We start from the raw sequence: 57,289 nt of genomic DNA, 5'->3' as shown, positions 1-57,289 counted from the left end.
GCGGGACGCGTTCGGCGCCATCTTCTTCTTCGCCTTCGGGCTGTCCATCAACCCGGGCGATCTGCCGACGGTGCTGTGGCCGGTCCTGGCCGCCGTCGTGGTGACCCTGACGATGAACATCGTGGCCGGGCTGGTGGCCGCCCGCGTCTACCGCTTCGGGTCCGGCCCGGCGGCGAACATCGCGACGACGCTGGTCGCACGCGGCGAATTCGCCCTGATCCTCGCCACGATGGCGGCGGGCGCGGCGCTGGACGAGCGCCTGGCGCCGTTCATCGCGGGGTACGTCCTGATCCTCGCGGTCCTCGGCCCCCTGGCGGCGGCCAAGTCGCCCTGGCTGGCACGGGTGCTGCCGGGCGGCGGACGCGGTGACCATGGCGGGGGCGGTGACAGCGGCGCTGATGGTCCGGCCGGCGGTGAGCTGTCGCCGGCCAAGGCGTCGGGCGCCTGAACCGCGACGTCGGGGGCCGGCGCCGACCGGCGCGGCCCCCGACTACCCCTGGAGCGCCGAGCGTTCGGGGTCCGGCTCCCGCGCGTCCTCGCGCCTCGGCAGCAGCAGCGGAGTGGCCAGGAGCAGCAGGCCGGCCAGCCCGATCGCCGTACGAGGGCTCGTCACGGCCGCCAGCGGGCCCCACAGGGCGGTCAGGGCCGCGATGGAGGTCTTGGTCGTGATCGACCACGCCGAGAGCGTACGGACCATCCGGTCCTTCGGGATCTGTTCGAGGCGGTACGTGGCGTACACCGGGTTGAACACGCCGATACAGGTGATCAGTCCCAGCTCGACCGTGATGACGAGCGCCATCCCGGCCGGACCGGGCCCGACGAGGACCAGGGCGAGCGGCCAGCACGCGCGCAGGGCCCCCGAAGTGAGCATGACCCGGTGCCAGCCGAACCGGGCGACCAGCGGCTGCGCGAGGCGTGCGCCGATGATGCCGCCGGCACAGGGCGCCGCGAACGCGACGGCGTACTGCCAGGGGGCGAACCCGAGCGGGCCGAGCATGAGCACGGCCAGCAGCGGCACCGGCGCCATGATCAGGCCGTTGACGAGGGCCGTGTTGAGGAACAGCGGGCGCAGGGTCCGGTGGGCCAGGATGTACCGCCACCCTTCGACCAAATCGGCGGCACGGAACCGCTGTTCGCCGCCGCGCGCCGCCGGGCGAGGCTCCTGACCGCCGATCGCCCGGATGCCGATGGCCGACAGCAGATAGCTGACCGCGTTGGCCACCACGGTCGTCACCGGGCCGAACATCCCGATCGCGACGCCGCCGGCCGGCGGGCCGAGGATGGTGGCGGTCCAGGTCGTGGACTCGAAGCGGCCGTTGGCGACGAGCAGATCCTCGGGTCGTACAAGAGCCTTCAGATACGCGCCACTGGCCGCCGTGAAGGTGATGTCGGCCGCCGCGACGACGACCGATACGAGCAGGAGCTGGCCGAAGCTGAGCGCGCCGAGCGCGTACGCGGCGGGGACACTCATCAGCGCGGCGAAGCGGATCAGGTCCATCGCCACCATCACCGGCCGCTTGCGGCGGAACTCCACCCACAGCCCGAGCGGCACCGCCACCACCGCGCCGACCGCGAGCCCCGCGGCGGCCAGCAGGGACACCTGGGCGGGCCCGGCGTGCAGGACCAGGATCGCGATGAGGGTGAACGAGTCGAAGGCGAGGCGGGTGCCGAACGCGCTGGCCGCGTAGGCGGCCCAGAGCCAGGCGAAGGGCCGCCCCAGCGAGTGCGTGGGCCGCTTCACCGGAGCCGCTTCATCGGGGCCGCTTCACCGGGCCGCACGGCGAGCGGCCGAAGACGCGTCAGCCCTCGCGGCAGATCAGCAGCAGCGCCCTGTCGTCGTTCACGTCCTTCGCGACCGCCTCGATCAGATGCCACGCCGCCCCCTCGAATCCCGCCGCCACATACCGGTCCGCCTCGCCCGAAAGGCGGTCGATGCCCTCGCTCAGGTCGCGGCCCGGCGCCTCGACCAGGCCGTCGGTGAACAGCATCAGCACATCGCCCGGCAGCAGGGCCCCCTTCACCGGGTCGAACTCCGCGCGGTCGTAGACGCCGAGAAGCGGACCCTCGGCGTCTATCTCCTCCCACCGGCCACTGCCCGCGTGGAGTTGGAGCGCGGGCAGATGGCCCGCCGACAGCAGTTCGTACTCACCGGATTCGAGGTCCAGGACGAGATGGATGGAGGTCGCGAAGCCCTCGTCCCAGTCCTGGCGCAGCAGATAGCCGTTGGCGGCCGGCAGGAAGGCGTGCGGCGGGAGCGAGCCGAGCAGTCCGCCGAACGCGCCGGACAGCAGCAGTGCGCGGGAGGCCGCGTCCATGCCCTTGCCGGAGACGTCCGTGAGGACGACCTCGAGCGAGCGGCCCCCGTTGGTGCGGGCCGCGACGACGAAGTCGCCGGAGAAGGACTGGCCGCCGGCCGGCCGCAGCGCCATCTCGCGGTGCCAGCCCTTCGGCAGGTGCGGCAGGGCGCTCTGGACGCGGATGCGTTCGCGCAGGTCGAACAGCATCGTGCCGCCGCGCCGCCACGGCACCCCGACGCGGGCCCTGAACTGGGCGATCAGCAGCCCGAAAAGCCCGCAGGCCGCCACCACCAGGACGGTGCCCGGCGTCACGGTGGCCGGCCCTTGGTCGTACGGGCCGAGGACGAGCGATTCGACGATCAGGGCGGTGGCCGCCACCGCGTACAGCGTGAGCAGGCTGGAGGGACGCAGCAGCAGTCCCCCGGCGACGATCGGCAGGACGAGCGCGGAGGGCGCGAACCAGACGGGGACCGCCATGGTGGCGAAGGCGATTCCCGGGACGGTCAGGAGCAGTCCGACGAGCGCGATCCAGTCGGAGCCGTCGCCCCGGAAGTAGTCGACACCGGATTTGCGCAGCGCACTGCGGGCCCGGTGCAGCGACTTGCGCATCCGGGCCGTGTACGAATCCGCCTTCGCGCCACTGACCATTGTCGTTGGACCCTATCCATCAGCGGGCTCGTCGTGCAGGGGGACCCCTGTGACATTGCGTTCGATATCGGGTCGCCTCGGCCACCCGGATCCTGGTAGGGATGGCATATGACCACAGACTTGCGAGTACTCGACCCCTCCGACTGGGACCGCTGGTTCGGGACCCTGCGGAACGCCTTCGGCGGGGCGCTCGGCAGCTCCGCCGAGGAGCGCGAGGCATGGCGCTCCGTGACGGAGAGCGAACGCTGCATCGGCGCCTGGGACGGCGACGAGTGCGTGGGGACCGCGGGGGCCTTCACCTTCGGGCTCACGGTGCCCGGCGGCGCCGTGGTGTCGGCGGCCGGTGTCACGATGGTGAGCGTCGCGGCGACGCACCGGCGGCGCGGGATCCTGACCTCCATGATGCGGCGGCAGTTGGACGACGTCCGCTCGTGGGGGCAGCCGGTCGCCCTGCTGACCGCGTCGGAGCCGGAGATCTACGGGCGGTTCGGATACGGCGTCGGCACGCGGCAGTTGAGCGCCGAGATCGACACCTCGCGCGTCTCGGTCACCGTGCCGGCCGACGACGGCGACCACGAGGAGATCCGGCTGCGCTTCGTCGCGCTCGACGACGCGCGGGAGACGATCGAGTCGGTGTACGCGCGCCTGGTCCCGGGCCGCCCCGGCATGCTGGAGCGCCGGCCCAACTGGGACCGGAAGGTGCTGATCGACCCGCCGGAGGACCGCGAGGGCGCCTCCGCGCTCAGTTGCGTACTGGCGCGGCGCGGCGAGGGCGACGACGCCGAGGTGGTGGGGTACGCGCTGTACCGGATCAAGCCGACCTGGGACGCGGCGGGGCCCAGCGGCACGGTGGTGGTGGATCAGGTCGCGGGCCTGGACCCGGTGACATACGCCACGCTGTGGCGCTTCCTCGGCGAGATCGACCTGACGTCGTCGGTGAGCGTGTCGAATCTGCCGGTGGACGACGCGTTCCAGTTCCTGGTCTCGGACGTCCGGCGCTCCAACATCCGGCTGCGCGACTCGTTGCACGTACGGCTGGTGGAGGTGGGCGCGGCGCTCGCGGCGCGGACCTATCAGGCGCCGGTGAACGTGGTGCTGGAGGTGGAGGACGCCTTCTGTCCCTGGAACGAGGGACGTTGGCGGCTGACCGGTGACGAGAAGGGCGCGTCCTGCGAGCGGACGGCGGACGCGGCCGATCTGTCGCTCTCCGTACGGGAGTTGGCCACGATGTATCTGGGCGACACCTCACCGGCCGCGCTGGCGCGGGCGGGGCTCGTACGTGAACTGCGCCCCGGCGCGCTGACGGAGGCGTCGGTGGCGTTCGCGTCGCCGGTCGCGCCGTGGCTGCCGCACGGCTTCTGAGGGCCTTACGCCTTCTGGCAGTTGGGGCACCAGAACAGGTTGCGGGCGACGAGTGACGCCGTACGGATCTCGGTGCCGCACAGATGGCACGGCATGGTCGCGCGCCGGTAGACGTACACCTCACCGCCGTGGTCGTCCACACGCGGCGCGCGGCCCATGGCCTCGGGCAGATGCTCGGGCCGTACGGTGTCGATGCGATTGTGGCGTACGCCCTCGCGCATCAGCGCGACGAGATCGGCCCAGATCGCGTCCCACTCGGCACGGGTGAGGTCACAGCCGGTGCGGTACGGGTCGATGCCGTGCCGGAAGAGGACTTCGGCCCGGTAGACGTTGCCGACGCCCGCGATGATCTTCTGGTCCATGAGCAGGGCGGCGACGGTCGTACGGGAGCGGGAGATCCGCGCCCAGGCGCGCTCGGGGTCGTTGCCGGGCGCGTCCGGCGGGCGCAGCGGGTCGGGTCCGAGCCGGTCGTGTATCGCCTGCTTCTCCGGCTCGGTGATCAGGGCGCAGGTGGTGGGGCCGCGCAGCTCCAGGTACGACGAGTCGTTGAGCAGCCGCAGCCGGACGGTGTCGGTGGGCGGCGGGGCCGGGGTGTCGCCGAGTGCGACCTTCCCGAAGAGACCGAGGTGGACATGGATCCAGCCGCTGTCGCCGAAGCCGGCGAAGAGATGCTTCCCGTGGGCGCTCGCGCCGTCGAGCACCCGGCCGTCGAGGAGCGCGGCGCTTTCGGTGAACCGGCCCTGGGGGCTGCTGACGCGGACCGGTCCGTCCTCGGCGTGGAAGCGGTCGGTCAGGTCTTGGGCAAGACGGTGGATCGTATGCCCCTCGGGCACGGGGACTCCTTGGTGCGGGGCGGTACGTAACCCGTCCGGCGTGCCGGCCGTGGGGGTGCTAGTCGTGCTTCGGGTGGTGTGCCGGGATCGGGGGCAGTTCGCCCGTCTTCTCGTACGTCGCGAGCATGTCGATCCGGCGTGCGTGGCGCTCCTCCCCCGTGTAGGGGGTGGCGAGGAAGATCTCCACGAACTTGGTCGACTCGTCCTGGGTGTGCATCCGGCCACCGACGGAGATCACGTTCGCGTCGTTGTGCTCGCGGCTGAGCGCGGCGGTCTGCTCGTTCCAGACGAGCGCGGCGCGCACGCCCTTCACCTTGTTCGCGGCCATCTGCTCGCCGTTGCCGGAGCCGCCGATCACGATGCCGAGGGAGTCCGGGTCGGCCGCGGTCCTCTCCGCGGCGCGCAGACAGAACGGCGGATAGTCGTCCTGGGCGTCGTAGATGTGCGGGCCGCAGTCGACGGGCTCGTGGCCGTGGGCCGTGAGCCATTCGACGAGGTGGTTCTTGAGTTCGAAGCCGGCATGGTCGGAGCCGAGATACACGCGCATGGGCGAAGTGTGGCACGTCGGGGGCCCTGCGGGGCGCGCCGGGGTCTTCAGTGCCGTACGTGATACCTGACGGTGGATGTCAGGTATCGGCGGGAGGGTGCCTGTGTCCGGACGCGTCCGGCGGCGCGTACGTACGACCGGCTTCGCCTATGGATGGAGACCAACGATGTCCGACCCGACCGACCCGACCGACCTGCCCGTGACCTCGCTCGACGCGCTCCCGCACGTCTTGCGGCCCGAAGACCCCGGCTACGACGAGGAGTTGTCCGGCTTCCAGCTCGGCTTCACCCCGCGCCCCGACGTGATCGTCGGAGCCACCGGCGCCGACGACGTACGGACAGCCGTCGCGTATGCCGCCGTGCACGGTCTGCCCGTCGGTGTCCGGGCCACCGGCCACGGTGTGCCGGCGGCGGCCGAGGGCGGGCTGTTGATCACGACCCGGCGGATGGACGGCGTACGGATCGACCCCGGCGCGCGCACGGCCACGTTCGAGGCGGGGGTGCGCTGGCGGCAGGTGATCGAGGCAGCCGGGCCGCACGGGCTCGCACCGCTGCACGGTTCGTCGCCGGGCGTCGGGGCCGTCTCGTACACCCTGGGCGGTGGACTGGGCCTGCTGGCAAGGGAGTTCGGCTATGCCGCGGACCATGTGCGTGCCCTGGACGTGGTCACCGCCGACGCCCGGCTGCGGCGGGTGACCCCGGACAGCGACCCCGATCTGTTCTGGGCGCTGCTGGGCGGCGGGCAGAACTTCGGTGTCGTGACGGCGCTTGAGACGAAGCTGGCGCCGGTGGCGCGGGTGTACGGCGGGGCGCTCCTCTTCGACGGTGAGTTGCGGGACGACGTCGTAGCCACGTATCTGGACTGGCTCGGGACCGTCCCCGACACGCTGACGTCGTCGCTCGCCGTGATGGTGTACCCCGACATGGAGGGGTTGCCGCCGTTCCTGCGGGGCCGGTACGCCTTGTCGATCCGGGTGGTGTTCACCGGCGACGCGGCGCGGGGCGAGCGGCTGGTGGCGCCGCTGCGGGCGATCGGGCCCACGATCACGGACTCGCTGCGGGAGATGCCGTACACGCAGTCGGACACGATCCACAACGATCCGACGCAGCCCCACGCGTACTGGGGGGACAGCGCGATGCTGACGGAGCTGGACGCCAGGACGCTGACGGAGTTGCTGGAGCTGACGGGTCCCGGCGCGCCGACGATGTGCGTCGTCCAGCTCAACCCGCTGGGCGGGGCGCTGGCGAAGGAGCCGCAGGTGCCCAACTCCGTGCCGCACCGCGACGCGGCGTTCCTGATCCGGGGGCTTTCGCCGCTGGCCGGTCCGGATCTGCCGCCGGATCTGCCGATGGTCCGGGAGCTGTACGGGAGGTTCTTCGACCGACTGGCGCCGGTGACGGTGGGCCGTTCGCTCAACTTCGTCTTCGCCGACGGTGCCAAGACTCAGGGGCTGTACGACGCGGGGACGGCGCGCCGGCTCGCCGCGCTCAAGGCGCGGTACGACCCGGCGAACCTGTTCCGCCTCAACTACAACATCGCGCCCGACAACTCGTAGTTCAGCCCTGGCGGCCGATGAGCTTCCAGGCGGCGGGCAGCAGGCCCATCGCGAGTGCGGCCTTGAGTGCGTCGCCGAGAAGGAAGGGGGTGAGCCCGGCGGCGACGGCGGCGCTCGGCGACAGGTTGGCGGCGACCGCGAGATACGGCACCCCGACCCCGTAGATGATGACGGAGCCGAGCACCATCGTCCCGGCGGTGCGCGCGACGGAGCGGTCGCCGCCGCGCCGGGCCAGCGAGCCCACGACCGTGGCGGCGAGCAGCATCCCAAGTACGTAACCGAAGGAGGCGCCGCCGGGGCCTGACGAGCCCTCGGAGAACCACGGCATGCCGACCATGCCGACGAGGGTGTAGACGGCGAGCGCAAGGAAGCCGCGCCGGGCGCCGAGCGCGGTGCCGACGAGCAGCGCGGCGAACGTCTGGCCGGTGACCGGGACCGGGGAGCCGGGGACCGGGACGGCGATCTGCGCGGCGATGCCGGTGAGCGCGGCGCCGCCGAGTACGAGCGCGGTGTCGACGGCGTACCGGTTCCGGGCGGCGGGGAGCAGATCGGCGAGGACCGCTCCGGTACGGGTGGTGGCGGCAGCAGTACTCATCGGGACTCCGCGAGGTGAGGTGAGGTGAGGTGAGGACGGGGCGTGTGTGCGAGCAGGGGAACAGGCTGACGGTAGCCCACCCGCGTACGCCCGGACATAGGCAACCGAACACAACACGGTGACCCGGCTCATGGTGGACTCCCGACAACTGGGGCACTCCATGCGACGGATGGGCGTGACGCTCGTCACGGAATTCGCTCAGGTGAGGGTCGTGCGGCCGAGGCGGAGATCGCCTCCCGTGGCGGGGCGGCGGTCGAGCGGACTGTGACTTCCCACCAAACGAACACTCCTCGTCAGGCGGAGGTCTGATCGTTGGTCGCGGCCCAACTGGCCAGCAGGTTCAGGGCGTCGCGTGCGGGCGTGGCGGGTTCGGGGCTGTAGGCCATCATGGTCAGTCCGGTGTCGGCGGGGAGTTCCAGGGCCTCGTAGCTGAGGGTGAGTTCGCCGACGACGGGGTGGTGGAGGCGTTTGACGCCGCCGCGGTGCAGGTGGACGTTGTGGGTGGCCCAGCGGGTGCGGAACAGGTCGCTCCGGGTGGAGAGTTCCCCGACGAGGTCGGTCAGGGCTCTGTCGTGGGGGTCGCGTCCGGCTTCGGCGCGCAGGATCGCGACGGTGCCAGCGGCCATGCGTTCCCAGTCGACGTAGAAGTCGGTGGCCGGGGGGTCCAGGAACATGAAGCGGGCCACGTTGGGCGGCACGCGCGGGCCGGCGAGGATCGGGCCGAGGAGGGCTCTGCCGAGTTGGTTGGTGGCGAGGATGTCCAGGCGGCGGTTGCGTACGTAGGCCGGGGTGGTGGACATGGAGTCGAGGATGCGCTGGACGCTGGGGCGCACGTGGGGCTTGGGGGTGCGTGTGGGTGTCCGTGCGGATCTCCGGGTGCCGGGGTTGGCGGCGGCGGCCAGATCGAACAGGTGTGCGCGTTCGGCCTCGTCGAGGTGGAGGGCGCGGGAGAGGGCTTCCAGGACGCTGTCGGAGACGCCGCGGGCGTTGCCGCGTTCGAGCTTGATGTAGTAGTCGGCGCTGACGCCGGCCAGTAGTGCGACCTCCTCGCGGCGCAGACCGGTCACCCGGCGGCGTCCGCCGTTGGCGGGCAGACCGGCTTGCTCGGGCGTGATTCCGGCGCGGCGGGAGGTGAGGAAGTCGCGGAACTCGGTGCGGGCGTCCATAGCTACCACGATAGGTCCGTTTCCGCGTCCGTTTCCGCGTGTGTGAGGGGGCCTGGCAGTACCTGTAACAGCAGGAATCCCCTGGTGGGAGGCCATAGGCAGCGGTTCGTGCCACGGTGGGGTGTGGAAGGCGGCCGCCTTCCGGGACACGTAGCGGGACACGTACAGGGATACGTAGCCGGACACGTACGCACGTCCGCGTCACCGAGGAGGAGCAAGCCATGGAGTACACGCGATTGGGCACGTCGGGGCTCAAGATCAGCCGGATCGCCCTGGGCTGCATGAGCTTCGGCGACCCCGCCAAGAGGGACACCTGGGTGCTCGACGACAACGCGGCCGAACCGATCTTCCGCCAGGCCGTCGATCTCGGCATCTCGTTCTGGGACACCGCGAACGCCTACGGCATGGGCACCTCTGAGGAGATCGTCGGGCGGGCGCTGCGCAAGTACACCCGGCGTGAGGACATCGTCCTGGCCACCAAGCTGTGGGCGCCGATGCACGAGGGGCCGGGTGGGGCGGGTCTGTCCCGCAAGGCCGTCATGGAGCAGATCGACGCCTCGCTGCGGCGCCTGGACACCGACTTCGTCGACCTTTACCAGATCCACCGCTTCGACCCGCAGACACCGGTCGAGGAGACGATGGAGGCGCTGCACGACGTGGTCAAGTCCGGCAAGGCCCGCTATATCGGTGCCTCGTCGATGTGGGCCTGGCAGTTCGCCACGATGCAGCACGCCGCGCAGGCCAACGGGTGGACCCGGTTCGTCTCCATGCAGGACCAGTACAGCTTGATCCACCGCGAGGAGGAACGCGAGATGTTCGGCCTGCTCGCCCACGAGGGCGTGGGAAGCATCCCGTGGAGTCCGCTGGCCGGGGGGCTGGTCACCCGCCCTTGGGGCGAACGTTCCACGCAGCGCGCGGAGTTGAATCGGAGGGCCGACCCGCAGGGCCGGCCGATCTTCCTCGACAGCGACCGGGCCACCGTCGAGGCCGTCGAGCGCATCGCTGCGGCCCGCGGTGTGTCGATGGCGCAGGTCGCGTTGGCGTGGGTGCTGAAGAACCCGGTGGTCTCCGCCCCGATCGTGGGCGCGACCAAGCCGCACCACCTCGCCGACGCCGTCGCCGCGCTCGACGTCAAGCTCACCGCCGAGGAGATCGACGCCCTCGAAGAGTCCTACGTCCCGCGCGAGCCCACGTTCTTCTAGATGATCAATTCCAAGGGATCAGTGGTCGTACCTTGTCAGCGAGCGGAGGGTGTCCTGTCCGGTGGCATCGTTGTGCCAGATCACGGCCTGGGCCCAGGCATACCGGAGCCACCTGGCCGCGTACGAACGAGGGCTCGCAGCATCGCGGCGCCCGCCCCCACCGCTGCAAGGTGCAGGACCGCCGCGAGCGCGAGGCTTTCCGGCAGGGCCGCATGGGCCGGTTGCGCGACCGCCAGGTACAGGGTGAACGGAAGCTTCCAGCCGCTCCAGGCGAACAACGAGCCCGAGCCGAGCCAGCCGAGCACCATCGGGCCCCATCGGGGGACTCGTGCGGGGCGGCCTCGGACGGCAGCCCAGGTAGCGGCGGACGCCACGAAGGCCCAGAGCCCGAAGACGCCGGACAGCACATGCCAAGCGACGTCCCGCTCGCCGTGGTGGGCGACCCCTGCGGTGCCGCCCACCGCCCAGTACAGCCAGATAAGACCGACTGCGGCGCCGACCACGGCCATCCACGGCAGCGCCCTTGGTGAGCCCTTTGCGCCGTCCCCGAGCCGACCCGCGAACGCGTCCGGCCAGCGCCGCCGCAAGTACGTGGGCAGGGCGATGGCCAGACCCAGCCCCATGCCCACAAACCCGATCTGGACCAGCGCGGCCTCCCAGTCCGGCATCGACGGGCCCGCGTCACCCCCGCTCGTCGGATCGCCGTCCTCCGAGCCCAGCAGCGAACTGAGAACGGCGTACGGCAGCACCGGTACGAGGAACCCCGTCCCAACCCAAGCGCAGAAAGCCAACGGCACTGCCGGTATGCGCATCCCCCACGGCCGCACCAACGCGAGCGCCACCGCGATCCCGATCCCTGCCATACCGATCGTGGCGCTGTTGAGCAGCACCCACTCCGTTTTGCCGAACCCGGTTCCGACAGGCAGCAGCCCCAAGAGCGAACCGACCACCCACGACACCTTGATCAGCAGGTAGGGCGTCAGCGCCAGCGCTGCCCCGTACGCCGCGACCCGCCCAGCCCGATCCCATCGATCCACTTGAACTCTCCATTCAAGTAACGGAGTTCAAGTCTCATTCGCCACTGCCCCCACGGGCGTCAACCGCCGGGCGCATCCATGTCATCACTCAGGCGGAGTGAGAATCAGCCCACGGGAGCACACGAAACCGCTGGAGCACGAGGAGCCGCCGATCCAAGCCCTCAGCCGCCAGACGCAGCGCTCAGTCGCACCCTTGGAATTGATCATCCAGTGGTGATCTTCGCCAAGGCGGTCGGGCCGCTGGTGCCGATTTCGCCTGGGTAGGGTGGCGGTCGCGGACAGCTCCGATTCGCCCTGAACCGTCCGACACCGACACACTCACCACCGAACCACCGAACCACCGAACCACCGAACCACCGAACCACCGAACCACCGAACCACCCGCTACTGAACAGAGCACCCCCATGTCACCCCCCACGCCCGTCCCCCCTCCCACCACCTCCGCCTCCGCCACCCCCGCCGCGTCCACCGCTCCCCTCCCCGACTCCGCGCTCACGCACGGACTCAAGCAGCGCCATCTGTCGATGATCGCGCTCGGCGGTGTGATCGGCGCCGGGCTGTTCGTCGGCTCGGGCGCGGGCATCGCCGCCGCCGGTCCGTCGATCGTCGTCGCGTACGGCGTCTCCGGACTGCTCGTCATGCTTGTGATGCGCATGCTGGGCGAGATGTCGGCGGCCAACCCGGCGTCCGGTTCCTTCTCCGTCCACGCGGAACGGGCGATCGGCCCGTGGGCCGGCTTCACCGCGGGCTGGGCCTTCTGGGTGCTGCTCTGTGTGGCGGTGGGACTCGAGGGCATCGGCGCGGCGCAGATCGTCTCCGGCTGGCTGCCCGGCACCCCTGAGTGGGCCTGGGTGGCGCTGTTCATGGTCGTCTTCCTCGGTACGAATCTCGCGGCCGTGAAGAACTTCGGCGAGTTCGAGTTCTGGTTCGCCTCGCTCAAGGTCGCGGCGATCGTGCTGTTCCTGGTGCTCGGCGTACTCGCGATCCTCGGCGTCCTGCCCGACACCGACGCGCCCGGCACCGCCAACCTGACCGGCGTCGGCGGTTTCCTGCCGAACGGCTCGCAGGGCCTGGTGATCGGACTGCTGGCCTCCGTTTTCGCGTACGGCGGTCTGGAGACGGTCACGATCGCGGCGGCCGAATCGGAAGACCCGGTCCGGGGTGTCGCGAAGGCCGTACGGACGGCGATGTGGCGCGTCGCGCTGTTCTACGTCGGCTCGATGGCGGTCATCGTCACGCTGGTGCCGTGGGACGACCCGAAGATCGCCGAGAAGGGCTCCGGCCCGTACGTCGCGATGCTCGACCGCCTCGCCATCCCCGGCGCGGGCCAGATCATGAACGTCGTCGTGCTGGTGGCGCTGCTGTCGGCGATGAACGCGAACATCTACGGCGCCTCGCGCATGGCCCGCTCCCTGGTGGTACGCGGCCAGGGCCCGAAGACCCTCGGCAAGGTGACGTCCGGCGTCCCGCGCAACGCGGTACTCGCCTCGTCGGCCTTCGGCTTCCTGTGCGTACTGCTCAACTACTGGCGCCCGGACGACATCTTCGCGTGGCTGCTGAACATGACGGGCGCGGTGATTCTCGTCGTCTGGGCGTTCATCGCGGTCTCCCAACTGGTGCTGCGCCGCCGCACGGAGCGCGAGTCACCAGAGAAACTGGTGGTACGTATGTGGCTGTACCCCGCGCTGACATGGCTCTCGCTGGCGGCCATGGCGACGATATTCATCCTGATGCTGGACCAGCCGAACACACGCGACCAGTTGGTGGCGACGGGGCTGCTGACACTGGGACTCGCGACGATCGGAGCCGTACGGCAGAGGCGGGCTTCGTCGGCGTCGGCGAGGTGACGCTCCGGGGCGTGGGCCCAAGGTGCCCTGGAATGGCGGGGAATTGACGGAAGTTGATCACGACATGACTCAAGGACCAGCACCTCGCCCCCTGTCCGACGACGCCCTCTCCGCCCTGCTCGCCGGGCAGCAGTTCGGGACCCTCGCCACGATCAAGCAGAGTGGCCATCCCCATCTGACCACCATGCTCTACGACTGGGATCCCGAAGCCCGCATCGTGCGACTGTCCACCACGGCCGACCGCGTCAAGATCAAACACCTGCGGCGCGCCCCCCACGCGGCGCTGCACGTACAGGGCGGCGACGTCTGGTCGTTCGCCGTCGCCGAGGGCGCGGCCGAGGCTTCCGAGATCTCGACGGTCCCCGGCGACGCGGTCGGCCGGGAACTGCTCGCGATGCTCCCGACGGCCGCGCAGCCACAGGACGCGGACGCGTTCCTCGAGCAGCAGGTCGCCGAGCGCAGGATCGTCATTCGGCTGAGGGTGGAGCGGCTGTACGGGACGGCCCTGGACATCAACGGCTAGGCAGGAGCGCGCGGGCCGTGGTCACGCTCAAAGTGCGATCAGGCCCGCTTTGGTCGGTTCGAACCCGCAGGCGTCGAAGTAGAACGCCGCCAGGTCGTCGTCGAAGTCAACGTGCAGCCATTCGCACTTCGCCGCGCGGGCCCCTCTGGCCGCTTCGGCGACGAGTTCGGCTCCGATCCCCGAACGGCGAAGCTCGGCGCTGACCATGGTGTCCAGAATGAAGGCGTGGACGCCGCCGTCCCACGCGACGTTGACGAAGCCGACGAGTTCGCCGTCGCGCCGTGCGCAGACCCAGCCGAGGCTGTGACGGTGGACCTGCGACTGCCAGCAGATGTCCAGGATCCGGTGGCTGAAGCCCTCCGCGTGCAGCGCGTTGACAGTTGCGTCCTCGAAGTCGCCTCGCCACTCGTACACGATCGTCATGCGGTGAGCGTAGACGACCGCCCGAGGCGATCACCCGTCAGGAGTCTCCGGTGTCCTCGACGTTGGCCACCATCCTGCGCAGGACCTTCAGCGCGGCCACGTACTCCTCGTCGCTGATGCCCGCGTGCACCACGGCGCGCAACTCGGTCACCAACTCGCGCAACCGCACCCTGGCGGCTTCCCCGGCATCGGTCGGGTGCAGGCGGCGGGTGTCCGCGTCACTCCGCACCCAACCACGGTGGACCAGTTGGTCGACGACCCGACCGATCTCGTGCGGCCCGGTCGTCAGTGACCGCCGGATCAGCCGGCGCCTGATTCGGTGGCGGTATCGGTAGGCGGTTTCATCCGGCCTGCTCGACGTGCCAAAAGGGAAACCCTTTCACGATCACCTGCGACCTCTGCCGCCATCGTTGTTGTCCTTCCGGCCACCACCAACAAATGCGGATATGATCCATGCCGCCAGCATGACGAGGAAGAACACGACAATGTTTGTCGGGAGTACTGACCCCACGGCTTGGCCCTCCTATGCGGTGCGTGACCGCTCCTGATCGAAGTCCGTGATATCTGAAGCGGGTTGAGGGTAGCAGGAGCTTCCTCACGGCGTGCGAGCTCGGCGGGGCCTGTCACCAGCGGTGCGTTGCAACACACCTGACGCTGAATCACCTCACCGTGGAGGAATCGGCCCAAGTGACCTCCTCTGCGCGGTAAGCCGGATCCGGTCCGAGCTTGCTGTACGAAGGAGAACCCGGCGTCGTCAGGAGTTTCCGGCGTCCTCGACGTTGGCCACCATCCTGCGCAGGACCTTCAGCGCGGCCACGTACTCCTCGTCACTGATGCCCGCGTGGACCACGGCGCGCAACTCGGTCACCAGCTCGCGCAGCCGCACTCTGGCGGCTTCCCCGGCATCGGTGAGGTGCAGGCGGCGGGTGTCGGCGTCGATCCGCACCCAGCCACGGTGGAGCAGTTGGTCGACGACCCGCCCGATCTCGTGCGGCCCGTTCGCGAGGGGTGTCAACTGGCTGACGACCTCCTCGCGGCTCGGCGCCGAGGACTCACCACCGTTCAGGCGGTTCAACACCCAGTACTGCGGCTGCGTGACGTCGATCCTGGCCATGGCATCACGCAGATGCCGGGTGACGACATCATGGGCGAGGCCGCTCCAATACCCGACAGGCTGCGTGGCGAGCATGTCGTCGGTGACGGCCGGATCGGCCGGCGCCTGATCGGTGGCGGTATCGGTAGGCGGTTTCATGATCCGACGCTAAGCGGTCACCTCTGCGGCGTAAAGCCGGGAAGCTTGCCGCACCCGAGAAGAACCCGGCCTCGGACGAGATCGGGCCCTGTTGATGCGGCGACGCCATGGACGCTTGAACTCGCCGTCCGCCAGGCCGCCTTCGGCACCGGCGCGATTTCTACCGACCGTCCAGTCGCCTCGTCACTGTGTCGAGCGTCGGCCAAGGAGGGCCCTCGCGCAGCAAGCGCAGAAGTTCCTCTCCGAATCGCCTCCCGTTCGGAAACTGGTCGCCACGCTCCCAACGCCACGCGGCGACCATCGCGACAACGAGCTGCCGACACTCGTCCAGCAACTCTTGGTCAACGCTTGGGTAGTGCGCGCAGACCGCCTCGGGAACATGGGCGAGATCGAACTCGACGGGTCCACGGCAGCACGTCTCAAGGTCGATGAACGACGGGCCGTTCTTCGTGCTGAGCACATTGCCTGGATGCGGCTCGCCGTGGAGCAACTGCTCCACGGCGCCGCGGCCGTCGATCGCTCGTCGCAGGCTCGCCAGCCTGCCGCCGAGGAACACGCGGTCCGCGCCGGTGAGTTCCGGCGAGCGATCCGGGTCGGCGACGACTTCTTCGGCCTCCGTGATCCGGTCCGTGAACCTCGGGCTCGGCATATCGACCTTGCGCATGCCGGCGTGCAGATGCTCCAGCGCCTTGGCGTAATCGACCGGTGAGGTGTGAGGTGTCACGGGCTCGTAGTAGGTCCACAGCGTCACCGCGAAGCCATCGCGCGTGTACACACGCGGGTCCGCCCGAGGCTCCAAGGGACACACCGGGCATCCGACCTCGATGAGCCGCTGAGCGAGATCGACTTCGAACTGTGCGACCTCTTGTCCCACAGGGGCGACCCGGGCAAAGACGTCGCACGGCGTCAGCCGCAGTGCCAGCTTGTTCGAGTTGTGGAGAACGATCGCATCATTGGCCCGCAGGTCCAGCGCTGCGGCGACCGAAGTCGCAGCCGCGATCGCACGCGTGACGTCGGTCATCTCCACCCTCGAATCTTGGCACGGATGAGCGAGGGCGATGCCAACCAGCCCTCGCCGGTACCCGCGTCTCGCCCTTCTCAGCGGTTCAAGTCGCGGTACTCCTCCAACAACCGCAGAGCGGGGGCGAGTACGCCCCGCCCCACGCCTGGGCACGGTCGATCATCCGGCAGTACCCACACTTCCCAGCACGACATGCAGCGCATCACCCCGCAGTGCTCCGGATCGCGCTCCGCGCCACCACCGCACAACGGGCACTGCTGCATGACAACTCCCCACGTCGATCAGGATCTACTCGCGGCCGACAACGTTACGCGGGTCATCCAGCCAAACCCGCTGCCCGTCGCCGTCGACCGACAGGCCGAAGCGGGAACGCTCCGGCTTCCCCAGCTCATGCCAACCGAGAAACGCCGTTCGCACTTCATCCCACAGCGTGCGGGGGCCATACTGCTCCGCCTCATACGTCTCCGCGTGGGGAACGTATTCGACGGTTGCCCATGATCTCCGGTCGTCGGAGATGAACCACAGCGTGGCTTCTCCGCTGTCGTCGTCCGCCTCACACCACCGGTACCACGCATCGGTCACGCTCAGGCCGGTGAAGAACGCGGGATCGTCCTGGATCACGTTCTGCGGCGCGATGTCGGTACGGCTCCGCTCCCCCTCCTCCTGGTTGTGCAGATCCGAGATGCGCCCCGCCCCCGCCCGCTGCGTGCGGTCCCACATGAAAGCCGGGTAGCCGGAGAACGTCCCCTGAGCCTTCCCTTCCACCACTTCGAGCGTCGCGTACGAGCCGCTGAAGAAGCTGCTGCCCCACGGAGTGACAATCCGCCCGTTCGGGCACTGCTCCAACCACCCTCGCGGGATATCCCGCATAGTGCAGGTACAGATGACGCGGTGGTACGGTGCACCGCCCCGGTGCCCGTCGTGACCGTTGCCGAGAACTGCGGTCGGGTGGAATCCCGCCCGCTTCAGGTTCCGCACAGCACAGGACAGCACCGACGCGTCCAGCTCCACGCTGGTCACGTTGGTTTCGCCCAGTCTGTGAGCCAGCCAGGCGGCGTTGTAGCCGGTCCCGGTGCCAACCTCCAGAACTCGTTGCCCCTCCCGCACATCGAGCAGGCCCAGCATTTCGAGCATGATCGACGGCATGGAAGAGGATGATGTGGACAGTCGGAACGCGCCTTCCGGCGCACTCTCACCATCATTCACTTGGCTCGTACGGTCGGGTCTGCCCCGGCGGCTTGTCGCGGTGGCCGTCGCTGTCGGATGTGTCGGGCTTGCCGGAGTGGTCTCCGCCCTTCTTGCTCATGGTCCCCTCGCTTCCTGCTGCTGGCTTGGTTGTGCCAAGAACGCTACGGAGCAGGGCAGTCGCCAGTCCACGTTCTTGCATGAGCTTGCATGCGGATTACTGAAGGAAGTCGACGGACTCAGTGATGAGGGCGCGGGCATCGGGGCCGTAAACGGCCATTTCCGCCAGTTGGGAAAACGCCTTGGCGTAAGTCGTGATCTCGCTTGGAGCCGAGACGTTCACGGCAGCCGTCAGAAGTTCGACGCTCGCCCGGCGGTCATCGAACAGATAGAACGCTTCCAGGGGCCATACACGCCGCTCGGCCGAGAACGGGATGATGCCAAGGCTCACGTTCGGAAGCACCATCACCGCGAGCAGGTACCCCAGTTGGCCGGCCATCGTCTCGGCGTCGCCAATGCGGTATCGGAGCACGGTCTCTTCCATGAGCAACGCGAACCGGTGGCCACCCTCATGGAGGACATGCGACCGTTCGATGCGCGAGGCCGCAGCCTCGGACGAGTCGTCCGGGGTGCCTTGGAAGGTGGCGATCGTGGACAGCAGAGCGGTCGCGTACGCCTCGGTCTGAAGCATGCCGGGCACAACGTTCGAGCAGTACACGCGGAAGTGCCGGGTCGCTTCGTACAGCGGGACGACTTCCTCCTGTGCCCGGCGCATCCCGTGCCGGTGGAGCTTCTTCCAGTGGACGTACATCTGATCGGCCTGGCGGTTCGCCGCGACGAGATCCGCGGTCTGGTCCTCCGCACCGCACGCGGTGCACCACGCGCGGATATCGGCATCGGACGCCGGCGTCTTGGCCCGCTCGATGCGCGACGACTTCGCGGGGCTCCAGCCGCACCGAAGGGCCAGGTCATGACCGGTCAACTCCGCGTCTCTGCGCAGCTCTCCGAGACGAGCGGCAAGGACTTCGCGGGCGCCCTGAGCGCTGGACGAGGGGGACGCGGACATAAGTTCCCTGTCTCAGAGTTTCACTGGATCGGACCGAGTACTTCTCGTGCGGGACGCCTCGCTCCCACACGGCCTCGAACGCGGCGGATGCCAGTCGGGCCACGGCCGGTTCGGTGCGGACCCTGGGCAGCCAGTGGACTTGCTCCCCGGATTGGAAGCGGGGTCCACGTCACGTTGTCCCGTACGCCTCCAGTTCTCGAAGTCCTCGGCTTCATCGCCGACGCCATACGAGTCGCGCATCTCCTGGTCCACCCAGATGGTGGGGGAGCCCTGCTGCCCTGTGTCCGGATCAATCCCGATGAACCGTAATGCCATGGCTGCCTCCGGGTATCGAGTTGGCTTACGTCAACTTGCACGAGCTTGACGGCGGTGAGGCATCGACGTCAAGGGCACGCACGCATCAGCGCGGGCCGGATATGCGGTACTTGGTCTACGAGAACATGGTGCGGCCCGAGGGCGGCCTCGGGTACGGCGACCCATCTCCGTCCTGACGAGCGGTCAGCCAACTCCCGGGCGTGGCGGTCAATCACACACTGTCCACGCCGAGTTCGGTACGGGCGAGGAGTGGCAACTCCTCATGAAGACGCGGGCGACCCGTACCGGGCCCTCGAAGCGCACCTCCTGGAACACCACCCATGGGACAGCCCCGAGGTGTCCGCCGTTCCCGTCGTGGCCGGCGCAGAGACCTGCCTCCGATGGGTGGCATCCAGCACGAGCCCAAGTAGTCAGGCTGCCGCCTTCGCCTGCGCGGAGTCCACGGCGTACGCAAAAGGGCCCGACCTCCGACGAGATCGGGCCCTCTTGATACGGCGGCTGCTACGGGTGCTTGAACTCGCCGTCCTGCACTCCGCCTTCGAAGGCGGCCCACTCGCCGGCGGTGAAGACCAGCGCCGGGCCGTCGCCCTGATCCTTGCTGTCACGCATAGCCACCCGGCCATCGCCGAGAAACGCGACCTCGACGCACTGGTGGTTGTCCGCCGAGCGGCTGGACTTACGCCACACCGCACCTGTCAGGTCGGCGCTGTTCACTTGAACTCGCCGTCCTGCACGCCGCCTTCGAAGGCGGCCCACTCGCCGGGAGTGAAGACGAGCGCCGGGCCGTTGCCCTGATCCTTGCTGTCGCGCATGGCCACACGCCCCTCGCTGAGGAACGCGACCTCGACACAGTTGGCATCTCCGTTGCTGCGGCTGCTCTTGCGCCAGACCGCACCTGTCAGGTCGGCACTGTTCACTTGCTTAGCTCCCTCGCTGCTTGCTTGAGGAGTCTCGTACTCCCCGCTTCGTCAAGTGTCGAGCCCCAGATGGATTCGAACACCCCGTCGTACCGTTCGACTTCGTTGGGTTTGTCGAGATAGAGCGCTCCAGTAAAGCCCTCCACGTAAACCGTGGGTGGTTCCGTGCCCCGGCCTGTGGCCGGGAACCGCAGCGTGACGAACGGGCCGGACATGATCCCAGAGTGCAAGCCGGCCGAGTACGGCACGACGCGGACAGACACGTTGCCCAACTCGTTCAATTGAACCAGGTATTCGAGCTGCTCCGTCATGACGTTCACGCCACCAACGGGGCGGCGGAGAATGGCCTCGTTGAGCGCCACGTCGACGTTCGGCGCCGCCGTCACCCTGGTGAGAAGCGCCTGCCGCGTCATGCGTACGTGGACGCGTCGCTCAACTTCGTCGTCGTCCCGGTCGGGGTCCGAGCGCGTGATGAGCGCGCGGGCGTAGTCCGGGGTCTGAAACAGGCCAGGCACAAGTTCCGCTTCATACCAAGACAGCCGTTCCGCCGCTTCTTCCAGCCCGATGTAGAGGTCGAAGCCCTCCGGGATCACGTCACCGTACGAGTGCCACCAGCCGCGCCCCTTCGTCTCCTTGGCCAGCCCCATCAATGCCTCGGTCAACTCCGGCGGCGCCCCGTACACCTTGCACATCGCTTCAACGTCAAGGCTACGCAGTGACGTCTGACCCGTCTCGATGCGCCAGATCTTCGGCTCCGACCACTCCAGTTCCTTGGCCGCCGCCCTGACGGTGAACCGCGCCTTGTTACGCAACTCGCGCAAGTGCCGCCCGAGTTGTCGACGCGGCACCGTCGAACCCGTGGTTTGTACGGTCACGCGCACACCACCTTCCTTCGATACAGAACACCCTTTCATCCAAAACGTAAGCCCCACCGTCCCCGATCCGCAATGTCAGACATTCATTCGATGAGTATTGTTCGAATCCCAAGAAATGTAGTCTTGCATAACCGGCCTTGACGGTGCTTCACTCGCTAACCCAAGAGATCGCCGCGACCACCCTCCGTGATCGCAGGCTCGGCGACGGAGTGTGCGCTGCTGTGAAAAATCCGCTGATCTACGGGTACGTACGGGCGTTGCCCGGCCTGAGCGACCAGGACATCGACCGGTTACGCGCGGACATCGCCGCGTTCGCCCACCACCAGGGCTTCGCGCCGCCGCACGTCTTCACCGAGCACACCTGGACCCGCGTAACCGCCTGGGAAGCCCTGGTCACCGCCTGCCGATGGACCCGCACCCGCAACGTCGTCGTGCCGTCCTGGCCACACCTCAACACCCAGCACTCCCTCAGCACCACCGCTCAACAGACCTTGCAGAACGCCATCCGCGGACAGGTGTGGTTCGCCTCCGCCGTCATCCGAACCGGAGACGCACCGTGAACGACACGACCAACAACCCCGCGCCGGCCTACGGATACCTGCGTGTCTTCTCCGACGCCGCCTACCGCCAGGCGCCCACACTCGAAGAGGTCATGGAGCGCTACGCGCACACCCACGGCCTGCAACTCATCGCCGTCCACCACGAGTTCGCCCGCGGCAAGCTCGACGCCTTCACCACCCTGGTCAACACCCTGCGACGCACCGGCGCCCAGCACGTACTCGTACCGTCCCTCGACCACCTCGGACACAGCGGCGCCCTGCAACGCGTGTTGCTCTCCCGCCTCGAATCCAGCCTCCGCGCCACCGTCCACACCCTCGACGCCTCATAGCGCGCCATGCCACTTCTCCGCGCCTGGGACCGGCTGACCCTCGTCGCCCTGCCCACCGCCGTGAGCTGCGCCCGCGCCTTCACCGGGTGCACCCTGCGCTGGTGGGGCGCCACCGACGTCATGGACGACGCACTGCTCGTCGTCTCCGAACTCACCACCAACGCCGTCAAAGCCACCGGGCCACAGACACCGAAACCCACCTGGGCAGATGTCACCACCCAACACCTCATCGGCGTACAGCTCCGCCTCAACGCCACGCACGTGTACGTCGAGGTCTGGGACAGCGGTCGCGCAGCCCCCGCCGCCAAGAACCCCACCACCGACGACGAGGGCGGACGCGGACTTCTCCTCGTCCAGACGCTCGCCACACGGTGGGGCACCCACCGGCCCCCCACCGGCGGAAAAATCGTCTGGGCGGAACTCACCCTGCCTCACCCGCCGTGCCTCACCACCGACGTACCACCCCTCCCCCACCGCACCCCGGAACACCTGCGCGTACCTCCGGGCAGGGCAAAGCAACACGTCGAAACCGCCCTCATGCACCGCGTGTTGGACGCACTACGCGCACTGGACTGACTTGGGCACCGCGCGGGAGCGGGGATGGCTCCTCAGGCACCACAAGGACGTGGGTGGACGAAAGTGTCAAGCACGCCCACAGCCGCACCGATATGGGCAGGGCCGCGACGCAACCGCTCTCCCGGCGGGACACGACCGGCCGGCCGTCAACCGCGCTGCGGCTCTGTGCCCTTGGCGCACCGGTTGATCTCGGGAAGACCAGAGGCGAGTGCACGACCGCGAGCAGCACAAACGCCAGCAGGAATACTGCGGCTTCGCCGGCGCTCCCGCCGAAGACCAGCCCGGTCGCCACCACTGAGCCGCAGAGCACCAGCAGTATCGGCAGGATTTACGTTCGCGTCATGACGACGCAGGCTATCGATGAGTCGAAATGCCAGAACGAACAAGCTCAGGCAGTCGGCAGGCCCAATGCGCGCAGGGTGCCAGGTGGCACCTCAAGACCTTCGAGTTCGTGGGCGAGGCGCAGCACCTGGTCCGCCACGGCGAGTTCGCGAGGTGTCTCGGGGACGGTGTCGCCGATACTCCGCAGAAACTCCGCGATCTCACGCCAGGAGTAGAAGACCGTCGCCCCCGGCGGACCGGGCAGCGGCTCCGGGAATCCTGGCAGTGCCGCGAGTGACTCCTCGCTACGGTCGCAGCGCTGCGCCGCCTCCCCCAGGGTCACCGTGTCGTCGTGGCGGACGCCGACGGCGCGCAGGCCCGGGATGAGCCGGATGTCATGGGCCACTTGGGCGACCGCGTCGAGGAGCGAGGGCGCCTCGATGTCGCAGGACACCTCGCTCAGTTCGGCGGGGTCCGTGTGAACCGCGAACTGACTCGGGTCCTCAGGGCCGAGGACGTACGACACAGATCCGTCTGCGAAGGCGTCGCAGTGGTCGAAGGCGTTGGCCTGCTCAGCGGTCAGAGGCTGGTTGAGACGAAGGATGAAACTCCGCTCGGACACAGAGCGCTTCTTTCAGTGCTGATGGCGGCGGGCGAACCGGTCGATTCGATTCGATTCGCCTCATCGCCCGCGTTCTTGGGCGTGCCAGACACGATGTAAGTGCGCCCACAGGTGCAGCACACCACCCATCCCCACCGGTGACCATTCATGTCGGGCGTGACTTTGTATCCCCTTTGGTGTCGCCCTTTGGAAATCATCCAAGAATTCCACCCTCTACTACGCGGCAATCACTCAGGGCTACGACTCGCACGGCACGTTCAACGACAGCAGCGCCGTGGAGTTGCCCGTCAGGCGGATCTCGCTCACCGCCGCGTTCCGCAGGCGCGGGAACACCCTGCGGTAGTCGCTCAGCGGGATCGACAGCAGCTCGCAGAGCACCAGCCGCAGCAGGGTGTTGTGCGCGACGACCAGCACCCGGCCGCCCTCGTGCGACGACGCGATCCGGTGCAGCGCGGCCGTTCCCCGGGCGGCGGCCGTGCGGGGGTCCTCCGCCGACGGGAAGGGGTTCAGCACCGGGTCGGCGCGGAAGGCCGCCGCGGCCGTCGGGTCCACCGCCTCGAACTCGGCCAGTGTGCGGCCCTCCACCACCCCGAAGTCGCATTCGCGCAGGTCGTGTTCGCGTTCCGGTACGAGGTCCAGTGCCCGGCAGGCGGGCTCCGCCGTGGCGATCGCGCGCGGCACCGTCGAGGTGACCACCGCGTCGATGCCGACGCCCGACGCCGCCTGCCGCCCGGCCCACCACCCCAGCTTCACCGCCTGGGCCCGGCCCTCGTCGGTGAGGCCGATGTCGCTCACGCCCGCGTAGCGGTTCTCGGCGTGCCAGAGCGTCTGGCCGTGGCGGGCCAGCAGCAGGGTCGTACTCACGAGGTCTCCAATGCGTGGGCGCGGGTGCGGGCATGGGCGGCGACGGGTGACGGGAGCCAGCCGCGCCGTTCCAGTTCGTCGACCGTCGTCAGGTACGGCTCCACGAAGCGCGCCGTACGCGCCGGGTCCGGGCGCAGGACATGGCTGAGGCCGACCATGCGCCTGGCCGCGTCCGCCAGTGCGGGCGCGGCGCCGGCGCCGTACGCGGCGAGGACCGCCATGCCGAGCGCCGGTTCGCTGTGCCGGGGGATGTGGACGGTCCGGCCGAGGATGTCCGTACGGAGCTGGTTCCAGTACGCGCTGCGCGAGCCGCCGCCGGTGAAGGTGAGCGGGCCGTCCTGCGGGGCGCCGAGGTGGTCCAGGTAGTCCAGGCAGAGGCGTTCGGTGTGGCCGACGCCTTGGAGGAGCGCCGCCCAGTGGTCGGCGTCGGAGGCGGGTTCGCCGAGGAGGAAGGGCGCGGCGTCGGGGGCCAGGAAGGGGAAGCGTTCGCCGCGCGCGACCAGCGGGTAGGCGAGCGCGGTCGACGGTTCGTGTGCGGGGGCGAGGGCGTCGAGGCGGGCCGGGTCCGCGTCGGGGAAGGCTCGGGCGAGCGCGCCCGCGCCGACGCCGGAGGCGCCGCCGGGCAGCCAACCGCCGTCCGGGGCACGGTGGTTGTAGAGCACGCCGGTGTCGTCGTGGACGGGGGCGGCGGTGACGCCCTTGAGGACGAGCGTGGTGCCGAGCACCGAGTTCCAGGAGCCGACGCTCAGTGAGCCGGAGGCGATCTGCGCCGCGCAGCCGTCCGTCATCCCCGCGATCACGGGGGTGCCGGCCGGGATGCCGGTGGCCGCCTCGCCCTCGGCGTCGACCTCGCCGAGCTTGCGGCCGGGGCGTACCACCTCCGGGAAGAGGCCCGGATCGAGTCCGAGCGCGGCCAGTTCCTCGTGCGGCCAGGCGTCCGTCATCAGGTCGTAGCCCGTCTTCAGCGCGTGGCTGGAGTCCGTGGGCGTACGGCCGCCGACCAGCCGCGAGACGATGAAGTCGGGCTGGTGGGTGAGGCGTACGCCCGGCCCCCAAGAGTGCTGGCGCAGCAGCCACATCGCTTTCGGCAGCGCCCATGTCGGCTGGACGCGCAGTCCGCGCTCGCGCGCCAGCGCCGCCTCGGCCGTGGCGCGCCCGTCGTCGTACATCAGGCCGGGGGTGAGCGGGCGGCCCGCGCCGTCCGTGAGCAGGACCGTGCCGGACGTGCCGCACACGGCGAGCGCCCGCACCGTACGGGGCGGCACGTCCCGCAGCGCCGCGCCGACCGCCGTGCGCACCGCCTGCCACCACTCGTCCGGCGACTGTTCGTGCCGTACCCCGTCACGGCTGCCGCCCAGTGGGGCCGCTCCGCTGCCGTGCATGGCCCCGGCGTCGTCGACGAGTACCGCACGCACGCTCTGTGTACCGAGATCGATACCCATCCACATATCGGCTCCTTCTGTGAAGTTCTCACTCTGCACCGAGATTTAGCGATGCGCGAGGGATTGACGCGCAACTACCGCTGTTCCAAGCTCTGTTAACCACTCGAAGGAACGCGTTATCTGGCCGGACCGTGGAGGTCACGGATGGACATGCACGGGCAGTTCGGGCACCTCGGGCACGACCGTCGGCGGTTTCTCGCGCTCACCGCGGCGGCGTCATCCGTCCCGCTGCTGAGCGCCTGCGGAGCAGGCTTCGGCGGTGGGGACGGCAGCAAGAGCGACGGATCGGCGGCCGACGACGTCACCGGGTCCTTCGACTGGCAGCGGCACAAGGGCACGACCGTCAAGGCGCTGCTCAACAAGCATCCGTACACGGACGCGCTGATAGCCGACCTCAAGGCGTTCACCGCGAAGACGGGTATCAAGGTCGAGTACGACGTGTTCCCCGAGGACAACTACTTCGACAAGCTGACCGTGGACCTCTCCAGCGGCCGGGCGTCGTACGACATCTTCATGCTCGGCGCCTACATGGTGTGGCAGTACGGCCCGCCGGGCTGGCTGGAGGACCTGGGCCCGTGGATGCGCAACGAGTCGGCCACCGGCGCCGAATGGGACCAGGACGACTTCCTGCCGAGTCTCCTCGAAGGCACCCAGTGGTCCCTGAAGCCCGGGACGCCGCTCGGGCAGGGCGGGCAGTACGCGCTGCCGTGGGGCTGGGAGGCCAACGTCGTCGCGTACAACACGGAGGTCTTCGACAAGCTGGGGCTGCGGCCCGCCGAGTCCTTCGACGAGCTGCGCGAACTCGCGGGCACCATCAAGCGCAAGGCGCCGGGGGCCGGTTTCGACGGGATGTACGGGGTCGCGGTGCGCGGCTCGCGGAGCTGGGCGACGATCCATCCCGGCTTCATGACGATGTTCTCCCGCTACAAGCTCAAGGACTTCACGGTCGACGGGGAGAGCCTGAAGCCCGCCATGAACTCGCCCGAGGCCATCACGTTCACCCGTGACTGGGCGGACATGGTCAAGAAGGGCGGGCCGCCGTCGTGGACGTCGTACACCTGGTACCAGTGCTCCAGCGACCTGGGCGCGAAGAAGGCGGGCATGCTCTTCGACGCGGACACCGCCGCGTACTTCCAGGCGGTGAAGGGTGCCTCGCCCGCCGCCGGGAAGATCGCGTTCCATCCGGGGCCGAAGGGACCTGACGGGTCGCTCGCGACCAACATGTGGATCTGGTCGCTGGGGATGAACGCCAAGAGCAAGAAGAAAAGCGCCGCCTGGCTGTTCCTCCAGTGGGCCACCGGCAAGGAGCATCTGCGCAAGGGCGCGATCGAGTACAACCACATCGATCCGGTGCGCAAGTCGGTGAGCGACGACCCCGCGTACCGGGACAAGATGAGTGAACTCCCCGGTTTCATCGAGACGTTCGAGGCCGTGCAGGACCAGACGCGGATCCAGTTCACCCCGCAGGAGCAGTTCTTCGACGCGACCACGAGCTGGGCGTCGGCGCTCCAGGAGATCTACGGAGGCAAGAGCGCGGGGCCGGTGCTGAACGGCCTGGCGGACGATCTGGCCCCGAAGGTCGGGTGACGCCCCATGTCCTCGTCGACGGAGGCCGATCACGGGGCGGCCTCGCCCGACGACGCGGCCGTGGCCGGTGCCCCTGAGAAGGCGCCGGCCACGGGGCCCGCGAACCACGGGGAGCGCGTGGTGCCGAAGTGGCGGCGCACCCTGCGGCCGTATCTGCTCATCGTGCCCGCCCTCCTGCTGACCGGCGGCATCCTCTACCCCTTCGGACTCGGCCTGTACTACACGGTGTTCGACTTCGCGGCGAGCAAGCCGCAGCCGGACTTCGTGGGCCTGGAGAACTACCGGCGGATCTTCACCGACTCCTCCTTCTGGGACTCGGCGTGGGTGACGGTGCTGTACGCGGTCGGCGCCGCCGCCGTCGAGACGGTGCTCGGCGTCGCCGTGGCGCTGCTGCTGCACCGCTCGACCCTGGTCGGGCGGGTGCTGGAGAAGGTCCTCATCCTGCCGCTGATGATCGCGCCGGTGATCGCCGCGATCATCTGGAAGCTGATGCTCCAGCCGTCGGTGGGGGTCGTGAACTATCTGCTGCGGCCGTTCGGTCTCGGCGGGGTGCAGTGGACGGACACCCCGACCGGCGCGCTGCTGTCGTCGATCGCCGTGGATGTGTGGGTCTACACCCCGTTCGTCGCGATCCTGGCGCTCGCCGGGCTGCGCTCGCTGCCCGCGTCTCCCTTCGAGGCGGCGGCGGTCGACGGCGCGGGTTGGTGGTTCACCTTCCGCAAGCTGACGATGCCGATGCTGTGGCCGTACGTCCTGGTCGCCGTGATCTTCCGGTTCATGGACTCGTTGAAGGTCTTCGACATCATCTACGCCCTGACGGAGGGCGGCCCCGGCGATTCCACGGTGGTGCTCCAGATCCGCGCGTATCTGGAGGCGATCCGTTTCCAGCGCTACTCGTTCGGGCTGAGCTACATGATCGTGCTGTGGGCGGTGGTCTATCTGGCGGCGATGGTGCTGGTGCGCTATCTGGGCCGGATCCAGAACCGGGCTGCGGAGGTGCCGAAGTGATGAAGCGTCAGCCGGGCACGAAGCCCAACGGGGCATGGAAGCGGCGGGTGTTGGGGATCGCTGCCGACGGCGCGCTGATCCTCTACTTCCTTTTCGCGCTCTTTCCCGTCGTATGGATGGTCATCCTCTCGCTGAAACCGGCGAACGAACTGTTCAGCACCTACTTCTCCTTCACCCCGACCCTGGACTCGTACCGCACGGTGCTCGGCGCCGGTCAGGACGAGGGTGTGCCGTTCGTGCGGTTCTTCGTGAACAGTCTGGTGGTGTCGCTGGGGGCGGTCGGGCTCTCCCTGGTGATCGGGCTGCCCGCCGCGTACGCCGCCGCGCGCTGGCGGTTCCGCGGCTCGGAGAATCTGATGTTCACGCTGCTGTCGTTCCGTTTCGCGCCCGAACTGACCGTGATCATCCCGCTGTTCGTGCTCTACCAGCAGCTCGGTCTCTTCGACACGTACGTCGGCATGATCTGGGTCCTGCAACTGGTCACGCTGCCGCTGATCGTGTGGATCATGCGCTCCTACTTCGCCGATCTGTCACCGGAGTTGGAGCAGGCGGCGCTGCTCGACGGCTACACCCGCAAGCAGGCGTTCTTCCGTGTCGCGCTGCCGCTGGTGAAGCCGGGCATCGCCGCCGTGTCCCTGCTGGCCTTCATCTTCGCGTGGAACAACTTCGTCTTTCCTCTCATCCTCACCTCGTCGGAGGCGCAGACCGTGACCGTGGGCGCGCTGTCGTTCCTCGGCGGCGACCGGCCCAAGTACAATCTGACGGCCGCCGCCGCGCTCGTGTCGGTGATCCCGCCGCTGCTGCTCGCGCTCACCATCCAGCGGTATCTGGTGCGGGGACTGTCGTTCGGGGCGGTGAAGTCATGACCCCGGCCGTGCCCGATACGACTTCGATCGCGCTGCGCGGCGTCCACAAGTCGTACGGGCGCACCAGCGCGCTCGACGGCATCGAACTGGACGTCGCCGAGGGCGAGTTCTTCTGTCTGCTCGGGCCGTCCGGCGCGGGCAAGACGACGACGCTCAAGACCGTCGCCGGTCTGGAGGAGCCCGACTCCGGCACCGTGGAGCTGGGTGGCCGGGACATGACCGGCGTCGAGCCGTACGACCGGGGCGTGGCCATGTGCTTCGAGTCGTACGCGCTGTATCCGCACCGCTCCGCCTACGACAACCTCGCCTCACCGCTGCGCTCGCCCAAATACCGGCTGCCCGCCGCCGAGGCCCGGGTCCGGATCCAGGAGATCGCCGAACTCCTCGGTATCGGGCACCTGTTGGAGCGCCCGGTGGGTGCGCTGTCGAACGGGCAGCGGCAGCGGGTGGCGCTGGGCCGGGTGCTCGTACGGCCCGCCCGCGCGTTCCTGCTGGACGAACCGCTCTCCCATCTCGACGCCAAGCTCCGCCAGGCGATGCGCGCGGAGCTGAAGGCCATCGGCGACGTCCGGCACACCACCACGCTGTATGTCACGCACGATTCGGTGGAGGCGCTGGCGCTCGGCGACCGGATCGGAGTGATCAGGGACGGGCGGATCGTGCAGACCGGGACCCGGGAGGACATCTGGCACCGGCCGTACGACACCTTCGTGGCCCGCGCCTTCGGGCGCCCGCTGATCAATCTGCTGCCGGGGACGGTCACCGAGCGCGGGCACTTCGGGTCGGTGGAGGGCGGTGCGGAGGGCGGTTCCGGCGGCTTCGAGCTGCCGGTGGACATACCGGCGGCGCCGGGCACCGCCGTACAACTGGGCGTACGGCCAAGGGACATCACCCTCGGCGAGGCGCACGGTGGCGCGCTGGAGCTGACCGGCACCGTGTACGTCACCGAAGTCCTCGGCCGCGCCACCGAGGTCACCGTCCGCCTCGGCTCCGGGCGGGGTTCCGGGCCCGGCTCCCGCCAACTGTCGCTCGTCGCCCCGCGCGCCGCCGCGGCCGGCCTGCGCACGGACGACCAGGTGCGACTGCGCGTCCAGCCTGAGAACCTGCTCCTGTTCGAGGCCGACCGGCCGGAGCGTCCAGGACGAAGGATCAGCAGATGAGCACCCAGCAGCAGCGCGGCCCCGCCCCGCGCCAGGCGGCGATAGCCGAGTACGTCCTCGCCCGCGGCGAGGGCACCGCCGCCGAGCTGGCCGATCGGTTCGACGTCAGCCTGATGACCATCCACCGCGATCTGGACGAGCTGGAACGCCAGGGAATCGTCAGGAAGTTCAGGGGTGGGGTGACCGCGCAGCCGTCCGGCGTCTTCGAGTCGAACGTCGCCTTCCGGCTCAAGGCGATGCACCAGGAGAAGGCGGCCGTCGCCCGGCACGCGCTCGGCCTCATCGAGCCCGGCATGGCGGTCATGCTGGACGACTCGACCTCCACCCTGGAGATCGCGCGCCGGCTCGGCTCCATCACCCCGCTCACCGTCGTCACCAACTTCTTGGAGGCGATCAATCTGCTGTCCCAGGAGCGCGGTATCCATCTGATGGCGCTCGGCGGCGACTACGACCCCCTTCACTCCTCCTTCCTCGGTGTCAGTTGCGTCGAGGCCGTGCAGTCCCTCCAGGTCGACGTCTGCTTCACCTCCACCTCCGCCGTCTCCGGGGGCTTCGCCTACCACCAGGAGCAGCACATCGTGTCGGTGAAGCGGGCGATGCTCGACTCGGCGGCCAGGAACGTCCTGCTGCTCGACCACTCCAAGCTCGGCCGGGTCGCCCTGCACAAGCTGGCCCCGCTGTCCGCCTTCGATCTGGTGCTTGTCGACGCCGGTGCCTCCGCCGAGGCGCTGCGCGACCTGGACGAGCACAAGGTCCCCTACCAAGTCTGTGAGGTGGGCGGTGACTGAACTCGCCCTGCGTGAGCTGCGCAAGACATACGTGTCACGCGGCCGGCCCGCCGTCGACGCGGTGCGCGGCATCGACATCGACCTGCGCTCCGGCGAACTGCTCGGTCTGCTCGGCCCGTCCGGCTGCGGCAAGTCGACCACGCTGCGGATGATCGCCGGTCTGGAGGAGGTCACCGGCGGCGACATCCTGGTCGGCGGCGACTCCGTCGTCGGCCGGCCGGCGCGCGAGCGCAACATCGGGGTCGCCTTCGAGAATTACGCGCTCTACCCGCCGCTGACCGTCGCGGAGAATCTCGGCTTCGGTCTCGCGGCGCGCGCCCTGCACGGCCGTGGACCGCAGGGCCGTACGGAACGGGCCCGGCGGGTCGCCGACATGGCGGAGCGGATCGGCATCACCGACCTGCTCGGCGCCCGGCCCGCCGGTCTGTCCAGCGGGCAGAAGCAGCGCGTGGCGCTGGCGAGGGCGCTGATCCGGGAACCGGACGTACTGCTCCTGGACGAACCGCTGTCCCATCTGGACGCCGCGCAGCGTGATACGACCCGTCGTGAACTCAAGCGAATCCAGCGGGACTTGGGCCATACGACGATCCTCGTCACGCACGACCAGGAAGAGGCGCTGTCGCTCGCCGACCGGATCGCGGTGATGAAGGACGGGGTGATCCAGCAGCTCGGCACGCCGTACGAGATCTACGACGCCCCGGCGAACGTGTTCGTCGCCGACTTCGTGGGCGAACCGGCGATCAACCTGCTGCCCGGTGTCGTGGAGCCTGACGGGTGGATACGGCTCGGGCCTTCGGTGCGCTTCCCGTGCCCGGCGGGCGCACCCGTCGGCCGGGCGGTGGTGCTCGGCATCCGTCCGGAGGACCTGCGGCTGACCCGGGAGGGTGAGTCGGGGCCCGGGACGGGGAACACCGGGCCGGGCGGGGCGGCGGACGGCACCGTACGGGCTACGGTCAGCGCCCATGAGCCGCTCCTGGAGTCCGGAATCGCCACGCTCACGCTCGACGGCGTCGCGCAGCCGCTCGTCGTGGAGACCGGCCCGGAGATCCGCCTGGACCGGGACGACACCGTGCGCGTCACCGCCGACCCGCAGCACACGCACGTGTTCGACGCCGAGACGGGAGATGCCCTGACATGAGTGATATGCGGATCCTTGCCGCGGGCGACCACTTCGTCCTCAACTCCCTGATCACCGAGGCCCTGCGGCACGATGTCGCCGCGCCTGTCGAGATCACCGAACTCACCCTCCCCTGGCCGCTCACCCCCTTCGGCAAGGTCGCCGAGGTGGACGAGGCCAACGACTGCGAGGACGCGCTGATCGAGGCGCTGGACGGGGTCGAGGTCTGTGTGACGCAGATGGGCCCCTTCACCGAGCGGGTACTGGCCGCGTCCCCCGCGCTGCGGATGGTCGCCGTGTGCCGGGGCGGCCCGGTCAACGTCAACGTCGAGGCCGCCCGCGCGCGCGGCGTGAAGGTCTGCTTCGCGCCGGGGCGCAACGCGGCGGCCACCGCCGAGTTCACGATCGGGATGATGCTGGCCGCCCTGCGGCGCATCCCCGAGGCGCACAACTCCCTTGCCCTGGACGGGGAGTGGGACGCCACGCACTACACGTACGCGCGCTGCGGCCCGGAGCTGGAGGACACCCCGGTGGGGCTGATCGGTTACGGGGCGGTGGGCAGCCGGGTGGCCAGGGTGCTGACCGCGTTCGGCGCCGAGGTGGAGGTGTACGACCCGTACGTACGCGGCGATGTGCACGGCATGCGGTCCCCGTCGCTTCAGGCGCTGCTGTCCCGCTCGAGCGTCGTCACCCTGCACGCACGGCTCACCCCGGAGACCCGAGGACTGATCGGCGCGCCCGAACTCGCCCTGCTGCCAAGGGGATCGGCGCTGGTGAACGTGGCGCGCGGCGGGCTCCTGGACACGGACGCGCTGTGCGACGCGCTGGACAGCGGGCAGCTCGCGGCGGCGGCGCTCGACACGTACGAACAGGAGCCGCTGCCGGCCGGCTCACGGCTGCACAACACCCCCAATGTGGTGCTGACCCCGCATCTGGGCGGTGCCAGCAAGGCCGTGGCCCACAAGGCGGCGCGGATCGCGGCGGCGGAGGTGGCGCGCTACGCCAAGGGCGAGCCGCTGGCGCACTGCCTGACGTAGTGCCTGACGCAGTGCCTGACGCAGTGCTGTCACCGAGTTGAGGAGAGCGTGATGTACGTCGGTATCGATGTCGGCACGTCCATGGTGAAGGCGGCGGCCTTCGACGCCGGGGGCCACGCGCTGGCCGTCGAGTCCCGCCCGGTGCGCCTCGACATCCACGGCGGCCATGTCGAGCAGGACATGGAGGAGTTGTACGCCGCGGTGGTCGACGCCCTCGGTACGCTCACCGCCGCCCTGCCCGAGCCGGTCGAACTGGCCGGGCTCACCGGCCAGGGCGACGGGGTCTGGCTGGTCGACGCCGAGGGGCGGCCGGTGCGGCCCGCGATCTCCTGGATGGACGGCAGGGCGCACGAGTTCGTGGACGCGTGGCTGGCGTCCGGTGTCTTCGAGTCGGTGTTCCGGCGCAGCGGCAGCGCGATGTTCCCGGGCTGTCCGGGGCCGGTGCTGGCGTGGCTCGACCGCCATGAGCCGGCGGCGCTGGACGCGGCGACGACGGCGCTGTACTGCAAGGACATGGTCTTCCAGCGGCTGACGGGCGTGCGGGCGACGGATGTCTCGGACGCGTCGATGCCGTTCCTGGACCCGAGGACACGCGCGTATTCGGGCGACGTACTCGCGGAGTTGGGGCTCGCGCACCGGGCGAAGCTGCTGGTCCCGGTAAGCGATCCGATCGCGATCGGCGAGATCACGGTCGGCGAGATCACGGTCGGCGAGATGACGGTCGGCGAGCCGGCGTCGGGGGTGCGGATCGCCAACGGGCCGTACGACCTGCCGGCCTGCGCGCTGGGCGCGGGGGTCACCGAGCCGGGCGACGGGCTGCTGATCATCGGCACCTGTCTGGCCTCGCTCGTCGCGACCGACACGCTCGATCTGGACGGTGAGCCGGGCGGGCTGCACATCTCGACGGACCGGCCGGGGCACTGGCTGCGCGCGATGCCCGCGATGGTCGGCACGGCCGCGCTCGACTGGGTGCTGACCATGACCGGCACGGACCTCGCGGAGGTGGACCCGCTGCTCGACACGGTGGAGCCGGGCGCGGGCGGGGTCAGGGTGCTCCCCTACTTCGCGCCGTCCGGTGAGCGCGCGCCGTTCGTGGACCCGGCGCTGCGGGCCGAACTGACCGGTGTCTCGCTGGAGTCGACGGCGGCCGATCTGATCCGGGCCACCTGCGAGGGCATCGCGTACGCCGCCCGGCACTGTCTGGAAGCGGCGGGACTGACCGGGAGCCTGGCCGTGTGCGGCGGCGGCACCCGCAGTCCCGCGTGGATGCGGCTGTTCGCCGATGTGCTCGGCCGGCCGCTGCGGATCGTGGAGGGCGAGGTGGGCGCGCGCGGCGCGGTCCTCGCGTCGGCCGCCCGGCACGGGGTGGCGCTGGACGTCGCCGCGTGGACGGCCCCGACGTCGGTGGTGGAGCCGGACCCGGTGCGGGCGGCGTACTACGCGAAGGGGTACGAGGACCATCTGGCCCGGCTGGCGGCGGCGCGGGCGCGGCACGGTTCGTAGGGCGTGTCTTCAAAGTCCCGCCTGGCCCGCGGCGCCTGGACGGCACCTCTCCCCCGTAGCCCCCCAGGGGCACGGGAGGTACCCCCTGCGTTGTCTTCAGTCGTCCACGTACGGCCGGGCCGTCCACAACGCCGGTCCTCCGCCTTGCGACGCACCGCACCGACGAGACATCAGCCGCTCCACGGCGGGCGCGGGCCCCGCCCCGCGGGCGGACGGCGCTACTTCGAAGACACGCCCTAGCGACGCCGTCCGGGACGCGGTCCGCCCGTGCGCCCGCCCGTCACCGTGTCGGCCTGCGGCCACCGGCGGTGAACCCCGCGTGTCCACCCGCCGCACAGCCGGTGAATCCATCGTGCGCGGCGCCAACTCGCCCTGTCCGCCTGCCTATCGTGCTGGCGCCGCCCCCGGAATATGCCAACCGACCGCCGTTCACGAGCCTCACGAGGGAGACCCGTATGTCCGCACAGCCCAGACGCCGCTCGATACTCCTCGCGGCCGGTGCCGCCACGGCGGCGAGCGCCGTGGGCGCCGTCGGCGCGGTGCCCGCCGCCGCCGCTCCGCGCCCCGACCGCCCGCTGGTGATCGGCCACCGGGGCGCCGCCGGCTGGCGGCCCGAGCACACGGCGGCGGCCTACACCTACGCCGTGCAGACGGGCGCCGACTGGATCGAGCCCGACCTCGTGCCCACCAAGGACCATGTCCTTCTCGTGCGGCACGAGAACGAGATCTCGGGGACGACGGACGTCGCGAAGCACCCGGAGTTCGCCGACCGGCGTACGACGAAGACGGTCGACGCAAAGCCGGTGACCGGCTGGTTCACCGAGGACTTCACGCTGGCCGAGCTGAAGACGCTGCGGGCGGTCGAACGGCTGCCGCTGATCCGTAACCGCAACACCGTCTTCGACGGCCGCGAGCCGGTGATGACCTTCGAGGAGGTCGTGAAGCTGGCCCGTGAGCTGTCGCGGCGCTACGGCCGCCGGATCGCGGTCTTCCCGGAGACCAAGCACCCCACGTACTTCCGCTCCATCGGGCTGCCCCTGGAGCCGGAACTGGCGCGGATCGTACGGCGCTACAAGCTGGGCGCCGACGACTGTGTGGTCCAGTCGTTCGAGCCCAGCAGTCTCGCCGCGTTCGCCAAGGAGCGGCTGCGGCTGCCGCTGTGGCAGGCGCTGGGCACGTCGGGCGCGCCGTACGACCTGGTCGCGGCGGGTGACCCCACGACGTACAAGGACATGATGACGCCGGAGGGGCTGCGGAAGATCGCGCGTTACGCGGACTGGATCGGGCCGGACAAGTCGTCGGTCGTGGAGCCGTTCACCCTGCTGGCCGACGCGCACAAGGCGGGTCTGAAGGTGGGCGCGTACACCTTCCGCGCGGAGAACCAGTACCTGCCCGCGCAGTTCCGGCGGGGCACGGATCCCAACGCGTTCGGTGACGCCTTCGCCGAGTACGCCCTGCACTTCGGCCGTGGCGTGGACGCGGTGGTGACGGACTACCCGGACATCGCGGTGATGGCGCGGGACGCGGCGGACGCGGGGGCGTAGGTGCCAGGTCGTAGGACCGACGGCTGATCAACACCGGGCCCTCTTGCTGTTAGCGTGCAGTTGCATAGGATGTGCAATAAGCAGCAGGAGGGCTCGCCCATGGCCATCTACACACTCCCCGAACTCCCCTACGACTACGCGGCGCTCGAACCGGTCATCAACCCGCAGATCATCGAGCTGCACCACGACAAGCACCACGCCGCGTACGTGAAGGGGGCGAACGACACCCTGGAGCAGTTGGACGAGGCACGCGACAAGCAGTCCTGGGGCGCGATCAACGGTCTCCAGAAGAGTCTCGCGTTCCACCTCTCCGGCCATATCCTCCACTCGATCTACTGGCACAACATGACGGGCGACAACGGCGGCGGCGAGCCGCTGGCGGCCGACGGTGTCGGCGACCTCGCCGACGCGATCACCGAGTCGTTCGGCTCGTTCGCCGGCTTCAAGGCCCAGCTCACGAAGGCCGCGGCGACCACGCAGGGCTCCGGCTGGGGCGTCCTGGCGTACGAGCCGGTCAGCGGCAGGCTGATCGTGGAGCAGGTCTACGACCACCAGGGCAACATCGGGCAGGGCTCGGTGCCGGTGCTGGTCTTCGACGCCTGGGAGCACGCCTTCTACCTCCAGTACAAGAACCAGAAGGTGGACTTCATCGAGGCGATGTGGCGCGTCGTGAACTGGCAGGACGTGGCGAAGCGCTACGCGGCGGCGAAGCAGCGGGACGACGTCCTGCTGCTGGCGCCCTGACCCGGACGGGACCCGCCGCCCGCGCCGCCGCCCCCCACAGGCGTCCTGCTCGTGATCGTCTTCTCAACCTTCACCTGCGGACGGAATGACGAAGGACCCCCGCGAGGACATGACTCACGGGGGTCCTTCCATGCCCGTCGGCGCTCAGCCGAAGACCGGCGTCAGCCGAAGACCGGCGTCAGTCGAAGATCGGGCCCTGCGTGCGGGTGCGCTTGATCTCGTAGAAGCCGGGAATCGAGGCGACCATCAGCGTGCCGTCCCAGAGCTTGGCGGCCTCGTCGCCCTTGGGCGCGGGGGTGACGACCGGGCCGAAGAAGGCGATCTGCTCGCCGTCGGAGCCGGGGACCGCGATCACCGGGGTGCCGACCTCCTGGCCCACCTTGTCGATGCCTTCCTTGTGCGAGGCGCGCACCTCGGTGTCGTACGTGTCCTTGTCCGCGTAGTCGACGAGATCGGCCGGCAGACCGGCGTCGGCCAGCGCCGCGGTGATGGTCTCGCGGGCGGTGCCCTCGCCCCGGTTGTGGAAGCGGGTGCCCAGGGCGGTGTAGAGCTTGCCGACGACCTCGTCGCCGTGCAGTTGCTGGGCGGCGATCACGACACGGACCGGGCCCCACGCGGCCTTCATGTTCTCCCGGTACCGCTCGGGAAGCTCGTCGAGCTTGTCCTCGTTCAGCACGGCCAGGCTCATGACGTGCCAGTTGACCTCGACGTTCCTGACCTTCTCCACCTCAAGCATCCACCGGGAGGTCATCCAGGCCCAGGGACACAGCGGGTCGAACCAGAAGTCGACCGGCGTCTTGGCACTCGTTTCACTCATGGGCGTGTCTCTCCTAGAAAAAGGAAGGGGTGCGGTCCAACGATGGGCAACGTACGGGGCAACACCGCCGGTCGCCGGAGTCATTCCCGGAACGGGTCCGTCAGGTGCCCCGTGGGAGAATTCGAACCGTTGTAGGTAATAAGACGCACCAAGGAGTGCCCGTGCCCGGTGAGAACCTGTCCCGCGACGAGGCCCGTGACCGGGCCGAGCTGCTGTCCGTCGACCGGTACGAGGTCGCGCTCGACCTGCGGTCGGCGGTCGGTGAGGCGCCGGACGGTGCGGGTGCGCCGGGGACGGAACGTACCTTCCGTTCCGTCACGACGATCCACTTCCGCTCGGCGCGGCCGGGTGTGGCCACCTTCGCGGATCTGGTGGCGCCGAGCGTGACGTCGCTGACCCTGAACGGCCGCGCGCTGGACCCGTCCGTGGTGTTCGACGGCTCACGGATCGCGCTGTTCGGTCTGGCCGAGGAGAACGTGCTGGTCGTGGACGCGCAGTGCGCCTACAGCCGTACGGGCGAGGGCATGCACCGCTTCGTCGACCCGGAGGACGGCGAGGTCTATCTCTACACGCAGTACGAGCCGGCCGACGCGCGCCGTGTCTTCGCCAACTTCGAACAGCCCGATCTGAAGGCGCCGTTCAGCTTCGAGGTGACCGCGCCGGAGGGCTGGACGGTGTGGAGCAACGGCGAGTCGACAGGATCCACGGACGGGGTGTGGACCTTCGCGGAGACCAGGCCGATCTCGACGTACATCACGGCCGTCGTGGCGGGGCCGTACCACCACGTCAGCGATGTGTACCGGCGCGCGCTGCCGGACGGCTCCACGCTGGAGATCCCGCTCGGCGCGCTGTGCCGCAAGGGCCTCGCCCGGCACTTCGACGCCGACGACATCTTCCTGGTGACCAAGCAGGGCCTGGACTTCTTCCACGACAACTTCGACTACCCGTATCCCTTCGGGAAGTACGACCAGGCGTTCGTGCCGGAGTACAACATCGGTGCGATGGAGAACCCCGGCTGTGTCACCTTCCGCGAGGAGTACGTCTTCCGGGGCAAGGTCACCCAGGCGGCGTACGAGCGGCGTACCAGCGTCATCCTGCACGAGATGGCGCACATGTGGTTCGGCGATCTGGTGACGATGCGCTGGTGGGACGACCTGTGGCTGAAGGAGTCGTTCGCCGACTTCATGGGCGCGCTGGCGCTGGCGGAGGCGACGCGCTTCACCAACGCGTGGGTCACCTTCGCCAACAACCGCAAGGCGTGGGCGTACCGCGCGGACCAACTGCCGTCCACGCATCCGATCACGGCCGACATCCGTGACCTGGAGGACGCCAAGCTCAACTTCGACGGCATCACCTACGCCAAGGGCGCGTCGGTGCTCAAGCAACTCGTCGCGTACGCCGGGCGCGAGGCGTTCCTGGAAGGCGCGCGGCGCTACTTCAAGCGGCACGCGTACGGCAACACCCGCCTGGGCGACCTGCTGTCCGTCCTGGAGGAGACGTCGGGGCGGGACATGGTGTCGTGGTCGCGCTCCTGGCTGGAGACGGCGGGCGTCAACTCCCTCACCCCGGTGGTCACTTACGACGCCGCCGGGCGGGTGACCGAGCTGGCCGTGCTCCAGGAGGCCACCGAGTCGCACCCCGAACTGCGCCCGCACCGGGTGGCCGTGGGGCTCTACCGGCGCGAGAGCGTGGACGCCGAGCTGGTGCGGTACGCGCGCGCCGAGGTCGACGTCGATGGGGCGCGCACGGTCGTCACGGAGCTGGCCGGGGCCGAGCGGCCCGATCTGATCCTGGTCAACGACGACGACCTGACGTACTGCAAGATCCGCTTCGACGAGGGCTCGCTGGAGACGCTGCGCGAGCACCTGGGCGAACTCACCGACCCGCTGGCGCGGGCGTTGTGCTGGTCGGCGCTGTGGAATCTGACGCGCGACGGGCTGATGCCCGCACGGGACTTCATCGCTCTGGTGCTGCGGTTCGCCGGGCGCGAGTCGGACATCGGCGTACTCCAGCGGCTGCACGCCTGGGCGCAGGGCGCGCTGATCCACTACGCGGCGCCGCCGTGGCGCGAGGAGGGCGCGCGGGCGCTGGCGGAGGGCGCGCTGCGTGAGCTGCGGCTGGCCGGGCCGGGCAGCCAGCACCAGTTGACCTGGGCGCGGTTCTTCGCGTCGACGGCCACCTCGGACGCCGATTTCCAACTGCTGCGGAGTCTGTTGGGGAACACGGCGAAGATCGACGGCCTCGATGTCGATCAGGAGCTGCGCTGGAGCTTCCTGCGTCCGCTGGCCGCGCACGGACTGGCCGACGAGTCCGTGATCGCGGCGGAACTGGCCCGCGACGACACGGCGTCCGGCAAGCGCCACCAGGTCCGCTGTCTGGCCGCGCGCCCCTCGGAAGAGGTCAAGGCGACCGCGTGGGCGGACGTCGTGGAGTCCGACGCCCTGTCGAACGCGCTGGTGGAGGCGACGATCGCGGGCTTCGCGCTGCCGGGGCAGCGGGAGTTGACGGCGCCGTACGCGCGGAAGTACTTCGAGATGATCGAACGGGTGTGGGCCGAGCGCTCGATCCAGATCGGCATGGACCTGGTGGAGGGGCTGTATCCGAGCCTCCAGGACCGGGAGGAGACGCTGCGCGAGACGGACGCCTGGCTCACGGCACACGCGGACGCGCCGCCCGCCTTGCGCCGTCTGGTACTTGAGGCACGGGACGACCTGGCACGGGCGCTGGCGGCGCAGGCGTGCGACGCGACGGCGGCGATGGCATCGACCTGAGGCGCGGACCGGCCAGGCGGGCGCCTGGCCGAAGCCGCCCGCCCAGCCCTGCGGGCGTAGGGCGCATCCGGCGGAGCCTCGCAGAGCAGCCGGGCGCTGGCGCTGGCGGCACAGCGTGCGACGCGACGGCGGCGATGGCGTCAACCTGAGGGCACGGACCGGTCAAACGGGCGCCTGGCCGAAGTCGCCCGACGCACCCGGCCCGGCGCGGGCACCCGCCCAGCCCTGCGGGCGCACGGCGCCGCACCCGGCGGAACCTCGCAGAGCAGCCGGGCGCTGACGCTGGCGGCACAGCGTGCGACGCGACAGCGGCAATGGCGTCAACCTGAGGGCACGGACCGGTCAAACGGGCGCCTGGCCGAAGTCGCCCGACGCACCCGGCCCGGCGCGGGCACCCGCCCAGCCCTGCGGGCGCACGGCGCCGCACCCGGCGGAACCTCGCAGAGCAGCCGGGCGCTGACGCTGGCGGCACAGCGTGCGACGCGACAGCGGCAATGGCGTCAACCTGAGGGCACGGACCGGTCAGACCGACCGGCCAGACGGGCGCCTGGCCGAAGTCGCCCGACGCACCCGGCCCGGCGCGGGCGCCCGCCCAGCCCTGCCGGCGTAAGGCGCCGCACCCGGCGGAACCTCGCAGAGCAGCCGGGCGCGGTCGCGGTACGCCGCCCGCACGGCGAGCGTGCGGGGCAGGCGGGGCTTTCCGGACACGGCCTGGGCCGTGTTCCTGGAAAGCCCGCCTGGACGGCACCTCTCCCGTGGAGCCCCCGAGGGGGCACGGGAGGCACCCCCTGCGTCTTGCGACGCACCGCACCGCACCGCACCGCACCAGCCGGTACAGGTCCACCCCCGCGGGCAGCGGACGGCGCTGGTTTCCGGACATTTCCCGGGCGCCGCACCAGACCTTCCGGTCTCGCGAAGATCCGCCGCCCCGCTCCGCACAGGCGGACGGCGCGGGCGGCGCGGACTCACGCCCCGCTCGGCGGAGCCGAAACCGCCCCGCCTGATCGGCAGTCGAACGCCCGTACTTTAGGACGCGCTTGTCCGGATTTGTCGACGGACTCGTAACAGCGGTTAGCGGATGGGCCGTTCGCGGGGATGCCCCGGACATGAACAACTCCCCCACTTCCTTCGGCGGCGAAACCCCCTCCCCGCTCTCTCCCCGCCCCCTCAGCCACCTCGCCGGCGCGCACCGCCGCGTGCTGTCCGCCGCGCAGTTGCGCGAGCACGGTGTCAGCGCGGCCCGCGCCGCCGCGCGGTGTGCGCCCGGCGGCCCCTGGCAGCAGTTGCTGCCGGGGGTCTTCCTGCTTCGCCAGGGTCCGCCCACCAGCGAGGAGCGCCTGCACGGCGCCCTGTTGTACGCGGGCCGCCGCCCGGTCGCGGCGCGGGGCAACGTCCCCGCCCAGCCCGCCGACACCGGCACCGGCGCCCCTCGTGACACCGCCATGATCACCGGCCTCGCCGCCCTCACCCTGCACGGCCTGCCCGCCGCTCCCTCCCTGACGACGCTGGACCAGATCGACGTACTGGTCCCCCGCACCCGCCGGCTGCGCTCCACGGGCTGCGTCCGTATCGTGCGCGCCCACGCCCTGCCGGGCGCGGAGCAGATCACCGGCCTGCCCGTCGCTCCCGTGGCCCGCGCGCTGGCCGACGCGGTCGCCGGACTCACCGACCCGGCGGTCGTACGCCAACTGCTCACCGAGGCCGTGCGCTACGGGCACTGCGAACCATCTCCCGTCGTACGGGAGTTGAGCCAGGCCCGGCTGCTGTCCCGGCCGCATGTCGTGGACGCCGTCGACTCGCTCCTCGCCGCCGGACGGGCGCTCGCCGAGGGCCGGCTCTACGAGATGGTGCGTACGTACGGGCTCCCCGAGCCGGTCTGGAACGTCGACCTGCGCCTGCCGGCCGGCCCGCACCTGGGCGGGCTCGACGCCTACTGGCCCGACCACGCGGTCGCCGTGGAGCTGGACACGCGCGCGCCGCGTCACGGCGGGACGCCGCAGGACGACGTCGTGTGGTCCGAATGCGCCCGCAAGCGCGAGCACCTGGAGCGTCTTGGCATCACGGTCGTCCATCTGACGCCCAGGAAACTGCGGGACTCACCGGAGTTGCAGGCCACCGTGGTGCGTACGGCCCTGCTCGCGGCGGCGGACCGCGAGCCTCCGGCGTGGGTGGTCGTGCTGCCGAGGTGACGCCGGACGGCTGCGGCCACGGGCCACCACCCCGCCACCGCCCGGCCGAAGTAGGCCCGGATATCGGGCGATTGGTCCTCGATGGCGCGGGGCGCGCGGTGGCGGATGTACGCCACCGGCACTTCCCCATACCGGCAGCTCTCCACAAACCCTGGTCATTTACGCAAAGCTGAGCGGTCATCCGGTACCGAATTCCGGACTGTCTCTTTCACAACCAGGGATGCTGATGACCTCCGAATCCGAGAGCTCCATATCCGGGCCGAGACGCGTGGCTCGGGTCGCCGCCGCCACGGGCCTGGCCGCCGCGCTGATAGCCGGCGGCACACTGCCGGTCTTCGCTGCTCCGGCCGCCGACGACCCGGCCGCCTCCGCACCTGTGAAACCCGCCAAGTCCGCCTCCGAGAAGCTCGGTTCGGCCGACGTCGACCTGCTCGACAAGGCCGTCGCCGAGGGCGACAAGAACGTCACCGTCATGGTGGCCACGGCCCCCGGCCAGACCGAGCAGGTCTCCGACCAGTTCGACGCCGTGTCCGGCGCGGTGGTCGGCAAGACGTACGACGAACTCGGTTACGTACGGGCGACCCTGCCCACCGGCAAGGCCGAGGCCGCGCTCAAGGCGGCTCAGAAGCTCTCCTCCGTCCATGGCATCGACCTCAAGCACGAGATCGAGCTGGACGACCCGACGCCCGCCGCCGACACGGTGAAGGGCGCCGCGAAGGCCAAGGGTGCGGTGGCCGCGACGGCCCCCGGCGCGAACACCCCGGCGAAGAACCCGTACAACCCGTCCTTCGAGACCGGCGCGGTGGACTTCGTCAAGCAGAACCCGAAGGCCGACGGCCGCGGGGTCACCATCGGCATCCTCGACTCGGGCATCGACCTGGGCCACCCGGCGCTGCAGAAGACCAGCACCGGCGAGCGCAAGATCGTGGACTGGGTCACGGCGACGGACCCGGTCAACGACGGTGACGGCACCTGGCGTCCCATGCAGCTCGACGTCAAGGGCCCGTCGTTCACGGTCAACAACCGCGCGTACACGGCCCCCGCCGGGAACTACAAGTTCAACCTGTTCGCCGAGTCCGCCACGCGCGGCGGCGACATGGCCGGGGACCTGAACCGGGACGGCGACACCACCGACGTCTGGGCGATGCTGTACGACCCGGGCACCCGCACCGTCCGTATCGACCTCAACAACGACGCCAAGTTCGGCAACGACACGATCATGAAGCCGTACAAGAACGGCTTCCAGATCGGCTACTTCGGCGAGGACGACCCGAAGACCGAGATCGTCGAGCGCATCCCGTTCGTGATCGAGGTCCGCGAGGACGTCGTCAACAACGCGGGCGTCAAGTCCGACTACGTCAACATCGGTGTCATCGAGGGCTCGCACGGCACGCACGTCGCCGGTATCACCGCCGCCAACAGCCTGTTCGGCGGCCAGATGAACGGCGCGGCGCCCGGCGCCCAGTTGGTCTCCTCGCGCGCCTGCACCTGGAGCGGCGGCTGCACCAACATCGCCCTCACCGAGGGCATGGCCGACCTCGTCATCGAGCGCGGCGTGGACATCGTCAACATGTCCATCGGCGGACTGCCCGGTCTCAACGACGGCAACAACGCGCGGGCCGAGCTGTACAACCGGCTCATCGACACCTACGGCGTCCAGCTCGTGATCTCGGCGGGCAACGACGGCCCCGGCACCAACACCATCAGCGACCCCGCCGTCGCGGACAAGGTCATCTCGGTCGGCGCCTCGATCTCCAAGGAGACCTGGGCGGCGAACTACGGCTCGGTCACCACGGTCGACTACGACATGATGCCGTTCTCCGCCCGCGGTCCCCGTGAGGACGGTGGCTTCGCGCCGATCATCTCGGCCCCCGGCTCCGCCATCAACACCACGCAGACCTGGTACCCCGGCGGCCCCGTCGCCGAGGCCGGTTACCAACTGCCGCCCGGCTACTCGATGCTCCAGGGCACCTCGATGGCCTCGCCGCAGGCCACCGGCGCGAGCGCGCTGCTGCTGTCGGCGGCCAAGCAGAAGGGGATCGAACTGACCCCCGCGAAGCTGCGCACCGCTCTCACCTCCACCGCCACCAAGATCGACGGCAAGAAGGCGCACGAGCAGGGCGCGGGTCTCATCGATGTCGTCGACGCGTGGGACGCGATCAAGGACGGCGCGAAGGCCAACGAGTACGCCGTCAAGGCTCCGGTCGACACGTCGATCGACTTCGCGCTCAAGACTCCGGGCTTCGGCACGGGTCTGTACGACCGTGAGGGCGGCCTCCAGGCCGGCAAGAGCCGGACGTACGACATCACCATCACCCGCACCACCGGACCCAACCGTCTGGTGGAGCACCAGCTCAACTGGAAGTACAACGACGACGGCACCTTCAAGCTGCTGAGCGGCAAGAAGGTCAAGCTGCCGAAGAACAAGCCGGTCACCGTCACCGTGCAGGCCAATCCCGACCAGGCGGGCGCGCACAGCGCCATCCTGGAGCTGGACGACCGCTCCAGCGAGGGCGTGGACAAGCAGATCCTCACCACGGTGGTCGTCTCCAAGAAGCTGGCGAAGCCCTCGTTCACGTACTCGTCGCTGGGCTCGGTCGAGCGCAACGGCACCGAGTCGTACTTCGTCACCGTCCCCGAGGGCGCCAAGACCCTCGAGGTCGCGCTCGGCGGACTCGCGGACGGCAGCCAGACCCGCTTCATCAGCCTGCACCCGCAGGGTGTGCAGATGGAGAACAGCTCGACGATCTTCTGCTACCCGAACTACAACAACCCGGCCAACACCTGCCGTCCGGACCTGCGTTCGTACGCGGACCCGACGCCGGGCGTCTGGGAGATCGAGGTCGAGTCGCGTCGTACGTCGCCGCTGCTGAACAACCCGTACAAGCTCGATGTCACGGTGCTCGGCGCGTCCTTCGACCCGGCGGTCACCACGCTCCCCGAGGCCAAGGTCGGTACGCCGGCCCCGGTCAAGTGGACCGTCGGCAACGAGTTCGCCGCCATCGACGGCAAGCTCGCGGGCGGCTCGCTCGGCTCGGCGAAGGTCGACCGGCCTTCGATCGCCCAGGGCGAGGAGAAGGAGACGACCGTCACGATCGGAGCGGGCGTCGAACGGCTCGACGTCGCCATCGGCAACGTCTCCGACCACTCGGCGGACCTGGACCTCGCGGTCTACCGGGGCAACGTGCTCGTCGGACAGGCCGCGGACGGCGACTCCGAGGAAGCCGTCAGCCTGATCAAGCCGGCGGCCGGTGAGTACACCTTCGTGGTGGCCGGCTACGCGGTCCCGGCCGGGACCACCGCGTACGACTACCGCGACGTCTTCTACTCGGCGACGCTCGGCGAGGTCACGGTCGGCGACGCTCCGGTGAAGCTGGCCAACGGCGCGTCGGCGGAGGTCTCCGCCGAGGTGACGGTGGCCGGTCCCGCTCCGGAGGGCCGGCAGTTCTTCGGCGAGGTCCAACTGCTGAACGCGCGCGGTACGGCCGCGGGCACCGGCAGTGTCGTGATCGAGAAGGTCCTGCCGTAAGGACGTCATAGGTAAGAGGTCATAGGTAAGAGGAGGGGCGGGCGTCCGTACGGGCGCCCGCCCTTTCACGTGTGCCCTTTAGGTGTGCCCTTTACGTGTGATCAACGCCGCACAGTCCCGACCAGCGGAACGGATTGGACAAGGCGGGCTCGGACAGACGCATCATGGACGCGGCACCCGGGCCGCATGTACGTACGGAGGAGTCCCTGTGAAGGTCGGAATCGTCGGAGCCACCGGTCAGGTCGGCACAGTCATGCGCACCATCCTGGCCGAGCGGGACTTCCCGGCCGACGAGCTGCGGCTGTTCGCCTCCGCACGCTCCGCGGGATCCACGATCGACTGGCAGGGCAAGCCGGTCACCGTCGAGGACGCGTCCACCGCCGACTACACCGGCCTGGACATCGTGCTCTTCTCCGCGGGCGGCGCCACGTCCAGGGCGCTCGCCGAGAAGGTGGCGTCCCAGGGCGCCGTCGTGATCGACAACTCGTCCGCCTGGCGCGGCCACCCCGAGGTCCCCCTGGTGGTCTCCGAGGTCAACCCGCACGCGATCGCGGAGCGCCCCAAGGGCATCATCGCCAACCCGAACTGCACCACGATGGCCGCGATGCCCGTGCTGCGCCCGCTGCACGACGAGGCCGGCCTGACCGCGCTCGTCGCCACCACCTACCAGGCCGTGTCCGGCTCCGGCCTGGCGGGCGTCGCCGAACTGCACGACCAGGCCCGCAAGGTCGTGGAGAGCGCCGACCGGCTGACCTTCGACGGCGACGCGGTGGAATTCCCCGAGCCCACCGTCTACAAGCGCCCGATCGCCTTCAACGTGCTGCCGCTCGCGGGCTCGATCGTGGACGACGGCTCCTTCGAGACGGACGAGGAGCAGAAGCTCCGCAACGAGTCCCGCAAGATCCTGGAGATCCCGGAGCTGAAGGTCTCCGGGACCTGTGTGCGGGTGCCGGTCTTCTCCGGGCACTCCCTCCAGGTGAACGCCCGCTTCGAGCGCCCGATCGGCGTGGAGCGCGCGTACGAGCTGCTGAAGGACGCCCCCGGCGTCGAACTGTCCGACATCCCGACCCCGCTCCAGGCCGCCGGCAAGGACGCCTCCTACGTAGGACGCGTCCGCGTGGACGAGACGGTGGACAACGGACTGGCGCTGTTCGTCTCGAACGACAACCTGCGCAAGGGCGCCGCGCTGAACGCGGTCCAGATCGCGGAACTGGTCGCGGCGGAGCTGCGCGGCTAGGGGGTGTCCGGTCGATCATGTTCGGAGCCAGATGGTGAGGGCTGCGGCGGTTGCGGTGCCGAGGTAGACGTAGCGGCGTTTGTCGTAGCGGGTGGCGACCGCCCGGTGCTGCTTGAGGCGGTTGATGGCCCGTTCGACGGTGTTGCGTTTCCTGTACCGGTCTTCGTCGAAGCCCGGTGGCCGTCCGCCGCGTGAGCCTTTGCGCAGGCGGGCGGCCTGGCTGTCGGTCTTCTCCGGGATTGTGTGCCGGATACCGCGACGCCTCAGGTATTCGCGGCACGGCCCGTTGCTGTAAGCCTTGTCGGCCGCGACGCTGTCAGGCGTCTTGCGGGGCCTGCCAGGCCCGGTCTTCGGGATGCGGATCTTCTCCAGGACCGGCTTGAACTGGGTGCAGTCCGCTCCCTGACCTGGTGTGACGATCAGGGACAGCGGGCGGCAGCGGCCGTCTGCGCTCAGGTGGAGCTTGGTGGTGAACCCGCCGCGTGAGCGGCCCAGGCCCTCACCTCCCGCACCACCTCCACCAGGCGGGCGTGCAGACTCTGCCAGGCGGTTTCGCCCTGGTGTTCTGGACCGTCGCCCCCTTTGAGGCGGGTGCCGGCGGCGGGTCGGTGCGGGCGCCGGCCGCGTGCTGATGAGCCCGCACGATGGTGGAGTCGACCGAGATGTCCCAGTCGATCTCACCCGCCGCATCCGCGGCGGCCTGGACATGCTGGAGCAGACGCTCCCACGTCCCGTCGCCCGACCACAGCCGGTGCCGTTCGTAGACGGTCTTCCACGGGCCGAACCGTTCGGGCAGGTCACGCCACTGAACACCGGTCCGGACCCGGTGCAGGATCCCGTCGATCACCTGCCGATGGTCCCGCCACCTGCCACAACGCCCGTTGCTGACTGGCAGGAACGGCCGCAGCCGTTCCCACTCGGCATCACTCAGATCACCCCGCCCCATGCCCACACCAACGACCCGGACATGAACCAGTCACATGATCGGCCGGACAAGTCCTAGTCGGTAGATCGACGGGGCGGCGGCAACCAGTTCTCGGTTGTCGCCGCCTCTGTGCTCAGAGCGCCAGGTGCCGTCGAAGTGCCGTTGCGAGTTCGGCCATGTGTTGGCGTGGCACCGAGCCGACCCGCTGGCGGACACGCTCCACCGACTCGTCGGCACCGTCGTTGGAGACGATCACCGCTGGTCTTCTCCTGTCGGCCTCGCCGCCCCGCGCCGGCTCCAGATCGACCATGTGGATGTCACCACGCCTCATTGGTGATTCCGTCCCCGCTCGTCCGGTCCCAGAGAGCGGCGTCCTCGCTCGCACTCCACTCCGCGAAAGCCTCTGTGTACTCGGCCTCAAGCTGGGTGGCACGCAGCGACTCGATGGCAGCGTGTATCACTGCGGACCGCGACTCGGCCTCCGTTCGCCTCACATACTCGTCGACGAAGGCAACATCCTCCTGCGGAAGACTCACACTGATCTTCATATCGCCGATACTGCCCGGAGTAGGAACACTCCGGCCACCTCAGCGGCGTACCTCGAACAGGAAGCAGCCGTACTCCACCGCCCGTACGTGGACGAGCGCCACCTCCGGGTCCGCGAACGCCTCCGCGAAGGCGGCGTCGAAGCCCGTGTCCAGGCCCTCGTCCGCCGACTCGGGGATCTCCAGCAGTCGGCCGCCGACGATGCGGCCCTCGGAGTCGTAGCGGCGTACGGTGCGCAGCACTCCGGGGCGAGCGAAAGGGTGGCCGGTCCTGTCCTCGGCCGGGCCCTCGCAGGCGTCGGCGTGGATGAAGACGGGGCCCTGCTCGTCGTACGGGCCGGGCTTCGCCCAGTTCTCGGCCGCCCAGCGACGCAGTGGCGCGTACGTGACGAGGGTGATCCGCTCGCCCGCGCGGCTGCGCCGCAGACAGCAGCGCAGCGGGGCGCCGCCCTCGGGGTCGGTGTACGGGGTGCGGGTGGCGCCCGCGTCGTCGGCGTCGCGGAGTTCCTTGAGGACGGCGGGCTCGATGGGCCGTGCGGTGTGCTGTGCGGTGTGCTGAGTCATGTGTCCGAGCATCGCGCCGCGACCGCGCGCCGACCGGCGGTTTTCGGACGTCGCGGTGCGGCTCGGGGCGGCGTGTTTACTGCCGGGCGGCGGACGGGGTCCGCATGGAAGGATGAGCCAAAACGTACCGATCCGAGGAGATGACCGGGTGCCTGGCACAAATCTGACCCGTGAAGAGGCGCAAGCGCGGGCGCGCCTCCTCACCGTTGACTCGTACGAGATCGACCTCGATCTCAGCGGCGCGCAGGAGGGCGGCACCTACCGGTCCGTCACGACCGTGCGTTTCGAGAGCGCGGAAGCCGGGGCGGAGTCCTTCATCGACCTGGTGGCACCCGCCGTGCACGAGGTGGTGCTGAACGGCAAGGCGCTGAACGTGGCCGCGGTGTTCCGGGACTCGCGCATCACGCTGCACGATCTGCGGCAGGGCGCGAACGAGCTGACGGTGAGCGCGGACTGCGAGTACACCAACACCGGTGAGGGCCTGCACCGCTTCGTCGACCCGGTCGACCAACAGGCGTATCTGTACACGCAGTTCGAGGTGCCGGACGCGCGCCGCGTGTTCGCCTCGTTCGAGCAGCCGGACCTCAAGGCGACGTTCCGGTTCACCGTGACCGCCCCCGAGGGCTGGACCGTTGTCTCGAACTCCCCCACGCCCGAGCCCGATGCGAACGTGTGGCGCTTCGAGCCGACGCCGCGGATCTCGACGTACATCACCGCGCTGATCGTCGGCCCGTACCACTCGGTGCACAGCACGTACGACAAGGACGGCCAGTCGGTGCCGCTCGGTGTCTACTGCAGGCCCTCGCTCGCCGAGTATCTGGACGCGGACGCGATCTTCGAGGTCACGCGGCTCGGCTTCGAGTGGTTCCAGGAGAAGTTCGACTACGCGTATCCGTTCGCCAAGTACGACCAGTTGTTCGTACCGGAGTTCAACGCGGGCGCGATGGAGAACGCGGGCGCCGTCACCATCCGCGACCAGTACGTCTTCCGCTCGAAGGTGACGGACGCGGCGTACGAGACGCGCGCCGAGACGATCCTGCACGAGCTGGCGCACATGTGGTTCGGCGACCTGGTCACCATGGAGTGGTGGAACGACCTGTGGCTGAACGAGTCGTTCGCGACGTACACCTCGATCGCGTGTCTCGCGCACGCGCCCGGCTCGCGGTGGCCGCAGTCGTGGACGACGTTCGCCAACTCCATGAAGACCTGGGCGTACCGGCAGGACCAGCTCCCGTCGACGCACCCGATCATGGCGGACATCACCGACCTGGACGACGTGCTCGTCAACTTCGACGGGATCACGTACGCGAAGGGCGCCTCCGTACTCAAGCAGCTCGTCGCCTATGTCGGGCAGGACGAGTTCTTCCGGGGCGTACAGGCGTACTTCAAGGCGCACGCGTTCGGGAACACGCGCCTGTCCGATCTGCTCGGCGCGCTGGAGGAGACCTCCGGGCGTGATCTGAAGACCTGGTCGAAGGCATGGCTGGAGACGGCCGGGATCAACATCCTGCGGCCGGAGATCGAGCTGGACGGTGCGGGGCACGTGGTGTCCCTCGCCGTACGGCAGGAGGCGCCCGCACTGCCCCCGGGCGCGAAGGGCACACCGGTGCTGCGCCCGCACCGCATCGCGATCGGCTGCTACGACCTGGACGCGGACGGCCAACTGGTCCGCACCAGCCGCATCGAGCTGGACGTCGAGGGCGAGCTGACCCAGGTGCCGTTCCCGGCGAACACGCCGCGGCCCGCGGTGATCCTGCTCAACGACGACGACCTGAGCTACGCGAAGGTCCGCCTGGACGAGGAGTCGCTGCGGGTCGTCACCGCGCACCTGGGAGACTTCACGGAGTCGCTGCCGCGCGCGCTGAGCTGGGCGTCGGCGTGGGACATGACGCGCGACGGCGAGCTGGCGACCCGCGACTATCTGGCGCTGGTGCTGTCGGGCATCGCCAAGGAGACGGACATCGGCGTCGTGCAGTCGCTGCACCGCCAGGTGAAGCTCGCGCTGGACCTGTACGCGGCGCCGGCCTGGCGCGAGACGGGGCTCACGCGGTGGACGGAGGCGACGCTGGCGCAACTGCGGACGGCGCGGCCGGGCAGCGACCACCAGCTCGCGTGGGCGCGCGCCTTCGCGGCGACGGCCCGCACCCCGCAGCAACTGGACGTGCTCCAGGGGCTGTTGGACGGTTCGGAGTCGATCGACGGCCTGGCGGTCGACACCGAGCTGCGCTGGGCGTTCGTCCAGCGTCTGGCGGCGGTCGGTCTGCACGACGAGGAGGAGATCGCCGCCGAGTACGAGCGCGACCGTACGGCGGCGGGCGAGCGGCACGCCGCGGCGGCCCGCGCGGCGCGGCCGACCGCCGAGGCGAAGGCCGAGGCGTGGGCGTCGGTCGTGGAGTCCGACAAGCTCCCGAACGCGCTCCAGGAGGCGGTCATCGGCGGCTTCGTCCAGACGGACCAGCTCGAACTGCTGGCGCCGTACACGCAGAAGTACTTCGCGGCCGTCAAGGACGTGTGGGACTCACGCAGCCACGAGATGGCGCAGCAGATCGCGCTGGGCCTGTATCCCGCGCTCCAGGTGTCGCGGTCGACACTGGACGCGACGGACGCCTGGCTGGACTCGGCATCACCGAACGCGGCGCTGCGCCGGCTGATGTCGGAGTCCCGCGCGGGCGTGGAGCGCGCGCTGCGCGCCCAGGCGGCGGACGGCGCGGCCGGGTGACGACGCGCTGAGGTGACTCCGGCGGAGGGTGGGGCCGGTCCTGTCATTCGGGGCCGGCCCCGCCTCGTCAGAAGGGCGCGGCGCGCGGAAAGGCGGCGCGCGGAAAGGCGCCGCGTGGCACACCTGTGCCGCGCGGCGCCTTCTTCAGAAGAGGGGTCCTCAGACCCGGTGTTCCTTCTTCGACTTGTCGAGGACCATCACCAGTCCGGCGATCACCGCGAACAGCAGCAGCGGGATGCCCACGTACAGGCCGAGGGTCTCCACGACCGTCAGGCCCGGACCCGGGTCGTCGCCGTCGTCCGGGGTGGCGGCGAGCACGGGAGACGACATGAGCAGCATCATCAGCGTCGTTCCGGCCATGACAGCGCCGGCGCGCAAGGCGTTCTTCTTGTCCACGGTGCCAACGTAGCGAACGCGCGGGGCGACCGCGCGCCCGGGGTGCCGTACCAAAGGGTCAAGACACGGCAGAGGGCCGCAATACGGCCATCAGGCCGTGCAGCCGGGGCGAGGCGGCCAGTTCCTCCAGGGTCATCGGGCGGCCCCGCGCGTCGGCGACCGGCAGGCGCCAGTTCGGATACTGGTCCCAGGTGCCGGGCAGATTCTGCGGTCTGCGGTCGCCCACCGCGTCGGGCAGCCAGACACCGATCATGCGGGCCGGGGTGCGCACCAGGAAGCGGTGGAACGCGCGGATGCGCTCCTCCTCGTCGCCGCCGTCCGGCGGCAGCAGACCGAGCCGGGTGAGCGTGGCCAGCCAGTCGGCGACCTCGGCGGACTCCTCGCGCCGCTCCTGCTCCAGCGGGCGGCCGAGCAGCCCGAGGCGGTGCCGCAGCTCCACATGCTCGCCGGTGAGCCGCGCGGCGGTGGACGGCAGGTCGTGGGTCGTGGCGGTGGCGACGCAGTCCTCGCGCCAGCTCTCCGGGGCCAGCGGGCGGCCCGTGCCCTGCCAGTCGCGCTCGAACCAGAGCACGGACGTGCCGAGCACGCCGCGCCGGTGCAGTGCCTCCCGTACGCCGGGCTCGACCGTGCCCAGGTCTTCTCCTATGACGACGGCGCCCGCGCGGTGCGCCTCCAGGACGAGGACGGCGAGCATCGCCTCGGCGTCGTAACGCACGTACGTGCCTCGGGTGGGGTCCGCGCCCGCCGGGACCCACCAGAGCCGGAAGAGGCCCATCACATGGTCGATCCGCAGGGCGCCGGCGTGTGTGAGCAGGCCGCGCAGCAGTCCTCTGTACGGCGCGTAGCCGGACGCGGCGAGGACGTCGGGGCGCCAGGGCGGCAGTCCCCAGTCCTGGCCGTGGGCGTTGAACGCGTCCGGCGGGGCGCCCACGGACATGCCCTCGGCGAAGGCGTCGCGCTGCGCCCAGGCGTCGGCCCCGCCGGGGTGAACGCCGACCGCGAGGTCGTGGACGATGCCGACGGCCATGCCCGCGTCACGGGCGGCGCGGTCCGCCGCCGCGAGCTGTTCGTCGGTGAGCCAGGCCAGCCAGCGGTGGAAGTCGACGCGGTCGGTCAGTTCGTGCCGGGCGCGGCTCGTCTCGGCGGAGCGCGGGTCGCGCAGCCCCCGCGGCCAGTCGTGCCACTCGGAGCCGTACACCTCGGCGAGGGCGCACCAGGTGGCGTGGTCCTGAAGGGCCTGGCCCTGCTCGGCCAGGAAGTGGTGGTACGCGGCGCGGCGGCCGGGGCCGAGCGGGATCTCGCGCACGATGCCCAGGGCCTCGCGCTTGAGCTGCCACACGGCGTCGCGGTCGATGAGCGCGTCCTTCTCCAGGACGGCGGCGCGCAGAGCGGCGGCCCGCTCCAGCAGCCCGTCGAGTTGTGCGGTCCCGGGGCCGGTGACGTACGCGTACTCGGGGACGGCCTCGACCCGCAGATGGACGGGGTCGGGGAAGCGGCGCGAGGAGGGGCGGTACGGCGAGGGGTCGGTGGGGTCGCCGGGGACGGCGGCGTGCAGCGGGTTGATCTGGACGAATCCGGCGCCCAGCTCCCGGCCGGACCAGGTGGCGACCTCGGCGAGGTCGCCGAGGTCGCCCATGCCCCAGGAGCGGGTGGACAGCAGGGAGTAGAGCTGGACGAGGAAGCCGTGCGTACGGGGCGGGGGCTGCGGCACCTCACGCGGGGCGACGACGAGCACGGCGCCGGCCGTACGGCCGTCCGCGGCGACTGCGACGATCCGGTGGACCCCGAGGGGCAGTTCGGGCCAGGAACGGCTCTCAGGGGCGTGTGTCGGCCGGGCGTCGAGCGACGGCCACTCGACCGTGTCGCCCTGCTCGGTCTCCACACTCAGGACGGTGCCGGGCGGCAGATCGGCCAGGGCCCGGGGAAGCGCGGGCGGCGCTGCCGCCGCGTCCGATTCGGCGGGGGTCGTCCACACGACCACGGTGGGCGGCAACAGGCGGCTCTCGGCGGCGGACTCGGCCTCGGCCAGCGCGGACCGGACGGCGTCGTCGGTCGACGCGTCGACGCCCAGCGCGGCGAGCACCGCGACGACCGTCTCGTCGGGGACCGGGACGCTGACGTCGGGGCCGGGTGAGTGGACGGTGGCGACACCGTGCAGCGCCGCGAGCCTGGCCAGGCCCATTCAGACTCCTGAGAACTCCGTGCCACCGGCCGTACCGGGCGCGGTCGGCTCGCTGGTAAGTGGTGCGGCATCGGCGAGCGGGGGCTCGCTGGTGAGCGGTGCGGCGTCGGCGAGGGGCGGTTCGCTGGTGAGCGGACCCGGGATGTCGCCGGTCAGCGGTCCGGGCAGGGTGACGGCGAGGGGTTCTTCGCCGGCCGGGTCACCAGGAACCGTCTGTTTGGAAAGGGCGGTGTGACACAACTGCGCGGCTGCGGCCATGACGGCGCCTCCAAATGCTCGGACAACAGGACACAGCAGCCCTACCCAGTCGGCACGGCCGCAGACGTACTGCTGCGGTAAACGTGCCCCGGGTCACGGTGCGTTCCCCGAGCGGGAGTTGATCCCCCCTAACTATCACAACGGGCAAAACAGACACAACGGCCACACGCATTGACACCCACACCCCGGGGTGGTGGGCTCGTCGCCCATCGACCCGGACAGGGCCCAGGTGGCCACAAAGGGAGCGACCGGCATGCGACTCGGGCACAGAAGACGGACGGCGACAGCGGTCGCGGTCGCCGTGATCGGCGGACTCCTCGGTACAGCACCCGGCGCGACGGCGGCCCCACCCGATCCGGGCTCCCCGGCGGCCACCACACCCGACGGCGAGGGTGCAGGCGAGCGCGAGGGCGAGGGCGGGTCGGCGTTGCCCGAGGTCTGGCCCCGTCCCCAGTCGATCAAGGCGGGCGGCGAGGCCGTCGCCCTCGGTGACGAAGTCACCGTCGTCGCGCCCGGCGACGCGGATCCGTACGCCGTCGCCGCCCTGACGCGGGCGCTGCGCGAGGCCGGGGTCCGTACGGTGCGTACGGCCGCCCCGCCCGCCTCCGGCCGCCCTACGGCCACCACCGCGCCCGGCACCGGCCCGGTCGTCCTCGCGGGCGGCGGCGGCGCTCAGGACGCCCTCAGGGCCCTGCGGGCACGTGAGCGGACGGATCTGCCCTCCGGGGGCTACCGGATCGCCGTGGGCACCGTCTCGGGGCGCGCGACGATCGCGCTCGACGGGGTCGGCGACGACGGCCTCTTCCACGCCGCGCAGACCCTGCGCCAGTTGATCGGCGGCGCACCGGGCCGGGCGAAGGTCCCCGGCGTCCTCGTACGCGACTGGCCGGGCACAGCGGTGCGCGGAATGACGGAGGGCTTCTACGGGGAGCCCTGGGGTCATCAGGAGCGGCTGGCGCAGCTCGACTTCATGGGGCGGACCAAGCAGAACCGCTATCTCTACGCGCCGGGCGACGACGCGTTCCGTCAGGCGCGCTGGCGCGAGCCGTACCCGGCCGCGCAGCGGGCGGAGTTCCGCGATCTGGCCGAGCGCGCGGCACGCAACCATGTGACGCTCGCGTGGGCCGTGGCTCCGGCCCAGGCCATGTGCATGTCGTCGGACGACGACGTCAAGGCGCTCAACCGCAAGATCGACGCGATGTGGGCGCTGGGGGTGCGCGCCTTCCAGCTCCAGTTCCAGGACGTCAGCTACAGCGAGTGGCGCTGCGAGGAGGACCGGGACACCTTCGGTTCGGGTCCCGGCGCCGCCGCGAAGGCGCAGGCGCGCGTCGCGAACGCGGTGGCGGACCATCTCGCGCGGCGGCACGCGGGCGGTGAGCCGCTGACCCTGATGCCGACGGAGTATTTCCAGGAGGGCGCCACCGAGTACCGCACGGCGCTCGCCGGCGACCTCGACGGGCGGGTCCAGGTCGCGTGGACGGGCGTGGGGGTCGTGCCGCGCACCATCACCGGGCGTGAACTGGCCGGTGCGCGCGAGGCGTTCAAGCATCCGCTGGTGACGATGGACAACTACCCGGTCAACGACTACGAGCGGGGGCGTATCTTCCTCGGCCCCTACACGGGCCGGGAGCCCGCCGTCGCCTCCGGTTCGGCCGCGCTCCTCGCCAACGCGAGTGAGCAGCCGGCCGCGTCCCGTATCCCGCTGTTCACGGCCGCCGACTACGCCTGGAATCCGCGCGGTTATCGGCCGCAGGAGTCCTGGCAGGCGGCCATGGACGATCTCGCGGACGGCGACCTTGAGGCGCGCGAGGCCATCGGGGCGCTCGCCGGGAACGAATCGTCGTCGATCCTTGACCCGACCGAGTCGGCGTATCTGCGCCCTCTGTTGAAGGACTTCTGGAGCACCCGTACGCAGGCGGCGTCGACGACGGATCCGAAGGCCAGGGACCGGGCGGCGAGCCGACTGCGGGCGGCGTTCACCGTGATGCGTCAGACGCCGGAGCGCCTGGCCGGGACGGCAGAAGGCCGGTTGGACGACGAAGTGCGGCCGTGGAGCGAGCAGTTGGCGCGCTACGGCCGGGCCGGTGAACTGTCGGTGGACATGCTCCAGGCGCAGGCCCGGGGCGACGGCGACGCCGCCTGGCAGGCGTCGCTCGACCTCGAACCGCTGCGCGAGGCGACGGCGGCGGCACGGAGCACGGCCAGGGTCGGCGAGGGTGTGCTCGAGCCGTTCCTCGACCGCGCGGCCAAGTCGTCGGCGGCCTGGACGGGCGCGGACCGTTCGGCGGGGCCGGAGGCCCAGGCGACCCGCGGCACGGACGCGTACACCGTGGGCGTCGGGCGGGCGCGCCCCGTCGGCGTGATCACGACCATGACGGAGCCGGGCACGGGCGACGGCGCCTGGGTGGAGGCCCATGTCCCCG

At 70.1% G+C, this 57,289-nt stretch carries 51 protein-coding genes and 2 pseudogenes (2 of these 53 cut by a window edge); 25 read left to right on the top strand and 28 right to left on the bottom strand.

What is annotated here, in order from left to right:
* Positions 1-448, top strand: partial view of a cation:proton antiporter gene (locus OG329_RS29385; protein ID WP_405799423.1) — the 3' portion only. It extends 776 nt beyond the left edge of the window; 448 of the gene's 1,224 nt are visible here — the last part of the coding sequence; the start codon falls outside the window, past its left edge; its stop codon occupies positions 446-448.
* A 42-nt stretch (positions 449-490) separates the two neighbouring features.
* Here the strand turns inward: OG329_RS29385 and OG329_RS29380 are convergent, their stop codons facing one another.
* Both OG329_RS29380 and OG329_RS29375 read right to left on the bottom strand, forming a co-directional pair.
* Positions 491-1,741: an MFS transporter gene (locus OG329_RS29380; RefSeq protein ID WP_405799422.1), complete on the bottom strand. Its 1,251-nt coding sequence runs from the start codon at positions 1,739-1,741 to the stop codon at positions 491-493.
* A gap of 58 nt (positions 1,742-1,799) precedes the next feature.
* On the bottom strand, positions 1,800-2,945 hold the full coding sequence (locus tag OG329_RS29375; RefSeq protein ID WP_405799421.1) for a PP2C family protein-serine/threonine phosphatase: 1,146 nt from the start codon (positions 2,943-2,945) through the stop codon (positions 1,800-1,802).
* A 108-nt stretch (positions 2,946-3,053) separates the two neighbouring features.
* Here OG329_RS29375 and OG329_RS29370 point away from each other — a divergent pair, with 108 nt between their 5' ends.
* Positions 3,054-4,307 carry a GNAT family N-acetyltransferase gene (locus tag OG329_RS29370; RefSeq protein WP_405799420.1) on the top strand — a complete coding sequence of 418 codons (1,254 nt, stop codon included), beginning with the start codon at positions 3,054-3,056 and terminating at the stop codon, positions 4,305-4,307.
* Positions 4,308-4,312: 5 nt separating this feature from the next.
* Here OG329_RS29370 and OG329_RS29365 read toward each other — a convergent pair whose 3' ends face one another.
* Both OG329_RS29365 and OG329_RS29360 read right to left on the bottom strand, forming a co-directional pair.
* Entirely contained in the window at positions 4,313-5,140 is an 828-nt protein-coding gene (locus OG329_RS29365) for an Fpg/Nei family DNA glycosylase (RefSeq protein ID WP_405799419.1), read from the bottom strand.
* A 58-nt stretch (positions 5,141-5,198) separates the two neighbouring features.
* Positions 5,199-5,687, bottom strand: a complete 489-nt coding sequence (locus OG329_RS29360; RefSeq protein WP_405799418.1) for a ribose-5-phosphate isomerase — start codon at positions 5,685-5,687, stop codon at positions 5,199-5,201.
* A 166-nt stretch (positions 5,688-5,853) separates the two neighbouring features.
* On the opposite strand from OG329_RS29360, the gene OG329_RS29355 reads away from it, so the two are divergent.
* Positions 5,854-7,242: an FAD-binding oxidoreductase gene (locus OG329_RS29355; RefSeq protein ID WP_405799417.1), complete on the top strand. Its 1,389-nt coding sequence runs from the start codon at positions 5,854-5,856 to the stop codon at positions 7,240-7,242.
* Position 7,243: 1 nt separating this feature from the next.
* Here OG329_RS29355 and OG329_RS29350 read toward each other — a convergent pair whose 3' ends face one another.
* Positions 7,244-7,837, bottom strand: coding sequence for a biotin transporter BioY (locus OG329_RS29350; RefSeq protein WP_405799416.1), 594 nt, complete (start codon positions 7,835-7,837; stop codon positions 7,244-7,246).
* A 293-nt stretch (positions 7,838-8,130) separates the two neighbouring features.
* A complete protein-coding gene (locus OG329_RS29345) occupies positions 8,131-9,003 on the bottom strand; it encodes a helix-turn-helix transcriptional regulator (protein WP_405799415.1) in 873 nt (290 codons plus the stop codon).
* 221 nt (positions 9,004-9,224) lie between these two features.
* On the opposite strand from OG329_RS29345, the gene OG329_RS29340 reads away from it, so the two are divergent.
* The gene (locus OG329_RS29340) at positions 9,225-10,205 is read left to right on the top strand and encodes an aldo/keto reductase (RefSeq protein WP_405799414.1); all 981 of its coding nucleotides are present in this window, start codon (positions 9,225-9,227) and stop codon (positions 10,203-10,205) included.
* Between the two features lie 80 nt (positions 10,206-10,285).
* Here OG329_RS29340 and OG329_RS29335 read toward each other — a convergent pair whose 3' ends face one another.
* Positions 10,286-11,242, bottom strand: coding sequence for a hypothetical protein (locus OG329_RS29335; protein ID WP_405799413.1), 957 nt, complete (start codon positions 11,240-11,242; stop codon positions 10,286-10,288).
* A gap of 404 nt (positions 11,243-11,646) precedes the next feature.
* Here OG329_RS29335 and OG329_RS29330 point away from each other — a divergent pair, with 404 nt between their 5' ends.
* Together OG329_RS29330 and OG329_RS29325 are read left to right on the top strand one after the other, a co-directional pair.
* Positions 11,647-13,089 carry an amino acid permease gene (locus OG329_RS29330; RefSeq protein ID WP_405799412.1) on the top strand — a complete coding sequence of 481 codons (1,443 nt, stop codon included), beginning with the start codon at positions 11,647-11,649 and terminating at the stop codon, positions 13,087-13,089.
* A 64-nt stretch (positions 13,090-13,153) separates the two neighbouring features.
* Entirely contained in the window at positions 13,154-13,612 is a 459-nt protein-coding gene (locus OG329_RS29325) for a TIGR03618 family F420-dependent PPOX class oxidoreductase (protein ID WP_405799411.1), read from the top strand.
* Between the two features lie 27 nt (positions 13,613-13,639).
* Here the strand turns inward: OG329_RS29325 and OG329_RS29320 are convergent, their stop codons facing one another.
* The 10 genes and pseudogenes from OG329_RS29320 to OG329_RS29275 form a co-directional block, all read right to left on the bottom strand.
* On the bottom strand, positions 13,640-14,035 hold the full coding sequence (locus tag OG329_RS29320) for a GNAT family N-acetyltransferase (protein ID WP_405799410.1): 396 nt from the start codon (positions 14,033-14,035) through the stop codon (positions 13,640-13,642).
* A 37-nt stretch (positions 14,036-14,072) separates the two neighbouring features.
* A pseudogene (locus tag OG329_RS29315) lies at positions 14,073-14,324 on the bottom strand (MarR family transcriptional regulator); the annotation flags it as partial.
* A gap of 465 nt (positions 14,325-14,789) precedes the next feature.
* The gene (locus tag OG329_RS29310; RefSeq protein WP_405799409.1) at positions 14,790-15,287 is read right to left on the bottom strand and encodes a MarR family winged helix-turn-helix transcriptional regulator; all 498 of its coding nucleotides are present in this window, start codon (positions 15,285-15,287) and stop codon (positions 14,790-14,792) included.
* Positions 15,288-15,447: 160 nt separating this feature from the next.
* Complete coding sequence (locus OG329_RS29305) at positions 15,448-16,308, bottom strand: phosphotransferase (RefSeq protein WP_405802084.1); 861 nt, start codon at positions 16,306-16,308, stop codon at positions 15,448-15,450.
* A gap of 288 nt (positions 16,309-16,596) precedes the next feature.
* Positions 16,597-17,454, bottom strand: a complete 858-nt coding sequence (locus OG329_RS29300) for a methyltransferase domain-containing protein (protein WP_405799408.1) — start codon at positions 17,452-17,454, stop codon at positions 16,597-16,599.
* A gap of 256 nt (positions 17,455-17,710) precedes the next feature.
* A complete protein-coding gene (locus OG329_RS29295) occupies positions 17,711-18,559 on the bottom strand; it encodes a helix-turn-helix domain-containing protein (protein ID WP_405799407.1) in 849 nt (282 codons plus the stop codon).
* A gap of 28 nt (positions 18,560-18,587) precedes the next feature.
* Positions 18,588-18,874, bottom strand: a pseudogene (locus OG329_RS29290) (hypothetical protein); the annotation flags it as partial.
* A gap of 501 nt (positions 18,875-19,375) precedes the next feature.
* Positions 19,376-19,588: a DUF397 domain-containing protein gene (locus tag OG329_RS29285; protein ID WP_405799406.1), complete on the bottom strand. Its 213-nt coding sequence runs from the start codon at positions 19,586-19,588 to the stop codon at positions 19,376-19,378.
* Positions 19,585-19,791: a DUF397 domain-containing protein gene (locus tag OG329_RS29280; RefSeq protein WP_405799405.1), complete on the bottom strand. Its 207-nt coding sequence runs from the start codon at positions 19,789-19,791 to the stop codon at positions 19,585-19,587. The genes OG329_RS29285 and OG329_RS29280 overlap by 4 nt, the downstream gene beginning before the upstream one ends.
* Complete coding sequence (locus OG329_RS29275; protein ID WP_405799404.1) at positions 19,788-20,666, bottom strand: helix-turn-helix domain-containing protein; 879 nt, start codon at positions 20,664-20,666, stop codon at positions 19,788-19,790. Before OG329_RS29275 ends, OG329_RS29280 begins: the two co-directional genes overlap by 4 nt.
* A gap of 221 nt (positions 20,667-20,887) precedes the next feature.
* Here OG329_RS29275 and OG329_RS29270 point away from each other — a divergent pair, with 221 nt between their 5' ends.
* From OG329_RS29270 to OG329_RS29260, 3 genes are read left to right on the top strand one after another with little or no spacing between them, the layout of a single operon-like run.
* The gene (locus OG329_RS29270; RefSeq protein WP_405799403.1) at positions 20,888-21,226 is read left to right on the top strand and encodes a hypothetical protein; all 339 of its coding nucleotides are present in this window, start codon (positions 20,888-20,890) and stop codon (positions 21,224-21,226) included.
* A complete protein-coding gene (locus tag OG329_RS29265) occupies positions 21,223-21,555 on the top strand; it encodes a recombinase family protein (protein ID WP_405799402.1) in 333 nt (110 codons plus the stop codon). The genes OG329_RS29270 and OG329_RS29265 overlap by 4 nt, the downstream gene beginning before the upstream one ends.
* Positions 21,556-21,561: 6 nt before the next feature.
* Positions 21,562-22,131 carry an ATP-binding protein gene (locus OG329_RS29260; RefSeq protein WP_405799401.1) on the top strand — a complete coding sequence of 190 codons (570 nt, stop codon included), beginning with the start codon at positions 21,562-21,564 and terminating at the stop codon, positions 22,129-22,131.
* A gap of 388 nt (positions 22,132-22,519) precedes the next feature.
* Here OG329_RS29260 and OG329_RS29255 read toward each other — a convergent pair whose 3' ends face one another.
* The 3 genes from OG329_RS29255 to OG329_RS29245 form a co-directional block, all read right to left on the bottom strand.
* A complete protein-coding gene (locus tag OG329_RS29255; protein ID WP_405799400.1) occupies positions 22,520-23,074 on the bottom strand; it encodes a hypothetical protein in 555 nt (184 codons plus the stop codon).
* Between the two features lie 237 nt (positions 23,075-23,311).
* Positions 23,312-23,938 carry a histidine phosphatase family protein gene (locus tag OG329_RS29250; RefSeq protein WP_405799399.1) on the bottom strand — a complete coding sequence of 209 codons (627 nt, stop codon included), beginning with the start codon at positions 23,936-23,938 and terminating at the stop codon, positions 23,312-23,314.
* Positions 23,935-25,380: an FGGY-family carbohydrate kinase gene (locus OG329_RS29245; RefSeq protein WP_405799398.1), complete on the bottom strand. Its 1,446-nt coding sequence runs from the start codon at positions 25,378-25,380 to the stop codon at positions 23,935-23,937. The genes OG329_RS29250 and OG329_RS29245 overlap by 4 nt, the downstream gene beginning before the upstream one ends.
* Positions 25,381-25,524: 144 nt before the next feature.
* On the opposite strand from OG329_RS29245, the gene OG329_RS29240 reads away from it, so the two are divergent.
* The 10 genes from OG329_RS29240 to OG329_RS29195 all read left to right on the top strand — a co-directional run bounded on the left by OG329_RS29240 (position 25,525) and on the right by OG329_RS29195 (position 36,734).
* A complete protein-coding gene (locus tag OG329_RS29240) occupies positions 25,525-26,967 on the top strand; it encodes an ABC transporter substrate-binding protein (RefSeq protein ID WP_405799397.1) in 1,443 nt (480 codons plus the stop codon).
* 6 nt (positions 26,968-26,973) lie between these two features.
* Positions 26,974-27,975 carry a carbohydrate ABC transporter permease gene (locus OG329_RS29235; protein ID WP_405799396.1) on the top strand — a complete coding sequence of 334 codons (1,002 nt, stop codon included), beginning with the start codon at positions 26,974-26,976 and terminating at the stop codon, positions 27,973-27,975.
* Positions 27,975-28,841, top strand: coding sequence for a carbohydrate ABC transporter permease (locus OG329_RS29230; protein WP_405799395.1), 867 nt, complete (start codon positions 27,975-27,977; stop codon positions 28,839-28,841). The genes OG329_RS29235 and OG329_RS29230 overlap by 1 nt, the downstream gene beginning before the upstream one ends.
* Before the next feature lie 8 nt (positions 28,842-28,849).
* Positions 28,850-30,001, top strand: a complete 1,152-nt coding sequence (locus tag OG329_RS29225) for an ABC transporter ATP-binding protein (RefSeq protein WP_405799394.1) — start codon at positions 28,850-28,852, stop codon at positions 29,999-30,001.
* Complete coding sequence (locus tag OG329_RS29220; protein WP_405799393.1) at positions 29,998-30,789, top strand: DeoR/GlpR family DNA-binding transcription regulator; 792 nt, start codon at positions 29,998-30,000, stop codon at positions 30,787-30,789. The genes OG329_RS29225 and OG329_RS29220 overlap by 4 nt, the downstream gene beginning before the upstream one ends.
* Positions 30,782-31,927, top strand: coding sequence for an ABC transporter ATP-binding protein (locus OG329_RS29215; RefSeq protein ID WP_405799392.1), 1,146 nt, complete (start codon positions 30,782-30,784; stop codon positions 31,925-31,927). The genes OG329_RS29220 and OG329_RS29215 overlap by 8 nt, the downstream gene beginning before the upstream one ends.
* Before the next feature lie 5 nt (positions 31,928-31,932).
* Positions 31,933-32,943 (top strand): 2-hydroxyacid dehydrogenase, encoded by a 1,011-nt coding sequence (locus tag OG329_RS29210; protein ID WP_405802083.1) that lies wholly within the window; start codon positions 31,933-31,935, stop codon positions 32,941-32,943.
* Between the two features lie 51 nt (positions 32,944-32,994).
* The gene (locus OG329_RS29205; RefSeq protein ID WP_405799391.1) at positions 32,995-34,446 is read left to right on the top strand and encodes an FGGY family carbohydrate kinase; all 1,452 of its coding nucleotides are present in this window, start codon (positions 32,995-32,997) and stop codon (positions 34,444-34,446) included.
* Positions 34,447-34,901: 455 nt separating this feature from the next.
* Positions 34,902-35,990: a glycerophosphodiester phosphodiesterase family protein gene (locus tag OG329_RS29200; protein ID WP_405799390.1), complete on the top strand. Its 1,089-nt coding sequence runs from the start codon at positions 34,902-34,904 to the stop codon at positions 35,988-35,990.
* Positions 35,991-36,089: 99 nt separating this feature from the next.
* On the top strand, positions 36,090-36,734 hold the full coding sequence (locus OG329_RS29195; RefSeq protein ID WP_405799389.1) for a superoxide dismutase: 645 nt from the start codon (positions 36,090-36,092) through the stop codon (positions 36,732-36,734).
* Between the two features lie 178 nt (positions 36,735-36,912).
* On the opposite strand, the gene OG329_RS29190 is transcribed toward OG329_RS29195, so the two are convergent.
* Complete coding sequence (locus OG329_RS29190) at positions 36,913-37,551, bottom strand: DsbA family protein (protein ID WP_405799388.1); 639 nt, start codon at positions 37,549-37,551, stop codon at positions 36,913-36,915.
* Positions 37,552-37,712: 161 nt separating this feature from the next.
* On the opposite strand from OG329_RS29190, the gene pepN (OG329_RS29185) reads away from it, so the two are divergent.
* The 4 genes from pepN (OG329_RS29185) to OG329_RS29170 all read left to right on the top strand — a co-directional run bounded on the left by pepN (OG329_RS29185) (position 37,713) and on the right by OG329_RS29170 (position 47,277).
* The gene (gene pepN, locus OG329_RS29185; RefSeq protein WP_405799387.1) at positions 37,713-40,322 is read left to right on the top strand and encodes an aminopeptidase N; all 2,610 of its coding nucleotides are present in this window, start codon (positions 37,713-37,715) and stop codon (positions 40,320-40,322) included.
* Between the two features lie 1,106 nt (positions 40,323-41,428).
* Positions 41,429-42,511, top strand: coding sequence for a hypothetical protein (locus tag OG329_RS29180; protein WP_405799386.1), 1,083 nt, complete (start codon positions 41,429-41,431; stop codon positions 42,509-42,511).
* Positions 42,512-42,731: 220 nt separating this feature from the next.
* Positions 42,732-46,040: a S8 family serine peptidase gene (locus OG329_RS29175; protein WP_405799385.1), complete on the top strand. Its 3,309-nt coding sequence runs from the start codon at positions 42,732-42,734 to the stop codon at positions 46,038-46,040.
* Positions 46,041-46,248: 208 nt separating this feature from the next.
* Positions 46,249-47,277 (top strand): aspartate-semialdehyde dehydrogenase, encoded by a 1,029-nt coding sequence (locus OG329_RS29170; RefSeq protein ID WP_405799384.1) that lies wholly within the window; start codon positions 46,249-46,251, stop codon positions 47,275-47,277.
* Positions 47,278-47,292: 15 nt separating this feature from the next.
* Here OG329_RS29170 and OG329_RS29165 read toward each other — a convergent pair.
* The 4 genes from OG329_RS29165 to OG329_RS29150 form a co-directional block, all read right to left on the bottom strand.
* Positions 47,293-48,223, bottom strand: a protein-coding gene (locus tag OG329_RS29165; protein WP_405799383.1) for an IS5 family transposase whose coding sequence is annotated in 2 segments (ribosomal slippage) — positions 47,293-47,872 and positions 47,871-48,223 — 933 coding nt in all. Because the reading frame shifts where the segments join, the coding sequence is not laid out codon by codon here.
* Positions 48,224-48,335: 112 nt separating this feature from the next.
* Positions 48,336-48,533 carry a type II toxin-antitoxin system PemK/MazF family toxin gene (locus tag OG329_RS29160; RefSeq protein ID WP_405799382.1) on the bottom strand — a complete coding sequence of 66 codons (198 nt, stop codon included), beginning with the start codon at positions 48,531-48,533 and terminating at the stop codon, positions 48,336-48,338.
* Positions 48,520-48,750 carry a ribbon-helix-helix domain-containing protein gene (locus tag OG329_RS29155; RefSeq protein ID WP_405799381.1) on the bottom strand — a complete coding sequence of 77 codons (231 nt, stop codon included), beginning with the start codon at positions 48,748-48,750 and terminating at the stop codon, positions 48,520-48,522. The genes OG329_RS29160 and OG329_RS29155 overlap by 14 nt, the downstream gene beginning before the upstream one ends.
* Before the next feature lie 39 nt (positions 48,751-48,789).
* Positions 48,790-49,311 (bottom strand): DUF1203 domain-containing protein, encoded by a 522-nt coding sequence (locus tag OG329_RS29150; protein ID WP_405799380.1) that lies wholly within the window; start codon positions 49,309-49,311, stop codon positions 48,790-48,792.
* A gap of 148 nt (positions 49,312-49,459) precedes the next feature.
* On the opposite strand from OG329_RS29150, the gene pepN (OG329_RS29145) reads away from it, so the two are divergent.
* On the top strand, positions 49,460-52,030 hold the full coding sequence (gene pepN / locus OG329_RS29145) for an aminopeptidase N (RefSeq protein WP_405799379.1): 2,571 nt from the start codon (positions 49,460-49,462) through the stop codon (positions 52,028-52,030).
* Positions 52,031-52,189: 159 nt separating this feature from the next.
* Here the strand turns inward: pepN (OG329_RS29145) and OG329_RS29140 are convergent, their stop codons facing one another.
* Genes OG329_RS29140 through OG329_RS29130 form a run of 3 tightly spaced genes read right to left on the bottom strand, consistent with a single transcriptional unit; the run spans position 52,190 to position 54,866 of the window.
* Positions 52,190-52,426, bottom strand: coding sequence for a hypothetical protein (locus OG329_RS29140; protein ID WP_405799378.1), 237 nt, complete (start codon positions 52,424-52,426; stop codon positions 52,190-52,192).
* Between the two features lie 58 nt (positions 52,427-52,484).
* On the bottom strand, positions 52,485-54,608 hold the full coding sequence (gene malQ / locus OG329_RS29135) for a 4-alpha-glucanotransferase (protein ID WP_405799377.1): 2,124 nt from the start codon (positions 54,606-54,608) through the stop codon (positions 52,485-52,487).
* A complete protein-coding gene (locus OG329_RS29130; RefSeq protein ID WP_405799376.1) occupies positions 54,609-54,866 on the bottom strand; it encodes a hypothetical protein in 258 nt (85 codons plus the stop codon).
* Between the two features lie 253 nt (positions 54,867-55,119).
* On the opposite strand from OG329_RS29130, the gene OG329_RS29125 reads away from it, so the two are divergent.
* Positions 55,120-57,289, top strand: partial view of a beta-N-acetylglucosaminidase domain-containing protein gene (locus OG329_RS29125; protein WP_405799375.1) — the 5' portion only. The gene runs 875 nt beyond the window's last position; 2,170 of the gene's 3,045 nt are visible here — the first part of the coding sequence; the start codon lies at positions 55,120-55,122; the stop codon falls past the right edge of the window.

The organism is Streptomyces sp. NBC_01506, from assembly GCF_045040295.1.
In the GTDB taxonomy this organism is placed as follows: domain Bacteria; phylum Actinomycetota; class Actinomycetes; order Streptomycetales; family Streptomycetaceae; genus Streptomyces.
This window is presented reverse-complemented; position numbering and strand designations above follow the sequence as displayed.

Bases quoted from the DNA above. Each gene is read 5' to 3' on its own strand.
- OG329_RS29305 (WP_405802084.1), bottom strand. From the start codon at position 16,308: ATGACCGACGTCACGCGTGCGATCGCGGCTGCGACTTCGGTCGCCGCA.
- OG329_RS29370 (WP_405799420.1), top strand. From the start codon at position 3,054: ATGACCACAGACTTGCGAGTACTCGACCCCTCCGACTGGGACCGCTGG.
- OG329_RS29195 (WP_405799389.1), top strand. From the start codon at position 36,090: ATGGCCATCTACACACTCCCCGAACTCCCCTACGACTACGCGGCGCTC.
- OG329_RS29190 (WP_405799388.1), bottom strand. From the start codon at position 37,551: ATGAGTGAAACGAGTGCCAAGACGCCGGTCGACTTCTGGTTCGACCCG.
- OG329_RS29130 (WP_405799376.1), bottom strand. From the start codon at position 54,866: ATGGCCGCAGCCGCGCAGTTGTGTCACACCGCCCTTTCCAAACAGACG.
- OG329_RS29260 (WP_405799401.1), top strand. From the start codon at position 21,562: ATGCCACTTCTCCGCGCCTGGGACCGGCTGACCCTCGTCGCCCTGCCC.
- OG329_RS29180 (WP_405799386.1), top strand. From the start codon at position 41,429: ATGAACAACTCCCCCACTTCCTTCGGCGGCGAAACCCCCTCCCCGCTC.
- OG329_RS29310 (WP_405799409.1), bottom strand. From the start codon at position 15,287: ATGAAACCGCCTACCGATACCGCCACCGATCAGGCGCCGGCCGATCCG.
- OG329_RS29210 (WP_405802083.1), top strand. From the start codon at position 31,933: ATGCGGATCCTTGCCGCGGGCGACCACTTCGTCCTCAACTCCCTGATC.
- OG329_RS29375 (WP_405799421.1), bottom strand. From the start codon at position 2,945: ATGGTCAGTGGCGCGAAGGCGGATTCGTACACGGCCCGGATGCGCAAG.
- OG329_RS29160 (WP_405799382.1), bottom strand. From the start codon at position 48,533: ATGAGGCGTGGTGACATCCACATGGTCGATCTGGAGCCGGCGCGGGGC.
- malQ (WP_405799377.1), bottom strand. From the start codon at position 54,608: ATGGGCCTGGCCAGGCTCGCGGCGCTGCACGGTGTCGCCACCGTCCAC.
- OG329_RS29350 (WP_405799416.1), bottom strand. From the start codon at position 7,837: ATGAGTACTGCTGCCGCCACCACCCGTACCGGAGCGGTCCTCGCCGAT.
- OG329_RS29235 (WP_405799396.1), top strand. From the start codon at position 26,974: ATGTCCTCGTCGACGGAGGCCGATCACGGGGCGGCCTCGCCCGACGAC.
- OG329_RS29240 (WP_405799397.1), top strand. From the start codon at position 25,525: ATGGACATGCACGGGCAGTTCGGGCACCTCGGGCACGACCGTCGGCGG.
- OG329_RS29245 (WP_405799398.1), bottom strand. From the start codon at position 25,380: ATGGGTATCGATCTCGGTACACAGAGCGTGCGTGCGGTACTCGTCGAC.
- OG329_RS29205 (WP_405799391.1), top strand. From the start codon at position 32,995: ATGTACGTCGGTATCGATGTCGGCACGTCCATGGTGAAGGCGGCGGCC.
- OG329_RS29295 (WP_405799407.1), bottom strand. From the start codon at position 18,559: ATGTCCGCGTCCCCCTCGTCCAGCGCTCAGGGCGCCCGCGAAGTCCTT.
- OG329_RS29200 (WP_405799390.1), top strand. From the start codon at position 34,902: ATGTCCGCACAGCCCAGACGCCGCTCGATACTCCTCGCGGCCGGTGCC.
- OG329_RS29175 (WP_405799385.1), top strand. From the start codon at position 42,732: ATGCTGATGACCTCCGAATCCGAGAGCTCCATATCCGGGCCGAGACGC.
- OG329_RS29355 (WP_405799417.1), top strand. From the start codon at position 5,854: ATGTCCGACCCGACCGACCCGACCGACCTGCCCGTGACCTCGCTCGAC.
- OG329_RS29325 (WP_405799411.1), top strand. From the start codon at position 13,154: ATGACTCAAGGACCAGCACCTCGCCCCCTGTCCGACGACGCCCTCTCC.
- OG329_RS29360 (WP_405799418.1), bottom strand. From the start codon at position 5,687: ATGCGCGTGTATCTCGGCTCCGACCATGCCGGCTTCGAACTCAAGAAC.
- OG329_RS29155 (WP_405799381.1), bottom strand. From the start codon at position 48,750: ATGAAGATCAGTGTGAGTCTTCCGCAGGAGGATGTTGCCTTCGTCGAC.
- OG329_RS29320 (WP_405799410.1), bottom strand. From the start codon at position 14,035: ATGACGATCGTGTACGAGTGGCGAGGCGACTTCGAGGACGCAACTGTC.
- OG329_RS29340 (WP_405799414.1), top strand. From the start codon at position 9,225: ATGGAGTACACGCGATTGGGCACGTCGGGGCTCAAGATCAGCCGGATC.
- OG329_RS29330 (WP_405799412.1), top strand. From the start codon at position 11,647: ATGTCACCCCCCACGCCCGTCCCCCCTCCCACCACCTCCGCCTCCGCC.
- OG329_RS29230 (WP_405799395.1), top strand. From the start codon at position 27,975: ATGAAGCGTCAGCCGGGCACGAAGCCCAACGGGGCATGGAAGCGGCGG.
- OG329_RS29220 (WP_405799393.1), top strand. From the start codon at position 29,998: ATGAGCACCCAGCAGCAGCGCGGCCCCGCCCCGCGCCAGGCGGCGATA.
- OG329_RS29345 (WP_405799415.1), bottom strand. From the start codon at position 9,003: ATGGACGCCCGCACCGAGTTCCGCGACTTCCTCACCTCCCGCCGCGCC.
- OG329_RS29150 (WP_405799380.1), bottom strand. From the start codon at position 49,311: ATGACTCAGCACACCGCACAGCACACCGCACGGCCCATCGAGCCCGCC.
- OG329_RS29300 (WP_405799408.1), bottom strand. From the start codon at position 17,454: ATGCCGTCGATCATGCTCGAAATGCTGGGCCTGCTCGATGTGCGGGAG.